Below are 57,434 nucleotides of genomic sequence, written 5' to 3' on the forward strand. Positions count from 1 at the left end.
TACCGAAATGTTTTCCCATGAAAGAGCCTCCTGTCGTAGTCATCCTACAACAGGAGGCTCTTTTGCTCAATGTCCATTTTTCGGGGTTCAGTCCAAAAACGCGGCCGCTTTTCTTCTTCAAAATGTAGGCGGCTACAGACGGACGAATTTAATATTACTCACACTCGCCATAATCTTCCCCTGATATACCGCGTAATAGTCCTCCAGGCTCCGGCCGCGAGGCAGGTCCGGCCCGTCGGAAAAGTCGACCCACAGGTCGGCCCAGAACGCGGCTGTCGGCCGGAAGAGGTATGTCTGAGTGACGAGGTGCAGATCATGGGCGAAACGGAGGCCTGTGCGAGCGGCGATCCGCCGCGTCACCTCATTGCCTGCCCCGGCGCCCGGCGCCTCGTCGATTTCGTAGTTTACGCGCTTTTTCAGCGAAGCGTAAGGCCGGTGGCCGTTGTCGAGCTTAAGTTCCCAGGCCCGCTCCACCAGGGCGGCGTCGCTAAGGCGCTGGATATCGGAATGACGGCCGACCACAAACATTTCCTCGTCGTCAATCACGATCATAGCAGCTGTCAGCAGATCTGCTTTTATCATCGTCGTACCACCTTTATTATAGACGTAACGGAATACTATCTTTCGTTATTGTTCCGCAAAGTCCTGTCGAAAAACACAAAAAACCGCGGCTATTAAGCCGCGGGTTTTCCTGACAAGGATCGGTGAGCAGTCGATAAGCCGAGTTCTGTTCCGCTTACGCGGTGATGATCATTTATCTCGGCCGGCAGTTGCCTGCCGGCTCTAGCGACGCTACCCGGAAGGATCGGCGGGCTACCTCATCTCTTCCCTATTCGGTCTTGCTCCAGGTGGGGTTTACCTAGCCAGTCAGTCACCTGACTGCTGGTGCGCTCTTACCGCACCGTTCCATCCTTACCCGGCGAAGCCGGGCGGTCTACATTTCTGCGGCACTATCCCTGAGGTCGCCCTCGCTGGCCGTTAACCAGCACCCTGCCCTGTGGAGCTCGGACTTTCCTCGAAGGCCCTGCGGCCTTCGCGATCATCTTTCGTACTCACTGATCCTGTTCAATTGTCTGGATTAACAATATACCACGAACGCCCGCCGCCGTCAAGGCCGGGGCCAGCGCGATATTTTACGCCATGGCGGCGCGCAGGGCGGCTACCCTGGCGGGGATATCGTCCGCGCCGACGATCTCGGACACAATGGCAATCATCCCCGCGCCCCGGCGGCGCACTGCGGCGATATTGCCCTCCTTCACGCCGCCGATGGCGACGTACGGGAGACTGATATTGGCAGCCACGTACTCCAGCAGAGCGAGCCCCACCGGCGCGGCGGCGTCCAATTTCGTGCCGGTCGCGAATACCGGGCCGACGCCGATGTAGTCGATCACGCCGGCCAGCTTCTCGGCCTCCCTGGCCTGCTCCCGCGCGTGAGTCGACAGGCCGATGACCATAGCGGGGCCGACGAGCTCGCGCACCGTCACGGGCGGCAGGTCGTCCTGGCCGATGTGAACGCCGTCCGCCCCGACCGCCATCGCCAGCGCCACATGGTCGTTGACGATAAAGGTCGCCCCCGCACCCGCCGTAAGGTCGCGGATAACGCGGCATTCCTCGTACATCGCACGCTCCGGTTTGCTCTTCTCGCGGTACTGGATCACCCTAATGCCGGCGGCCAGCAGCAGCCGAACCACGTCCATGCTGCTGCGCCCGCGGGACAGCGCATCGTCCGTAATGCCGTAAATTCCGCCGGCAAGAAAATTCTCCATCCCTTTACGTTGATTCATAACTCAAGCCTCCTCGCGCGCCCAGCGCGGACGCTGTGCAAACACGAATATTTTACCGCGTGAAGCGATAATCGTCAAACCTTTTGCGCAGTGGTCTAGGAAGCTCCAGATACAAGGCGCACCGGAAGCTGCGCTGCGACGGCGTACTTGGTTGCGTACGCCGAGCAAGCAGCTGAGGAGCAACGCAGTAGATGGACTTCCTAGGCCACTGCCCTTATTATTCGACCAAAAGAATACGGCCGCAATTGTCGCAGTAAAGCGTCTTATCGTCCCCCTTTGCCAGCTGCCCGGTCGGGATGCTCCGCCGGCAGCCGCCGCACACGCCGCCCGCCACCTTCGCCACCGGTTGGGGCAGCTTGCGGGCGAGCTCGCGGAACTGGCGAAGCAGGGCAGGATCGACCTTGCCAGACAGCGCCCGGCAGCGCTCTTCCAGGCCGGCCAATTCGGCGTCGCTGCGGGCCGCCTCGTGGGTAACGTGTTGCTGTTTTTCGGCGTGGAGGCGCTTCTTGGCCTGCAACGCGGCCTCGTCGCCGACGATCTTGGCGGCCAGCAGCTCGCAATCCTCGATGCCGGCGACCGCGTCGTTCTCCCGCCGGCCGATATCGTTGCGGAGGGCTTCACAGCGCGTCCGGACCTGTTCGATCTCCTTGATGTTGGTTATCTCGCCGCAGTACAGCTTCTTCTCCAGTTCTTCGCAGTGTCTGGCGAGTGAGGTCAGCTCGGCCTCGCGGACGGCGCACGCTTTCTCCAGGCCAGCCAGCTTCTCCCGGTCGGCGGCCACCGTCTGCGACAACAGCCTGATATCCTGCCACAGCAGGCGCACCTCGTCGACACTGATACTCTCCTTGCGACCGACCGCCTCGCGTTTCTGCCGCTCCAGAACCTGCAATTCGCTGAGCATGGCTAGCTGGTCTTTCATCGATAAACCCTCCTCTTGCTGCTGGCATAGAAAAAGACAGGCCTTGTTCGCCTGTCTCACCAAACGCGGAATACATCGCGGGAAAAGGTTTCGGTCCTTATGGCCACATCCCAGCCGTTTTGGGCGGCGCACGCCTCCAGATGAGCGGCTAAGGCCGCGACGACCGGGCGCTCGGTCGCGAAATGGCCGGCGTCGACCAGCGTCAGGCCGACGGCCGCCGCCTCCAGCGCCTCGTGATACTTGACATCCCCGGTAACCAAAACGTCGGCCCCGGCGCCGGACGCCGCCGCCAGCAAACTGGCGCCACTGCCGCCGCACACCGCCACAGTCCCGACCTCACGGTCTGCCGGTCCAGCGACTCTGACCTGCTCGACGCCAAGCGCGTCTTTGAGCCGGCGGACGAAGGCCGCGAAAGGTTCGGGAGCGTCCAGGCGGCCCACCCGTCCCAGCCCGAAAGCCCGGCCGGGGTTGGTAAGCGCGTATAGATCGTAGGCCACCTCCTCATAGGGGTGGGCCTTGAGCATAGCGTCTACGACCGCGTCGGCGACGCTCTCGGGCATTATCGTTTCCAGCCGGTACTCGGCCGCGTATTCCAGTTTGCCCTGCTCGCCGATAAACGGCCGGGCGCCATCCAGGGGCAGGAACGTACCAGTACCGGCCGTCTGGAAGGTGCAATGGCTGTAATTGCCGATATGGCCGGCGCCAGCCGCAGTGATGGCCGCACGCACCGCCTCCCCATGGTCCTCCGGCACGAACACCGCCAGCTTCAGCAGCCGCTCCCGGCCTTCGACCGCCAGCGGGCGCAGCTCCGCAAGGCCGAGTTTAGCAGCCAGACAATCGTTCACGCCGCCCTCGGCAACGTCGAGGTTTGTATGGGCGGCGTACACGGCGACGCCGGCCGCCAGCAGCGCGGCCAGCGTCCGGCCCTGGGGCGTGTCGGTGCGGACGGCGGACAGATTTTTGAAGATCAGCGGATGGTGGGCGACGATCAGGTCGACCCCGTCGGCCGCCGCCCGCTCCGCCACCTCCGGCGTCACGTCAAGAGCCACCAGCAGCGAGGCGATCTCCTGCTCGGGGCTGCCGACCAGCAGGCCGACATTGTCCCAGCCGGCCGCCAGCTCGCGCGGCGCCAGCCGTTCCAGCGCCGCCATTATTGTCCGGCACTTCACAGGCATGCGTATCTATCCTCCAACTGGGTAATTTTCGCCAGATACTCCCGGTACTTGGGGGAAGACACCGCCTGCGGGCTGACGGCCATCTCCGCCGCCACCCGCCTCGCCTGCGCCAGCAGCGCCGCCACATGGGTCCCGAGCAGCGGATGCCGCCTGGCCCACAGCAGCGGGCCGATGTCTAACAGTATTTCTTCGTATTCCTCCGCCGCTCCGGGCGCGGCGGCAATAACCTCGTACAGGCGGCCGTCCTCCTCGACAAGAGCCTCGGCCACGATATGCCAGCCCGCCGACGCCAGCCAGCGGCGGACGACACCCCCGCCCAGCATCGGCTGGAGGACGAGGCACGACAGCGACGCCGTAACCTCCGGACGGGCATCAAGTATCTCCACGATCGTCGGGCCGCCCATACCGGCGATCACGGCCGTGTCCACCTCGCCGGGGGCCAGCACCGCCAACCCGTCGCCGAAACGGAGATCGATCCGGTCGGTCAGGCCGACCCTGGCCAGCGCCTCACCGGCCGCCCGGAACGGGCCCTGATTTACTTCGCCGGCCACCGCGGACGGCACAATGCCTTCGCTAACCAGATAAACGGGCAGATAAGCGTGATCGGTGCCGATGTCCGCCAGGCGGCTGCCCGGCGGCACTAAGGCCGCTATCGTCGCCAGGCGCTTGCTGAGTTTCACGCCTCCCCCTCCTTCAAGACTTTTCAGAGACCGCCCGCATAAGAAAGTGCCGGGCTGCCTTCATATATTATTTCGTGCCGGTGGGGAAAAATTCCTCCCCTCAGCCCGGCAGGGTAAACTGCTCGATCGGCGTGTAGACCCGCCGGCGGTCGACCTCCTCGCTGAGGATAAGGGCAAATTCGCGCACCGTGAAAAGCGCGCCGTCGACCTTATAAGCGCCCCAGGGCGGCGCGCCCGGCAGGGGCACGACATCCTGGGCAAGGGTGATGTGCGGCCGCCACGCCCGCTGCTCCGGCGGGAACCCGCACCCGGCCAGAGCCTGCTCCACCCTGCCCTGCAGCGCCGCGAGCGCCGCCGTATCGCCGGCCACGTCCACCCACACCGTCCGCACGGGCACGCCGCCGCCGAACTGGCCCAGCCGGCCGAGGCCGATGGCGAACGGGCCGCCGGCCGAAGCGGCCGCGGCCAGTTGCGGTCCGAGCAGCGGCACATCGGCCGCCGGCACCTCGCCGAGGAACTTCAGCGTAATGTGGAAATTCTCGCGTCGCTTGAACCGTCCCCGCTGGCTGTTGCCGCGCAGCTTCGCCTGGACGGCCTCCAGGGCGGCGAGGCTTTTTTCCGGAAACTCGATGCCGACGAACAGGCGCATGATTCTCCTCCGAAGTTTTAATGCTTTCTTGTTTGACGCACGGCAATGTTTTTCCTATTATTCCCGTAAAATAAAAAAGCGCAGCATTGCTGCTGCGCTTTTCCCCTTTTGTGGTGACCCGTAGGGGATTCGAACCCCTGATACCGCCGTGAAAGGGCGGTGTCTTAACCGCTTGACCAACGGGCCGGATAATAGTAAAATTGGTGGGCCCACCTGGGATCGAACCAGGGACCGGCCGGTTATGAGCCGGCTGCTCTACCGCTGAGCTATAGGCCCCGAAAGATATATAAAACAGGTTTTCCGAAGAAGACCTGTCTTACAATCGAAGTGGCTCCTCGAGTAGGACTCGAACCTACAACCCCGCGGTTAACAGCCGCGTGCTCTACCATTGAGCTATCGAGGAATGTGCACTGACAAAATATATTATAAGACAGGGCACCCCCGCCGTCAAGGCTTTAGGGACAATCTATTTTAGTAATTAATGGGGGCGGCTCGCTTCGGCCGTTGATAAACCCCCATCTGCGTCGTTGCTCCTCGGATGGGCCGCTCGACGTACGACCAAGTACGCCTGCGCGGCCATCCTCCGGTGCGCCTAGCATCTGGGGGTTTCTGAACGGCCTCAAATTATTATCCTATTCCAGGAAATCCTTCAGCTTCTTACTGCGGCTCGGATGGCGCAGCTTGCGGAGCGCCTTGGCCTCTATCTGGCGGATGCGCTCGCGGGTGACGCCGAAATGCTGGCCCACTTCCTCCAGCGTCCGCGCCCGCCCGTCGTCCAGGCCGAAACGCAGTCTGAGCACCTTTTCCTCTCTGGGCGTGAGCGTCTCCAACACTTCCTCAAGCTGCTCCTTGAGAAGCATGAAGGAAGCTGCCTCAGCCGGCGCCGGCGCGTCCTGGTCCTCGATAAAATCGCCGAGGTGCGAATCTTCCTCTTCGCCGATGGGGGTCTCCAGCGACACGGGTTCCTGGGCGATCTTCATAATCTCCCGCACCCGCTCGACGCTGACATCCATCTCCTTGGCGATCTCCTCCGGGACCGGCTCGCGCCCCAGCTCCTGCAGGAGCTGGCGGGACACGCGGATCAGCTTGTTGATCGTCTCCACCATATGCACCGGAATGCGGATGGTGCGGGCCTGGTCGGCGATAGCCCGGGTGATGGCCTGGCGAATCCACCAGGTCGCGTAGGTGCTGAATTTGAAACCCTTGTTGTAGTCGAACTTCTCGACAGCCTTGATAAGGCCGAGGTTGCCCTCCTGGATGAGATCCAGGAACAGCATCCCCCTGCCGACATAGCGTTTTGCTATGCTGACCACCAGACGCAGGTTGGCTTCCGCCAGGCGGCGTTTGGCCTCCTCGTCGCCTGCGCCCATGCGCTTGGCAAGCTCGATTTCCTCGTCCGCCGACAGCAGCGGCACCCGGCCGATCTCCTTGAGATACATCCGGACAGGATCGTCGATACTGACCCCTTCAGGAATGGTAAGATCGATGTCCACCTCTTCCGGCGTCTCGGAGATATCCGCGTCATCCAGGGCTTCAACATCGGGGACCTCGTCAACTATCTCGATCCCTTTGTTGGAAAAGACCTCATACATATCGTCGATTTCGTCGGGAGTGAGGTCCTCGTTCTGGAGAGTATCCATGATTTCTGCATAAGTCAGCATGCCGCCGCGTTTCTTGCCCTTGTGCAGCAACTCATTGACATGTTCTGCTTGTATATTCTTCTTCTCGCTCATTCTACTCCCCTCCTCCCTTTGCATTCCCCGGATAAGGCTAAACGTGTGTCATGAATGGTGCAATTTGCTAATTTCATCTTTTATTCGCTGACTTTCGGCTAATTCCTGCCGATAGTTGCTTTCGTCCCCCAAACGTAGAAATTCCTCGGCCCGCAGACTATGAACCATGATCAGTGGCTCCAGACGGGCTACCCTTATAATCCTGATACAATCGTCGACAACGCGGGAAATGTCGCTGAGCTGTATCTCCATTACCATAATATTCGACAACTCGGTGGCTGCCGCCTCCGGCAGACTGATAGCCAAACTGTCGGCGGCGGGACTTTTTCCCATATTATACGCAGTAAACAGCGAATTGATTATCGTTTTCCGCTCTCCGCCCTGAATATCTTCGCTATTCAGCTCCGCCTGGACGTAAGGAACGACGGAACCGTCCTCCAGCATCAGGCGGATGAGCTGCCGCTCGGCCGCCACCGCCTTCGGCGCCAGCTTCTGCGACAGACTGAACACGCTACTATTCTGCCCGCGGTTGGCAGCTTTATCCTTTTGCTGAATCTTGCGTATCTCCCGCCGGATATCATCCTCGTGGATGCCGAGCGTCTGGGACAGCATCCTGATATGCTCGTTGACTTCCGCCAGATCGGGAGCCTCGGCCAGCGCCGGGATGGCCTGGGCGAGAACGCCCATCTTGCCTGAGGCGTCGGAGTAGTCGTTCGCCTGCAGCGCCTGGCCGACCTGATAAGCGAGCAGCGCGGGCGCCTGGTCCATAAGGGCGCGGAAGGCGTCGGCGCCGTGCTTTCTGATAAACTCGTCCGGATCCTTGCCGTCCGGCAGAACGATGACCCTCACGGCGAGCCCCAGCGCCCGCACGGTCGCCAGCGCCCGCAGTGTGGCGTTCTGGCCGGCGGCGTCGCTGTCATAAGCGAAATAAATCTCGCTGGCGTTACGCGCCAGTTGCCTGGCCTGCTCGGCAGTGAACGACGTGCCGAGCGACGCGACGGCGTTCTTGATGCCGCTGGCATGGAGCGCGATCAGATCCATGTACCCTTCGACGACAATCGCCCGGCCGGCCTGCTTGATGGCCTGATAGGCGAGGTCAAAGCCGTACAGGACATAGCGCTTGTTGAAAACCGGCGTCTCGGACGTGTTGAGATACTTGGGCTGGCTGCCGTCCATAACCCGGCCGCCGAAGCCGATAACCCTGCCCCGCGCGTCGGCGATCGGAAACATGATCCGGTCCCGGAAACGATCGTACACGCCGTCGCCGCCCGTCCGCGCCACCGCCAGACCGGCCTTCGCCAGCGTTTCGGCGGTAAAGCCGCGGCCGGTCAGAGCGACCGTCAGCTTATCCCACGCCTTGGGGGCAAAGCCCAGCCTGAAAGCGGCGATCGTCTCATCGTCAATCCCCCGGGCCTTGAGATATTCCCTGGCCGCCTTGCCATAACCCGTATTGGTGAGACAGGAATGGAAAAAATCGCTCGCCGTGGCGTTGGCCTTCAGCAGGCCGGCCATCTCCCGCTCCACCTGCCGCTCGTGCTCGGTCTTTTCCTTCTCCGGCACGGGCACGTTCATCTTCGCCGCCAATTTCTTGACCGCTTCCATGAAAGTCAGGTTCTCCAGCTTCATAATGAAGTTGAAAACATTGCCGCCAGTCTGACACCCGAAGCAATAAAAAAAACCTTTGTCGGGCGTCACGGAAAAGGACGGTGTTTTCTCATGGTGGAACGGGCAGCAGCCCCAGTAGTTCTTCCCCCGTTTTTTCAGCGGTACGTATTCGGAGATGACACTGACTATATCGCTCTGGGAGCGCAGCCTGTCGATAAAATCGTCGAAAACAGCGTCTTTCATATAACCTCACCTTAGCGCCCATGAACAATATAGTGATCGTGACCAGGCTGATGCGGAGACCTATAATCTTTTTGCATTATTACTATTCAAGGCAAAGGAGAAATATCCTCTTTTCCCCCTTGACAAAGGCAAGATATTTTGCTAAGCAAAAAAAGACCGGAGCCTAAGCTCCGTTACACTGCCGATATATCAACGGCCGTCCTTCTTGCCCGGCGACGCCATAATCACCGAATCCGCGATCAGCTGGCTGCCCGGCCAGGGCACATGGCGGAAAATCTCGTCCTGGGACGTCGCGTCGCGGTAAGTCTTGTCGCTGAGCATCTTGCGATAGTGGATGTACGCCCCCCGGCGGCCGCACTCCGGACAGAAGGTGTTGTCGGCCCGGTGGCGGTTGGCCTTCCAGGAAAACAGGTTGAAATGCAGGCCGCAGTGCTGGCAGATGAACCCGTTGACAAAAACCCCTTCCCGCTGGCTCTCGCTTATCCCGGCGGGCGGATTCGTAAGCACGGTCGTCTGCTCGGCCTGGTCGCGCGGATCATCGGCTTTCATCTTTTTCTTCCTCCTTTTCAGTTGCTAGTTTGTCAGCTATCGTTACCTAAGGCCGTTCAGAAGTGCCCGGACGCTGCTGGGCGGCCGCACTTATTTCCCCGGAATCTTCTTTGCCAGTCTTTCGCAATCGGCCACCAACCCGGGCAGCACGTTGGCGATGAAATACCGGACGCTGACCAGATTGCTCGCCTTCAGTTTCTTGAGGATGGCGTGGTACTTTTCCTCGAATAGCCCGATATTGTTAAGCTTGACCTCGAAGATGCACTCCATCAGCGCGTCGATATTGTCGGCGGCCCGCAGGATCTGGCCCTCCAGGCTGTCGTCCTTGCCGTCGAACAGCAGCTCGCGGTACAGCGTACAGTAAGGCTGCTCCATCTCGGCAAAAAGCGTCTCCTCCGCCAGCTCCTTCTCGATAATGGCGAGGGATGCCGAAAGCTCGGGATTCTTGTATTTCGTCGTGCTGAGAATATCGCCGGTTATCGACTCGATGACATCGTGATTGATAAGCTTGCGGAACAGCCGGCCCCAGTCGACCTTGCCGCCGTTCTCCTCCTCGATCAGCGCCAGCATCTGGCCGATCTGGGCGACAAGAAAGGAATGCTCACTCACCGTCGTCCGCTGATGCATGAATTCGGTCGCCCACCGGCCCATATTGTTGAGTTTGCGCACAAAAACGAGATAATTATGCAGCCCCACGGCCCAACCCCCCATCCGATTCCCGGCGATAAAATTTTATTGTACCGCTATAAAACAGCGCCGAGCGCTTACATATATTTACAATATCATTTTTGGGGCGCCACTGCTATAATTTTATATAGAAAGGTGGGGCAACAATGAAACGAAAAACACTGCTCGTCACCCTCCTGGCCCTTTTCCTGCTCACCGGCATAGCCTGCGCCGCTCCGGCGAAACCGATCATCAAAGCCGACAAAACCTATTTCGACATAAACACGGGCCTCTATGTCCTCAAGGGCAACGTCTACATAGAAGTGAAGGACCGGATCATCACCGCCGGCATGGCCAGAGTCAGCGTGGCCTCGCTTGAGGTCTGGGGCACCGAAGGCGTCACCGTCACCCAGGGCGACATCTGCTTCACCGGCCACGACGTCTACGTATTCGGCATGCAGGACAAGGCCAAGATCGACGGCGGCGTCACCTTCAAACGCACCGGCCTGTCCATAACCGCCGACCGGGTCGAGTTCAACTGGAACAGCAAACTCGGCGTTTTCAGCGGCAACGTGCGAGTAACCCAGAACGACGCCACCTGGACCGCGGACAGAGTAACCTACAACGTCGAAACCAACACCATCGTCCAGCCGACCATCCCGATAACGGCGGGAGCCGGCGAATAACACCTGACAACTAACCCCCGGCGGGCGCCGGGGGTTCTTTTATTACCGATTCCTGGCCCCGGATCTAAAACAGCATAACCCCCAGGATATGGCCGACAGGGATGCTGCCGATGAAGCGGCTGTCGCTGGAATTGTTGCGGTTGTCGCCCATCACGAAAACATGTCCGGCCGGCACCGTCACCTTGCCGGGCGAAGAATAGCGCATCGGCTCCTTGACGTAAGCTTCGGCCAGCGGCTTGCCGTTGCGGTAAACCTTGCCGTCCCTGAATTCAAGCACGTCGCCCGGCAGGCCGATCACCCGTTTCACCCAGATATGGTTGGCGGGGACGCCGCCCTTGACGAGCGTCACGACGTTGCTCACCGGCTCGGCCAGATCGTCGGCGAACTTGCGGGTGCGGTCGACACGGCTGTCGATAACCACGATATCGCCGTAACCGGGCAACGTGCCCAAAGCATGGGCCACCTTGGAAAGATAAATCCGCTGGCCTTCGTGGAAGGTCGGCTCCATCGACTGCCCCATTACCCTGGTGGGCTGAAAAGCGAAAATATTGATAACCAGAGCGATGGCGGCTGCGAGGACGAAAGTTTGCAGCCATTCGCCGGTTTCACGCATGATACTCATTATGACCTCCCTTGGGGCCGCCTTTCTGGACGATTTCCAGGATCTTGTTGGCCGTCTCCTCGATGGCCTTGTTGGAAACGTCGATAATCGGGCACTGCAGCTTGCGCATCAGGCTTTTGGCGTGTTCGAGCTCCTCGGTGATGCGGTCGATATTGGCATAGCTGGCATCCGAACCCAGGCCCATCGTCCGCAGGCGTTCGGCGCGGATCTCGTTGAGCTTGTAGGGGTTGATCACCAACCCCACGATGCGGTGGGCAGGCACCTGGAAAAGCTCCTGCGGCGGCGGCACCTCCGGCACCAGCGGCACATTGGCCACCTTGACCCGCTTGTGCGCCAGGTACATGCTCAGCGGCGTCTTGGAAGTACGGGACACGCCGATGAGGATTATATCCGCCTTGGGTATACCCCAGGGATTCTTGCCGTCGTCGTACTTGACGGCGAACTCTACCGCCTCCACCCGCCGGAAATACTCCTGGTCGAGCTTGTGCATCAGACCGGGCTTCAGTTTGGGCGTGAGCGAAGTCGCCTGCTGGACCGCCTGAATCATCGGCCCCATGATGTCGATGGTATGGACGCCGTGCGCCTTCGCCAGCTCCACCACCGCCGCCCGCAGCTGGGGCGACACCAGGGTATGGCACACGACGCTTCCCGTGCCGGCCGCAGCCTCAAGCACCTCTTCGATCTGGCTCACGGAATTGATATAGGGCACGCGGACAATATCGAACCGGCCGAGGTCGAACTGGCTCGCAGTAGCGCGGGCCACCAGCTCGGCCGTCTCGCCTATGGAATCGGAGAGGGCATAGATTATCTCCTGTTGCATCGGTCTCCCCCTTTTTCAAAGCAGGCCGTTGATAAGCCCCATCTGCTGTGTTGCTCCTGCGGGCGCTTGCTAGCGTACGTTCGAGTACGCGTCGCGGCGCGTCCTCGGTGCGCCTTGCATCTGGGGCTTCTGAACGGCCTGGCACATTTCAAAAAATACCGTTCGTTCGGGAGACAAAAAGAAGCCCCCGAGTTATTATACCCTGTATCCTCGGGGGCGTGCAAGCGGTGCTATGCGGCAACTATCTTACTGAGATCGGCGAACTTGGCGGTCAGCGCGGTGATGCCCTTCAGCAGGGCCAGCCGGTTGTTGCGGACAGCCACATCGTCGACCATGACCATCACCTGGGTGAAGAAGGCGTCGATGGGGTCGGTCAACCCGGCCATCACCTTCAGCACACCGGCGTAGTCCCTGGCGGCGGCCAGCGCGGCGATCTCCTCGCGGGCGCCCTCCAGGGCCGCGTACAGCGCCTTCTCGCCGTCGCCGGCGAACAAGGCCGGATCGATAGCGTCACTCACCGCGTTCTTGGCCAGATTGCCGGCCCGGGTCAGCGCCTGGACGGCCCGCTGCATGGCCTCGGTCGCGCCGCCCTCGGCGAGAGCCTTGGCCCGCAGCCAGGCGTCGTACACATCGTCCGTATCGGCCGCCAGCACCGCGTCGACCATATCGTAGCGCACGCCTTCGTCGGCCAGCACGTTTTTCAGGCGCAGCCGGAAAAACTCGGCGATATCCTCGCTTAGCTTGGCGCGGCGCTCCTCGCCGGCGATGGCGAGCAGGTCCATGGCGGCGGCGGCGAGCTGCCGCAGCGAAACGTGGTAACGGGCGCCGATCAGGATGTTGACGATGCCCAAAGCCTGACGGCGAAGGGCGTACGGGTCCTGGGAGCCGGTGGGGATGAGGCCGCGGCTGAACGTGGACACGATATTGTCCAGTTTATCGGCGATGCTGACCATGCGGCCGGCCGGCGTCTGGGGCAGATCGTCCCCCGCGAACCGTGGCAGATAATGCTCGAACACCGCTTCGGCCACCGCCGGCTCCTCGCCGCCCAGTTTTGCGTACTCGCGGCCCATCACGCCCTGCAGCTCGGTAAACTCGCACACCATGCCGGTGACGAGGTCGGCCTTGGCGAGGTGGGCGCCGCGCTCGATCCTGGGCAGCTCCGCTTTCGGCAGACCGGCCGCCTTGGCGATCCCGGCCGCCAGCTTCTGAAGGCGTACCGTCTTATCGTACATCGTTCCCAGGCCTTCCTGGAAAACGATCGTTTTGAGTTTTTCCACCCGGTCGGCCAGCGGCGCCTTCTTATCCTCCTCGAAGAAGAAACGCGCGTCGGCCAGACGGGCTTTCAGCACCCGCTCATTGCCGTGACGGACAATGTCGATATAGTCCTGGCCGCCGTTGCGGACGGTGATGAATACCGGCAGCAGCTTGCCATCGGCCGAGAAAACCGGGAAATAGCGCTGATGCTCGCGCATCGGCGTGATGACCGCCTCAGCCGGCAGGGCGAGGTACTTCTCCTCGAACCGCCCGCACAGCGCGGTCGGATACTCCACCAGATAGGTAACCTCTTCAAGGAGATCCTCATCGATGACAGCCGTCCCGCCCTGCTGCACGGCGAGTTTCTCGACCTGTTCGCGGATGACCTGGCGGCGGAGATTCTGGTCGACCATGACGTGATTGTCCGTCATCTTGACGAAATACTCGTCGACCGACGCCACCTTGACCGGTCCCTTGCTAAGGAAGCGATGGCCGTGGCTGACGCTGCCGGCGGTCACCTCGGCGAGAGTGAAGGGAACGACGTCGCGGCCGAAGAGAGCCACCAGCCAGCGGATGGGGCGCGCAAACCTGATGTCGAGGTCTCCCCAGCGCATGCTCTTGGGGAAGTTGATCGCGGTGACGATCTCCGGCAGCAGTTCCGGCAAAATACCGGCGACCGGCTGGCCGGCCTCGTGGACGGCGGCGAACACATACCCGTCTTTGACGACGAGATCCTTGACATCCACGCCCTGGCCGCGGGCGAAACCCTGGGCCGCCTTGGTCGGCGCGCCGCTGCCGTCGAAAGCGATCTTCACGGCCGGTCCTTTATTTTCGCTGTTGCGGTCGGCCTGCTGCTCGGCCATCCCCCGCACCACCAGCACCAGGCGGCGGGGCGTGCCGAACGTCTGCACCTCGCCGCACGCGATGCGGCGCTCGGCGAACTTGGCCTTGGCGATATCGGCCAACTGGGCGAGCACGGCCGGCATAAACTTGGCAGGGATCTCTTCGCTGCCAATCTCCAGGAGCAAATCCTTAGCCATGTTATTTCCCCCCTTTCAGAAGCGGGTAGCCTAATTTCTCGCGCTGTTCCAGGTACCCCTGGGCGCACAGGCGGGCCAGGTTGCGGACCCGGCCGATAAAGGCGGTGCGCTCGCTGACGCTGATCGCGCCGCGGGCGTCCAGCAGGTTGAAGGCGTGGGAGCACTTCAGCACATAATCGTACGCCGGCAGAACATAGCCGAGGTCGACGACGCGAATGGCTTCCTTCTCGTACATATCGAAAAGCGTGAACAGCATGGACGCATCGGAAAGCTCGAAATTATAAGTCGACTGCTCCACCTCGTTGCGGTGGAAAACGTCGCCGTAAGTGATGCCTGCCACCCACTCGATGTCGAACACGTTCTCCTTGCCCTGGATATACATCGCCAGGCGTTCAAGGCCGTAAGTGATCTCGACCGACACCGGCTTGACGTCGATGCTGCCCACCTGCTGGAAATAGGTGAACTGGGTGATCTCCATGCCGTCCAGCCACACTTCCCAGCCCAGGCCCCACGCGCCGAGGGTCGGCGACTCCCAGTTATCCTCCACGAAGCGGATATCGTGCTTGTCAGGGTCGACGCCCAGCTTGGCCAGACTCGCCAGGTATAGTTCCTGGATGTTAGCCGGCGAGGGCTTCATGATAACCTGGTACTGGTGATGCTGGAACAGGCGGTTGGGGTTGTCGCCGTAGCGTCCGTCGGCCGGCCGGCGGGAAGGCTCCACGTAAGCCACGTTCCACGGCTCGGGACCGAGGGCGCGCAGGAAGGTGGCCGGATTCATCGTACCGGCGCCCTTCTCCACGTCGTAAGGCTGCTGGATGATGCACTTCTGCTCAGCCCAGAAGTTCTCCAAGGTCAGGATTATTTCCTGAAAAGTCACTGTCATCGCCTCCTGAAAATCAAAATAAAAACTCCCGTCCCGTAACATATCGTTACAGGGACGGGAGCTTGCTTCCCGCGGTTCCACCCTGATTGGCCCTGAGGCCCGCCTTAATTGATAGCAGGCTTTACTCTTCCTTACGGAATTTCCTCCCGCGGCTCAAGAACGCCTTCGCCCGCCTGTACCGGGCTTGCACTGTCCCCGGTTCGCTGCACTCGGCGGCTACTACTCTCCGTCATCGCCATCTGTCTTCATAATATAGCAAATTTGCCCTATCCTGTCAACTTATAAACTGCCCCGCGGCCCATCCCGGTCGTCGGCCGGCCGCACCTCGGTCTCCTCACTGGCGCCGCCCTCCCGAACAACCTCGATGGTGCAGCGCTTGAAGACAGCCACAAGCACGCCTAAAGCCGCCAACTGCGGCAGAAACACGGCGCTGATCGCCCCCAGCGTCACAGGTATCTCCACCAACGTCTTGCCGTCCTGCTTGACGCGGATCTTGGTCACGTTGCCCTGATGGATGAGCTCCTTGACCTTGTCCACCACCTCGCCGGACTTCACCGAGAACTCCTCTGTCCAGCCGCCCGGCTTCTTGGCCTCAAGATCCACCAGCGCATCGAGAACGTTGCCGCCGGCGCGCTCCAGCGCATCCTTTGCCTCCCGGTAAGTAACGCCGGTGCGTTCGCGGATAGTATCGATCTTTTCGAGGGTAATATCTTCCATCGTTTTCCCTCCTGCTGCCGTTTCGTTTATTGTCCCCGTCCGTCGCCGGTTTTATCCCGCGCCAGCGTTGCGATGAAAGCCAGCGACCTGAGGGGCTTGTCCAGTCGCCAGGTGAGGAACTCGCCCAGCAGCCGTTCGGTCTCCATGAGGACGGCGCCGGTCACCGAGAAATGCCCCGGATTGGCCAAATCCAGCTCGAGCATACGGGCCAGAAAATCCCTGCCCTCAACGCCGAACGGCGTCATATGGGGCTCGGCGCAGGCGGCGCACACCCCGCCGCCGGCCGCGGCGTCGAAACGGGCCGGGAACGGAAGCTCCCGGCCACAGACTACACACTGCTCGTACTCTGGCCGGAACCCGGCCATCGCCAGAAGCTGCAGCGCGGCTGCCAGGGCTGCTACCCGGACATTGCGGCTCGCCAGCAGGGCGAAAGCGGCCAGCAGCAGGTCGAACGCCGCCGGCTCCGGCTCACGCTCCGGCCACAGCTCGGCCACCAGTTCGGCCAGCAATGTCGCGTACGCCATTTTGTCGAGATCCTCGCGCAGTTCGCGGAACGACCGCCTGATGGCGCACTGTTTGAGGGCCTCGATATTCCTTCCCGTCGCCAGCGCCAGATCGACATGGGCGAAAGGCTGGACGCAGCCGGCCAGCTCGTTGCGCGGCCGGCGGGCTCCGTAGGCCAAAGCCGAGAGCTTGCCGTGTTCGCGCGAAAATAAAGTCACCATCCGGCTGGTGGCGTCATAGTCCCGCACCGCCAGCAGGATGGCCTCACAATTGTATGCACCCATGCCGGTACTAATCCCGGCCGGTCCGGACGGAATCCGCCGGATGATCGCTGCAATGCCGGTAGAGCAAATACGCCCTGATATCACCGGTACTGAGGAAGATTTCCCACATCAGTTCCCTTAGCAATACGCGCACATCCCTTCGGTGTTTTGCGCAGCGGGATTTCGCCGGCTATGGCAGGCCGTTCCTGCCGTCGTTCGCCGCAGAGTCCTCGTCGCCGGCCTCTTTGAGCGGCATGGCTTTCACCCTCACGACCCGGAAGCCGTTGACCTGAAGAACGGAAAAACGGTAATCGCCGATATTCACTTCGTCGCCCAGTTCGGGGCGCCGGCCGAGAAGGCCGAAGATATACCCGCCGAGCGTGTCTTCCTCATGATCCTCGAGTCGGATATTGAGCAGTTCGGAAACGTCGTCGAGCAGCACCCGGCCGTCGAACTCGTAGCTGCCGTCCGGAAGGCGCTGGATTTCCGCCTCGCCGACCACGTCGTGCTCGTCCTGGATATCGCCGACAATCTCCTCCAGCACGTCCTGCAGAGCCACCAGGCCCGCCGTGCCGCCGTACTCGTCGGCCACCACCGCCATATGGATGCGTTTGCGGCGCATCGCCTGCAGCAGTCTGGCCACCGACATACCCTCCGGGACGACGAGAATCTCGCGCATGACGGTGCGCAGCTCCTTATTGCCCGGTCCGCACATATCCAGATCCATCAGATCGCGGATATGCACCATGCCGATGACGTGGTCCTTATCCTCGACACACAGGGGGTAGCGGGTATGGCCGGTTTCCTTCACCACCCGCATATTCTCCGCGAACGGGTCGTCGGTGAACAGGCACACCATATCCTGGCGCGGCACCATGACCTCCCTCGCCAGACGATCGGCGAAATCGAAGACGTTGTCGATCAGCTCGCTCTCCATCTGGTCAAGCACGCCGCCGCGGTGGCTGGCGTTGACGATCATCCGCAGCTCTTCCTCGGAGTGGGCCACTTCGGCCTCGCTCAGCGGCTTGATGCCCAGCAGGCCCATGATAGCGCGGGCAGCTTTGTTGAAAAGCACGATGACGGGATAACCGACCTTGTGAAAAACAAACAGCGGCCAGGCGCAAAATAGCGCCAGCGCTTCGGCGCGCTGGATGGCCAAGGCCTTAGGCACCAGCTCGCCCAGCACGATATGCATAAAGGTTATAACGGTGAAGCCCAGAGCAACGCTGATGGTATGCACCAGCCACGTTGCCCCCGGCAGATACTCGAAAACCAGCGGCGCGATCAGGGCGGCGACGGCCGGTTCGCCCAGCCAGCCCAGTCCCAGCGAAGCCAGCGTTATGCCGAGCTGGGTGGCGCCGAGGTAAGTGTCGAAGGTCGAAACGATTTCCAGCGCCAGCTTGGCGCGGCTGTTACCCTGGAGAGCGAGCTCCTCCAGCCGGGTGCGGCGGATCTTCACCAGCGAGAACTCGGCGACGACGAAAAAGCCGTTCAAGAGCACAAGCAGCAAGGCGGCCGAGAGGGCAACGAAGCTATTGATAGACGAGTCGATAGCGCATCTCCCCCTAGGGTTTGGTCGCTTCGCTGCCGCGCGGCATCACGGTTCCGGCGGTCAGGATGTATTGCAGCGCGCTTTCGCTGGTCACGTCTAAGGGTATTATATCCCGCTTCGGCACAATAATATTAAAGCCGGCGGTCATGTTGAGGCTCATCGGAATGAAGACGCAGACGCTCTCCTCGCACGTATGGCGGGCGATCGGCGCCGACAGGTCGGTCATGACGAAACCGAGCGCCTTGGCCCCGGGATACGGGAAAGGCACCAGCACCGCCTGCTTGAACATGTTCTGGGATTCGAACACCGCGGTCGACAACTGCTTGACGCTGTTGTAAATAAACTTGAGAAAGGGAATCTTCGACAGCACCCGTTCGCCCAGCTCGATGCCCCGCCGCATAATCCAGTGGGAGGACAGCCAGCCCACCAACAGGATGATGGCGACGACGGCGATCAGGCCGAAGCCGGGGAACTTAACCGGCAGATGGCGCCCGAGAATCTTCTCGGTAAACTCCAGTATCTCAACGACGACGAAAAAGGTAATCGCCATCGGCACGATGACAATCAGACCGTTGATAAAGTATTTGGAAAGGCTTTTCATAATTCACCCCTTGAACCAATCATAACATTGGCCAGTACTGCGGTCAATAAAATAAACGGGCTGCCCTCGCGCGGGCAACCCCTCTATATCAACTGAACTTCAACATATTCCTCTTGCGCGGCGGGATCACCGCATCAATCACATCGTCGACGGTGATGATGCCCACCAGCTTATTGTCGCTGTCCGTCACCGGCACGGCCAGCAGGTCGTACTTGCGAATGATGCTGATGGCGTCGTCGGTCGGCGCCTCGTCGCCCACGGTGATGATGCGGGTCCGCATGATGTCGGCCAGTTTGGTATCCGGCTTGGCGATAATCAGTTCCCTGAGCGACAGCACGCCCGCCAGGTGCTCTTCGGCATCGACAACGTAAATATAATAAATGGTCTCCGCCTCGGGGGCCAGCCGCCGCAGCTCATTGATGGTCTCGTCGGCAGTCAGGTTCTCCGGCAGCGAGATATACTCGGTCGTCATCAGGCTTCCGGCCTCGCCTTCTTCGTACTCGCGCAGCTCCTTGACCTCGGCCGCCTCCTCGTGCTCCATCAGATCGAGGAGTTCTTCGGCCGTGTCGTCCGGCAGCTCGTTGAGGACGTCGGCCGCGTCATCGGAGGCCATCATCTCCAGGATGTCGGCCGCCCGGTCCTTGCTCATCCCCTCGATGATCGACGCCTGCATCTCCGTCTCCATCTCGGCCAGCGTCTCCGCCGCCCGCTCGTTGTCCAGCGTCTGGAAAATGGCCGACCGCTCCTGTGTGCCGAGCTCGCCGACAATCTGGGCGATATCGTACGGGTGGAGCGCCGCCAGCTTGCCCTGGGACACCGACAGCTTGATCGCCGACAGATCGGGAGTGATGAGATCGACGTCGCCCCACGAGATAAGCTTCTCCGGCACGCTGCGCCCCAGCATGCCCGCCACCCGCCGCATGGCCTTTTCAGCTCCCAGCCGGCGCACCAGGCCGCGGAAACCGATATCGACGGCCACAAGGCGGAATTCGTTGTTCACCTGTGTTATCTTGAGGTCGTTGACCCGTACCACCCTGGCGCCATCGGTATCAACGATCTGGCGGTCGAGCAGATCGCGCCGCAGGTAAAGCTCGTCGCCGGAAAAAGTCCCGGACTCAACCTCCTCGCGGACGATGTTGAGAGACACGATTTGCTTGTTAAGCATGGCAATGTGGTCGTCGCCGACGACCACCGTTTCCCAGCGGCGCTTGACCTCGACGCCGCACACCTTCGGAAAGCCTGCTTCCGGCTTTATCAGCACGTCGCCGACCCGGCCCACGCGATTACCTACCTTGTCGATGACGAGCTTATCTATAAGCTGGCTGACAAACACCTCAGTAAACGGCTGCATTCCAGTTTTCTCCCCCTACCCGTGCGGCCGTTGATAAGCCCCCATCTGCGTTGTTGATCCTCCGGGCGCTTGCTAGCGTACGCCCGAGTACGCGTCGCTTCGCGTCCTCGGAGCCGCCTAGCATCTGGGGGCTTCTGAACGACCGCTTCTATTTCCTGGTACCTTCTATTCGTAGCCGAGAGACTTAAGTACCCCTTTTCTATTCCGCCAATCCTTCTTCACCTTAACCCACAAATCGAGATACGTCTTCGACCCCAGCAGATTCTCGACATCGATGCGGGCCAGGCGGCCGGCTTCCTTGAGTACCGCCCCGCCGGCTCCGATGACGATCCCCTTCTGCGAATCGCGCTCCACATAAATCACCGCCCGCACATAGAGATCGCCATTGTCCCGCGTCGCGACCTCCTCGATATCGACGGCGATACTGTGGGGTATCTCCTCGCGGGTCAGCTGCAGCACCTTCTCGCGGATGAGTTCGGCGATCAGCAGCCGCTCGGGCTGGTCGGTGACCATGTCGTCGGGATAGTACTTCGGCCCGGGGACGAGATGCTTCTTGATCTCCCCCGTCAGACCGTCGAGGTTGGTGCGGGCCAGAGCCGACACAGGCACGATGGCCGTGAAATCGCGTTTGGCCGCGTAGCGTTCGATGATCGGCAGCACCTGGGCGCGGGGCAGCTTGTCGATCTTGTTTATAACCAGGATGACCGGCGTCGACACCGCCGCCAGCCGCTCGAGGATATACTCCTCCCCAGGCCCCGGCTCCTCGGTGGCATCGGTGACAAACAGCACCGCGTCCACCTCGCGGAGCGTGTTCTCGGCCGTGCGCACCATGTATTCGCCCAGTTTGTGGCGCGGCTTGTGGATACCCGGCGTATCGATAAACAACAGCTGGGCGTCAGGCAGGTTGAGGATGCAGAGGATCTTGTTGCGCGTCGTCTGCGGCTTGTCGGACATGATGGCGATTTTCTGGCCGATGAGGCTGTTGACCAGCGTGGACTTGCCCACATTCGGCCGGCCGACAACGGCGACGAACCCTGATTTGAAACCCTTATCATCATTCATTGGCACAATCATTCCTCCGGCAAATCGGCTTTATCGAAGGCGTACGGCAGCAGCTCCGCGAGCGTCACCGTCCGCCTCTCCCCCTTGGTATTGCACATCACGACCTTGTTTATACCGAACTCGGCCATGACCTGGCGGCAGGCGCCGCACGGCGAGGCCGGCGAAGCCGTATCGGCCGCCACCGCCAGAGCGGCGAACTCCTTCTCCCCCTCGGAAACCGCCTTGAAAATCGCCACCCGTTCGGCGCATATCGTCAGGCCGTACGAGGCGTTCTCGATGTTGCTGCCGCTGTAAATGCGGCCGCTCCCGCCCCGCACGGCGGCGCCGACGGCGAACCGGGAATAAGGGGCATACGCGCTTCCCCGCGCGTCGATAGCGGCTTTGATAAGTTCTTCCATTCTCTATCCACCCAATCACAGGCCGTTCAGAAGTGCCCAGATGCTAGGCGCGACGAGGCTTGCGCCGCGACGCGTACTCGGATGTACGCTAGCAAGCAAACGAGTCGCAACAACGCAGATGGGCGCTTTCCCGCGCCTCTAGGCGCGGATAGCTCAACTAAGGCTCGGGCTGTCGCCGAGCCAAGTTTCGCTTATCAACGGCCGAGTTCCAGAATACGCGGCGCGAACAACAGATACGCCACCACCAGCGACACCAGCGCCGTCACCAGCACGCCGCCGGCGGCGACATCCTTCGCCACCTTAGCCAGCGGATGGTAACCGGGGGACACGATATCCACCAGCGCCTCGACCGCCGTATTGAACATCTCCGCCACCAGCACGGCGGCGATCGTCAGCGCGAGAACGCCCAACTCCGCCCCCGACAGGCCGAGGCGGAAACCGGCGGCCATCGCCAGCACCGCCGCGACGGCGTGGATTTTCAGATTGCGCTGCGTGCGGAAGCAGTAGGCCACCCCGCTCGCGGCATAGCGGAACGACCGCAGCAGGCCGGCCACAATATTACCCTCTGCCGATCTTTTTATCATGCCAGTTCCACCATTTCAGCCGCTCGGGGTCGGGCACGTCGGCAGTGGCGTAATACACCGCGCAGCGCATAACATACAGCATGCAGCGATCCACCTTGCCCCCGGCCCGCTCGCACAAGCGGGCGTAAAGCTTCTCCGGGTCGCGCCCCTTGAGTTCCCCTACAGAACGAAGGCCGAGGTCCCATAAGTCCTCGGCGATTCTCGGGCCGACACCGGGAATGCGCCTGAACTCTCTCAGGATTGTTCCGCGGACGTCCTCTGTCATCATTTATCCCTCGCGGCCGATGCCAAGGGCAGCGAGAATGTGCTCCTCCTGCCGGCGCATCGCGGCCTTGTCGGCTTCCTCCTCATGGTCGTAGCCCACCAGGTGCAACATGCCATGGACGGTCAGATAAGCCATCTCCCGCTCCAGGCTGTGGCCAAACTCCGCCGCCTGACGCTCGGCCGTCTCAAGGGAAATGACGATATCCCCCAGCAGCGACTCCTCGGGACCACCCTGCACCGCCGGTTCCTCCCCCTCGTCAAGGGCGAAGGACAGCACGTCGGTGGCCGCGTCGATCCCCCGGTAATCGCGGTTGAGCTCGCGAATATAAGCGTCGTCGGCAAACACCACGCCGACCTCGGCCAGGGGCGATATAGCCAGTAATTTAGCCGCCTCAGTTAGGACGGCCGTCACCGTCTCCTTCACCTTCGGAGACGGCGCCCTCTTTTCCGGGACACTGCTTAGCACTATTTCCATTCTTCGCCTTCTTCCTCTCCAGTTCCTTCAGCGCGTCGGGGTATTCGATCCGCGAGTGGAACATACTCGACAGCACGCGGACAAACACGTCGCCGATGATGCTGAGATCCTTGAGGGTGAGATTGCAGTCGTCGAGCTGCCCGTCGTGGAGCCGCTCGCGGATGACTTTACGGACGGTTGATTCGACGCGGTTGACGTTGGGGCGCGACAACGAGCGCACCGCCGCCTCGCAAGCGTCGGCCAGCATCACCAGCGCCGCCTCCTTGCTCTGGGGGCGCGGCCCCTCGTAGCGGAAGTCGGCCTCGATGATGCACTCGCTGTGCTCGTTCTCCGTCGCCCGCCGGTAGAAATACGAAACCAGCATCGTGCCGTGGTGCTGCTGCACGATATCGACGATCGGCTGCGGCAGCTTGTAATCGCGGCAGAGATCGAGGCCGTCCTTGATATGCGAGGTCACGATCAGCGTGCTTAAGGACGGGGCGATCTTATCGTGGGGATTCTCGCTGTCCGTCTGGTTCTCGATGAAAAAATACGGTCTTTTGATCTTGCCGATATCGTGGTAGTACGCCCCCACCCTGACCGTCACCGGGTCGGCGCCGATATTGCCGGCGGCCGTCTCGGCCAGGTTGCCCACCAGCAGGCTGTGATGGTAGGTGCCCGGAGCGTCGAGCAGCAGACGCTGCAGCAGCGGGTTGCTGGGGTTGGCCAGTTCCATCAGCTTCACCGGCGTGGTAATGTTGAAGGTGCTTTCGAGATAGGGCAGAAACCCGATGGTGATGACCGCCGACGCGATGCCGCTCACCGCGCCGTGTATCCCCTGCAGCATTATCTGCGTGCCGTTGATCTGTTCAAGAAAACCTGTAGAGCCCACAGTGATGAAATTCATCGCCGCGATCCACAGGCCGGTTCTCGTCAGGCTGTAGCCGTGGCTGAACTTGGAAACACTGTAAACGCCGGTCAGGCTGCCGACCAGGGCCACCGCCACCGCCCGGAGGTCGTTCTCCACGATCACCCCGAACAATACCGACAGAGCGATACTGATAAAAATCCCCAGGCGGGTATCGATGAGGATGGCGGTCAGCAATGCGCCGGCCGCAACAGGGGCGATAAAATCAGAGTAAATGTGGGCCGCCTTGCCGAGTACCAGTGTCAGGAGAATAATCAGCCCCAGCAGCACCATATGGAGGTCGTTGGCATACACCTCGGCGGAAAACTTGTACAGGTAGCCGATAATCAGGCCCATGACCACCAGCACGAAGATCGCCAGGCCGAAAATGCGCACCTCGCTGATATGGCCGCGGTGCAGACCGAGTTCCTCCATGGCGTAGATCTGCTCGGCGGTCACGATGTCGCCCCGCCGCACGAGCACCTGGCCCTTCTTCACCGTCTCGCGCACAGGCTCGGTGCTGGCCAGAGCGGCCTGCTTGCGCTTATCGGTCTCGCGCACATTGAGGACGAAATTGGGTTTGACCAGCGTCTGAGCCAGCCCGGCCACCACCGACTCGCCATCCTTGCCCAGGCCGAGGCCTTCCGCATCGAGGGCGATGTTCTTGCGGGCGGCGTCCAGATCATCCTCGCGGATGCCGCGCTGGAGATATTTGCGCAGGACATTCTTGGTATGCTCCTCGGTCTTGGCCAGGTCGGCCTCGCCGAGGGTGGCCAGTCCGTCGACGGCCGCGGCCGGCAGCGACAGGGGCAGCGTAGTCTTGAGCTTTTCGGCCCTCGGGCCGGGCTCGGTCAGCGCCTTGTCGGCGGCTACGGCCCTGGCGGCGCGAAATACGGCGCCGGCGCTCTCCTCGGCCTTAGCGGCCACCGTTACATCGAAATCGTAGACGCTGGCCACGCTGGCCAGCACCTCCGCCTCCAGCTTCTTGGTCCTGATCTGATCGACATAAGAAACAGACCGGGGGGCGACGACGTCGCGATCGCTCACCTGGCCAACCTGGAAGGAAATCTTGTCCGCAATGAAGTCGGCGGACAGGATTATCATGTACAGAGAAAAAAACGCCATAAACAATACGATACGGCGCGTAAGCGGTCTGGCATGCATGCTGTTCGGCTGGGAAAACAATTCCCGGAGTTTATTCTGAAGGGATGACATTCTCTTTTCAACTCCACTGGCCAGGCGTGTGCCCTAACCCGGATTTGAAGCCTCGTAACGCTCGTAGGCTTTGATGATGCGGCCTACGATCTCGTGCCGCACGACATCGCTCTCGTTAAGGAAAATAGCCTCGATGCCGCGTATGCCGTCCAACACCGCCTGGGCGTGCTTCAGGCCGGACGAGTTGCCCTGGGGCAGGTCCACCTGGGTGATATCGCCGGTGACGACCATCTTCGAGCCGAAGCCAAGCCTGGTGAGGAACATCTTCATCTGCTCGGGAGTGGTGTTCTGCGCCTCGTCGAGGATGATAAAAGAATCGTCGAGGGTCCGGCCCCTCATATAAGCCAGCGGCGCCACCTCGATAATGTTCTTGGCCATGTACTTCTGGACAGTATCGACGCCAAGGATGTCGTACATGGCGTCGTACAGCGGGCGCAGATAAGGGTCGACCTTCTCCTGGAGATCGCCGGGCAGAAATCCCAGCTTCTCCCCCGCCTCGACAGCCGGACGGGTGAGGATAATCCGCTCGACCTCCTTGTTTTTCAAGGAAAAAACTGCCATGGCAACGGCAAGATAAGTCTTCCCGGTTCCGGCCGGTCCTATTCCGATCGTGATGAAGCTGTTGCGGATCGCCTCCAGATACAGGCGCTGGCCGAGCGTCTTGGGCTTGATGTGGCGGCCACGGGCAGTCACCACCACCGTATCGGCGAACATCTGGTGCAGGTTTTCCTCCCGCCCCTCCTTGACCATGCGCACGCTGTAGCGGACATCGTGCGCCGTTATCTGGTTGCCCTGGCGGTAAAGGAACAACAGCTCGTGAAAAAGCTTGGTCAGCAGCTCGACCTCAGCCCGGCTGCCGGTAATGACAACTTCATCGCCGCGGGAAACGATGCGGCTGGCGAAATTTTCGCCGATGAGGCGCAGGTGCTCGTCGCTGTGGCCGAGGATGGCCACCGCCGCCTGGGCGTCGGAAAGCTTGATCCGCCTCTCCTCGTGCTCGTTAGGCAAAGACTGTATGCCTCCCTATTGCAGGTTGATGTTCATAGTTTGCCCTATATCCTCGACAGTTTCCACCGTCACCTTCACGCGGACAAACCGGGGCTCGGCCGTTTGCAGCGTCGCGACCTCGCGGGTCAGCACCTGAGCCCCTTCGGGGATGCGGTCCTGGACGGCGGCCAGCGCCTTGCCCCTGGCGATGTCGCGGGCCTGCTCGACCGTTATATCGTACCTTTCGGCAACCAATTCGTGAAAGATATCTATGATAGATTCGACAGCGAAGTTGCTATTCCTGCCCCCGGACAGCTTTTTGTGGACCGTCTCCGCCTCGAAGCGGGGGAAGGGCTGGTCGGCGGCCTTCTTCAGCACCAGCGCGCGTCCGCCGGCCCGCAGCGTAACCGTCACCGCCTTCCGACCGGTACGGCGGAGCACCTCCTGTATGAGGCCAGCCTCGCCGTAACTCTCGTACCAGACACGCGCCTTGACGATCCCGGCGGCGCGGATAAAGCTGGCCGGCAGCGTGATGATCGGCGTCTGATCCTTGGCAGCCGGCGGCGGCTCGGTAAAGCCTTTGATAAGAAGATCGCCGCGCTTGACGGTATCGCCCTTCTTCACCGCCGCCTGGCCGGCGATCGCGATGACTTCGGTTATCACACCGTCCTTGGCGGCGACGACATGGGCCGGCGACCTATCCTCCGCCTTGGGCAGCGTCTTCTCGACAACCTCGATCAGCGCCCTCGTCCCGGTCAGGTTGACCCCCACCCAGGCCAGCTCCGGCAGCGCCAGCAGCATCTCCTTCTCCACCGCCTTGAGGTCGACGTCGGTCTTGGCGATCCCCGGCCGCAGCCCGTGGGCCGCCGCGACTGACGCGATCCGCCCGGCGGCCACCTCCTTGTGGCCGCTGACATCGACAAACCAAATCCTGGCTGTGAGCAAATTGAGGAAAACGAAAAACAGCACCGCCCCGACAACAAGCATCTTGCGCCGCCGGACGCGCTTGAGCGTGAACGGGAAGCCGGCGTGCCCCACAGCCTCCACGCGGCTCTGGCTCCGCCGGGCGAGCGGCCTGATGCGGAAAAAATCCGACAGCCGGAGGCTCGCGTACACGTCGTCGTTATGCTTGGCGATCCCCCATAAAAAAATGCCCCGTGCCAGGCATAGATTGATAAACCGCTCCGGAATGGCGCCGCTGATCTTCACCCTCACGGTGCCGTGCAGATAATTGGTCAGGCGCAGTGTCAGCATCTCGGACCACCTCAAGTCTCATACTTGATTTGCGTGACGGTTCCCTCCACGAGAAGCTGCTCGGCCTGAAAATTACCGATGGTGAGCTCGGCGCCGGCCACGTTCAGCTCGCCCTGGCTGAGCTTGATGCGCACGAGAGCGCCTGTATACTCGATAATCCCCTTATGGTTCTCGACCAGCAGTTGCTTGTTGCCGAGCATCGTGATCCGCGGCAGGTCGAGCACGATATCGGCCGGAATCTCCAGCAACCCGGCCAGTATTTGCAGATTGCCCTTACGGCGGCGTTGCATCAATCTCACCCCCATACCACAAATTTATTGCTGGGGCTGGAGGTTTAGTACAATATAGGCCGTTGATAAAGCCCCATCTGCGTCGTTGGTCCTGCGGGCGCTTGCTTACGTACATTCGAGTACGCTGCGCGGCGCGCCCTTGGATCCGCCTAGCATCTGGGGCTTTCTGAACGGCCTCGGCTATTCATTGTTTTTGGGGGAACGACACGCCTACCCTACCACCCCGTGGCGACGGTCGAGGTAATCCTCGAACTTGTGCACCTTGACAGGGGCGGCGAACCGCATGTAATTCGTGGCCACCACCATCTCGCCGCAGTCGAGATTCTTGATCTCATTGCGCTGCTGGAGGATATCCTTGCGGCACATCGCCTCCAGCTTGCCGCGGTCGGCCTTTGACGCCAAACCGAGGATGAACAGCGTGTTGAGCTGCGACAGCACCTTATCGGCCAGCAGGCGCGGCTGCTGGTCGACCACGCACAGGCCGAGATTGAATTTGCGCGCCTCGCTCACCAGGCGGGCGAAAACGTTGTTGCTGCCGTGCTCCTTCCTGCCCAGAAACCGGTGGGCCTCCTCAAGCACAATCAGGATCGGCCTCACGGCGCGGCGGGCTTCCTCCGTCTTGGCCGCATAGTGGGTGAGCAGTTTCTTCGACAACAGCGTCGACAGCGCCAGCTCGCCTACCGGCGACACATTCTTCAGCTCGACCAGCACCACCTTGCCCTGCTCAAGCTCGCCCATCATCTCGCCCACCACCGACGGCCCGCTTTCCTCGATATTGAGCTCGTTTTTCACATTCCAGCAGATACTCTTGATCTTGCTGATCGTCGGCGACTGGAACTTTTGGCCGGTGCTGGCCTTCAGCTCGTCGACGAGGTCGGCGGTGTCGTACCGCAGCACGTCGCGCACCCAGTTGTCGGCCAGCACGGACGACAGCTTGTAGATGGCGTCGAACTGCGGCTCGGTGAATGTGGCGCAGGCGGTGATGTCCTCCGGCCCGACCTCGCCGTAGTTTACCGTCAGCCGGCGGGCGTAGCCGGCCTGGGGATTGGCGTTATAGACCGCGAGACGCTCCTTTACTCCCGGATGGCGGGCGAGATCGCGATAGTACTCGTTGTGGACGTCGAAAACCAGCATGCCGTAGTTGCCGTTGTCGATGACCGAGCCGGCCAGCACCTTCACAAGATTGCTCTTGCCCGAACCGGTTGTGCCGAAAATGCCGATATGTTCGGTGATCGCCTTCGAGCCGTAAATGCCGACCGGCAGCTCAAGCACGCCGCGGCCGCTTTTGAGAAAGCCAATCTCCAGGTCGCCCTTCATCTCGGCCAGCAGAGCGGTATCGGCGTCGCTCAGGCCGCGCACTTCGCAGAAGAAATCGGGGCAGGTCTTGGGGTTGAACAGGCGGTTCTCGCCGTCGGCGTAGCAGAGCTGCTCAGCCATGCCGATCTTCACGGTATGATTGCCGCCGAGGTAAAACTCCAGCTCCTCCTGATTCTCCACCTTGCCCTCGCCGTCGAGCTTGTTCATCAGGTAGCCGACATTGTTGATCCCCGACCAGCGCGACTTCACCTTGAAATCGTAAGCCCGGATATAGAACCGGTCGCCGCTCTTCCCTTCCACAACCAGAATATCGCCGAAATCGACATCCTGCCCCGGGGCCACGACAAACTCGACATAGGTGCCCTTGGCGTAAATCAGCCGGCCCTTGTAATCGCTCACGCGCACGCCCCCTTTCGCTGCCGCGGAAAATGTGCGGACACTTTTTATTGTGCGCGGCGCGGCAAAAAAAAAACAGGGATTGATTTCCCTGTTTTTTATCGGCCGTTGATAAAAGCTTTTGACACTACCCTCGCCCGAAGCAGTGGCGCATAGGCCGCTTGCATCGCGGCGGCTGGATGACCTCCGCGAAAACGATGCCGTTGACCACCGCCTCCTGAGTGAGCTGCCCGTCCCACGGTCCCGCCTCCAACATCGCCGACGATACCTGAGCAGCTGCGGACATGTTCACCGCTGCAATATGCACCTCTGATTGCTCGAAGACGGCGGCTGCCGCCGGGCGGGGCCGCTCATCGGACGCCGGCGGCCGCACAACATCGGGCGCAGGCATACGGACCGGCGCCGGCCTTTCCTCCGGCCTCCGCTGCTCGGGAGGCGGCACCCGGTCGGGAGCCGGCGCCCTCGTTTCCACCGGCGGCGGCACCTGGTCGGGAATCTCCGGATATTTGTATTCTGCCTGGCGCCGCTTCTTTTTTAGAATCTCCGGCAAAATGTAGAATATGGCCATCAAAACCAGGGGTACGATAATATCCCACATGACGGCCGCCTATTTCTTCTCTTCGGGCTTGATCGGCGGCGCGGCCGGCCCGGCTTTGCTGATCGTCTCCCGCATCTGGGTGTCGGCCAGGATATTGTTCATGTTATAGTAATCCATCACCCCGAGGCGGCCTTCCGTAAGAGCCACGGACAGCGCCTTGGGCACATCGGCCTGGGCCTCCACAACCTTGGCCTGCATCTCCTGAGTAAAGGCGCGCATTTCCTGCTCCTTGGCCACCGCCATTGCCCGCCGCCCCTCGGCTGCAGCCTGGGCGACCCGCTTCTCGGCCTCGGCCTGGTCGGTCATAAGCTCGGCGCCGATGTTGCGGCCTACGTCCACGTCGGCGATATCGATCGACAAAATCTCGAACGCCGTTCCGGCGTCGAGGCCCTTCGCGAGCACCGTGCGCGAAATGTGGTCGGGGTTCTCCAGCACGTCCTTGTGGTCCACGGCCGAGCCGACGCTGGTAACGATGCCTTCGCCGACGCGGGCGATAATCGTCGCTTCGCCGGCGCCGCCCACCAGGCGGTCGATGTTGGCGCGGACGGTCACGCGGGCCTTGACCTTGAGCTCGATACCGTTCTTGGCCACCGCGGAAACGAACGGGGTTTCGATAACCTTGGGGTTGACGCTCATCTGCACCGCTTCCAGCACATTGCGGCCGGCCAGGTCGATAGCGGCGGCCCGCTCGAACGGCAGGGCGATCTGGGCCCGGTGGGCGGCGATCAGGGCGTCAATGACGCGGTCGACGTTGCCGCCGGCCAGGAAGTGGGCCTCCAGCTGATTGACATTGACGTCGAGCCCGGCCTTATTGGCCTTGATGAGCGGCAGCACGATCTGTGCCGGGGGAACGCGGCGCAGCCGCATGCCGATAAGAGTGAAAATCCCGACATGGACGCCGGCGGCAATCGCCGAAATCCACAGCCCCAGCGGCACGAAATGCAGGAAAAGGGCCAGACCGATTACAAACAGGACAAGGATAAAAACACTGCTCACTAAAGTCGCCATTATGATACTCTCCTCCTGATACTATTCTTGGCCTTCGACGGGGCGAACGACGATGCGGTTGCCGCTCACGCTCACCACCTTGACCTTGGTTCCGGCTACGATATACTGTCCCTCCGACACCACATCCAGGTGGGCGCCGGCGATATCGATAACCCCCGCCGGCCGCAGGATGGTCAGGACGACCCCCGTCCGGCCGAGGTAACCCTGGTAATCGTCGCCCGAAACAAAGCCCGCAGTCGCCGTCTCGGCGTCCTTAAGAACGAGCCGCTCCCACAGGCGGCTGGAAGGCAGCTTCTTAACGATCAACAGAAAGACGCCGATGGCTATTACCAGACTGACCGCCATCAGGTTGAGGGCGGTCATGTCGCCGCCCAGCGTCAGAAAAAAGCTCGCCAGGATGCAGAGAATGCCGCCAATCCCGAAGACACCCATCCCCGGAGTATAAATCTCGACGACAATCAGCACCGCGCCGGCGATGAACAGCGCGATCTCTACCCAGCCCGCCAGGCCGCTCAGCCACTGACTGGCGAAAAACAGCAGCACCGCGCCGAAACCGACGAGAGCGGCAACGCCCAGGCCGGCGGTCTTGATCTCGGTCATGATCGCCAGAAAAATAAGCGTTAGCAGCGCCGACTTGACCATCGGGTTGGAAAGCCAGCCCGCCATTTTTTCCGCCCAACCCTGGTGGTACTCGACAACCGGCGCGCCGGCCAGGCCGAAATGGGCGAGCACATCGGCCCGTTCCGCAGCCACCAGATCAGCATACCCCACCTTGACGGCCTGATAATCGGTCAGCGCCAGAATCTGCCCCGGCTCGGCGTAGCCGGGCAGCCCGAGCGTCTTGTCGACCATCGCCTCCGCCACCCTGGGGTTGCGGCCCGACTTGTTGGCAGTCGCGGCAAACTCGGCCTTGAGGGCGGCGATCGTCTTCTCGGTCGCCGGAATGGGCTCGGCCGCGCCGATGCTGCCGCCGGGAGCGATCGCGATCTTCTTGTGGGCAATGGCGATCAGCGCTCCGGCCGACCACGCCCTGTTCTTGATATGGCAGATGGTCTCCACCGGGGACTCGCTGATCTTGTCGCGGATGACGGTGGCCGCATCCACCAGGCCGCCGAAAGTATCAATCTCCACCAGAACGGCCCGTGCGTTCTTGGTCTTGGCCTCGGCCATCGCTTTATGGACGAGGGCGGCCTGTCCGCCGTCGATCTCGCCCTTGATATTAATGACAATCACCGGTCCTCCGGCGTCGCCGTAAGCCGCCGGACCGGCGGCCAGGGAAACGATCAGGGCCAGTGTCAGGATAAATGCGAACCGGCGCATAACTTTCCTCCCAGGCATATTACTGCCTTAGTGTATTCGGCATCCGCCTTCGTCATTCCTCTCTTGCGGACGGCGCAAAGCACACAACAATCGCAAGCGGCAATATTTTTTTAAATTTTGCAACTCTTTCAAACATTTTTATTTTTTAAAGGAAGCTTGACCTTTTACTTTATATATGATATTTTCTAGAAGCGTAATAGTGAAGCAAACAAATCGCAGCAACATTCTTCTTTTCAGTCCGCAATAATCGCAGCAACTATCGCCACCCTCATCGTACCACCCTCTACCGCAATATACATCTCGCAGACGCAGCCTTTTCGCAGCAACTGACGCCGCAATATACGCCGCTTCACATTACAAGTTGGGCAGGTCGAAAGACCTGCCTTTTTTCATTTCCTTACATTCCCGGCCGTTGATAAAGCCCCATCTGCGTTGTCAGTTCTGCGGGCGCTCCCTCGGCGTACATCCGAGTACGCCTCCGGTCGCGTCCTCGCCCTTCCTAGCATCTGGAGCTTTCTGAACGGCCTTATGCTTGTACAAATATCAGCTAAAACAAAAGCCGGTACCCTTACGGATACCGGCTTTTCATCTCATTTACTTGTTCAGCGCGTCCTTGACCATGGCGTTGACCGTTTTCCCGTCGGCGCGGCCCTTGACCTTCGGCATCAGGGCGGACATAACCTTGCCCATCTCCTTCGGTCCGGCGGCGCCGGTCTGGGCGACAGCCTCGGCCACCAGGGCGCGGACTTCCTCGTCGCTGAGCTGTTGGGGGAGATAGCCCATCAGAATGTCGATCTCCTGCTCGAGGCCGGCGACCAGATCGGGCCGGTTGCCCTTCTTGAACTCCTCAAGCGAGTCGCGCCGCATCTTGACCTCTTTGGCCAGGACATCCAGCACATCCTCGTCGCCGAGTTCCTTCTTGCGGTCGATTTCCACATTCTTGATGCTGGCGCGCACCATGCGGATGACGGAGAGGCGCAGCTTGCCGGCCTCTTTATCCTTCATCGCCTGTTTCATGTCTTCGGTGAGTCTTTCCTTGATCGACATGGCGGAAACCTCCGGAACATGTATCTGGTTCGCACGCCTGCGCTTGCCTGTGGCGGTTTAGCTCTTGAATTTCCGTTTGCGAGCCGCTTCGGATTTCTTCTTCCGCTTAACGCTCGGTTTTTCGTAGTGCTCGCGTTTTCTCACTTCGGAAAGAACGCCCGCTTTTTGGCAGGTACGTTTAAATCTGCGGAGTGCGCTGTCCAGTGTTTCGTTTTTACCCACTTTGACTTCTGACATATATCTCCCTCCCTCCACTACAGACCTGGGGAAGATTACTTATACATTCACCACAAAATTATACACGATAACGACAAGCAATGTCAATATTAGCCCGGAGGCCAAGTCATGAACCGCCCGCCGAGAATATGCCAATGGATGTGATAAACCGTCTGGCCGCCGTTATCCTTAGTGTTGACCACCGTCCGGAAGCCTTCCTCCGCCAGGCCGAGCTGGGCGGCGATCTTGGGAATGACCGTCATGATGTGCCCCAGAAGGGGTATATCGCCCTCACAGGCCTCGCAGAGGTGCGGGATATGGCGTTTGGGCACCACGAGGACGTGGACGGGAGCCGCCGGCTTGATATCGGGAAAGGCGACGACATGCTCATCCTCATATATTATCTTCACGGGAATTTCTTTGGCCGCGATCTTGCAAAAAATACAGTCTTGCTGCTGCACTGACGCTCTTCCTCTCCGCCGCGCTTCACCGCTTAGTAGTATACGCGTTTTCAGGAAAATATTCTGCCTTTTTCTATGATATCCTGCCGCGTAAGGCAGGGCAGGGAAAATTTAGCCAACGATCTCGCCCCACAAACCGTCCTTGTGAAGGCGCACGAGCCTGACAGGGCGGATCTCGCGCGCCAGACTCCGGGCGCCGTCCGTATACACGCGCATATAGTTGCCGGTCAGCCCCTCGACACCCCCGTCGGCCGCCGGCTCGAACAGCACCTTCAGTTCACGGCCGACGAAACGCGCGTGAAAAGCGGCCGCCTGCCGGTCGGCTAAATCCTGCAGCGCCGCAGCCCGGCGCTTCTTCTCCGCCTCGCTCACCTGGCCGGGGAATTCTGCCGCCGGCGTTCCCTGGCGGCGCGAATAGGGAAAGACGTGGATGCGGGCAAAATCCATCCCCGCCGCAAATGCGAGAGTATTCGCGAACTGTTCGTCCGTCTCGCCGGGAAAACCGACGATGATATCCGTCGTTATCGCGATATCCGGTACGCGTTCCTGGATGCCGCGGACGAGGTCGCGGTATTCGGCCGTGGCGTAGTGGCGGTTCATCGCCGCCAGCACGGCGTCGTCGCCCGCCTGGAGGGGCAGGTGCAGGTGGGGGCAAAATCGCTCGTCCCTCAGCATGACTGCGATCAGCGCGTCCGATACCTCGATCGACTCCAGCGACCCCAGGCGGAGCCTGGCCACACCCGGCACGGCCAGCACCGTCCTCACCGCGTCGGTAAGCGTTGCCGCGCCGCCCGCATCCTGGCCGTATGCGCCCAGATGGATGCCTGTCAGGACGATCTCCCGGAAACCGGCGGCGACAAACTTCGCCGCTTCCCGCTCGATGCTGGCGAGGGAACGGGACCGCAGCGGGCCGCGGGCGTACGGAATTATACAGTAGGTACAGAAATTGGCGCAGCCCTCCTGAATCTTCAGAAAGGCGCGGGTGCGGCCGGGGGCGGCGAACAGCGGGATATCCTCGAACTCGTCCGCGGCCATAATATCGCCGACCGCCCTTATCTGCCGGTGGCTGTCGGCCGCCTCCTCGGTCAGATCGACGATCCGCTGGCGGTCCTGGGTGCCGACGATGACGTCGACACCGGGGATAGCCTCGACCTCGCCGGGCGACACCTGGGCGTAGCAGCCGGTGACCACCACGGTGGCGCCGGGGCTCGTGCGGGTCGCGCGGCGGATGAGCTGGCGCGACTTGCGCTCACCCAGATGAGTGACCGAGCAGGTATTGACCACATAGACATCGGCGGGCCGGTCAAAGGCCACGACCTCATAACCCCGCGCCTTGAACAGCCCTTCCATCGTTTCCGTCTCGAACTGATTCACTTTACAGCCTAAAGTAGTAAACGCTACTTTCCGCACTCGCGTGACCCCCAACTTACCCTATTGGCAACCGGCCGTTCAGAAGTGCCCAGATGCAAGGCGGCTTCGTCTGGCGAGCAGCGACGCGTACTCGGTCGTACGCTAGCAATCGCCAGGCGAAACAACGCCGCAGATGGGCGCTTATCAACGGCCGGCCCTTACCTGCCTGACGACCCCAGATCGCCCTTCTCATACATCACAATCGCCAACGCCGCCAGCGCCGCCGTCTCGGTGCGCAGGATGCGCGGGCCGAGAGTGGCGACCCGTGCACCGCGCGCGCGGCACAGCTCGACCTCCGCCGGGCTGAAGCCGCCCTCCGGGCCGATCAGCAGCAGATACGACGAAGCCCCGCTGCCGGCCAGTATCTCCCGCAGCGGCTCGCCGCCCTGCCCCTCGTACAGCATTATTATCTCCGTCGCCGCCCCGGCCTCGGCCAGCGCCGCCGCCGGCGCCCGCACCGGGGCCACGGCGGGCACGGCGTCCCGGCCGCACTGCTTGGCGGCCTCGGCGGCGATCTTCTGCCACCTCTCCCGGCGGCTGCCCTGCTTGGCCGCGTCGTAGCGCACCGTGCAGTTCTCGCACGCCAGCGGCCAGATAGCCGCCGCGCCGAGCTCCACCGCCTTCTGGACTATATACTCGAACTTGTCCCCTTTCGGCAGCCCCTGAGCCAGCGTAACGGCCACCGGCGGCTCATGATCGGCCGCCAGCGCCTCGCGCACAGCCGCATAGACAGCGGTCGCCTCCACGGCGGTAATCTCCGCCCTGGCGGCGCGGCCGGTCTCGTCCACCACGATTATCTCCGCCCCCGGCCCCAGGCGCAGCACCTTGCCGATATGGCGGGCGTCCGGGCCGGTGATCGCCACGCTGTCCGTCAGCTCGCCGGGTATGAAAAAGCGGCGCACCTCACTCGCCCCCCTTGCGGGCCAGGATGCTCGCCCACCCGCCTTCCTCCAGCACCTTCTCAACCTCCAGGCCGGCGGTGAGGATGGCGTCGGTCACGTCGCCCAGCCGGTCGGCGATAACGCCGCCGGCCAGGAACAGCCCGCCATCCTTAAGTCGCGCCGGCACCGAAGGCGCCATACGGATGATAACGTCGGCGATAATGTTGGCGATAATGAGGTCGGCCCGGCCGGACAGGCCGGTCAGCAGGTCGCCCTCGGCCACCGTCACCGTAGCGCCCGCGCCGTTCGCAGCGACATTCTCGCCGGCGATCCTGACCGCCAGCGGGTCGTTGTCCACCGCCCGCACCTCACCCGCGCCCAGCTTGGCCGCAGCCACCGCCAGGATGCCGGAGCCGGTGCCGACGTCGAACACGGTGTCGCCCGGCTTCATCGCCTCCTCCAGCAGTCCCAGGCACATCGCCGTCGTGTGATGCGTGCCGGTGCCGAACGCCATCCCTGGGTCGAGCTCGACAACGACATCGCCGGCCGCGGCGGGGTACTCCTGCCAGGACGGCTTAACCACCAGGCGCTCGCCCACCCTGATGGGGTGGTAATACGTCTTCCAGGCGTTGGCCCAGTCCTCCTCGCGCACCTCGCGCAGGCGGATGAGGCCGCTGCCCTTGTCGATATCGTGCCTGGCCAGATCGTTAACCTGCTGCTCAAACAGCCGCAGCTTGTCGTCCAGCTGGTCGTCCACCGGCAGATACGCCTTGACGGTCACGACACTGTCGTCCTCCGCCTCCGGTATATCGCAGTAGTCCCAGGTACCCGACCGCTTGTAAGAATTGACGAGCTCCGGGTCCTCGATGACCACGCCGCTGGCCCCCAGCCCGTGAAAAATATCGGCCACCGCTTCGGTGGCCTCATGGGTGGTCTGGATGCTGATCTCGGCCCACTTCATGCACGCCTCGCCCCTCTCGCTAAAGTTACACCCCGAACGCGTCTTTCACCTTTTTGAAGAAACCCTTCTCCTCCGGGTTTACGTCTTCGCCGCCAAGCCGGGCGAACTCGGTCAGGAGCTCGCGCTGGCGGTCGGTGAGCTTCTTGGGGGTGACCACCTTGACGCGGATATGCTGGTCGCCGCGGCCGTGGCCTCTGAGGTGGGGGATGCCTTTATCCTTCAGACGGAGGGTCGTACCCGACTGGGTGCCCTCCGGGATGCGCACTTTCACCTGTCCGTCGAGGGTGGGCACCTCGATCTCATCGCCAAGGGAAGCCTGCACGATGCTGATCGGCACCTCGCAGATAACGTCGTCGTTCTCGCGCGTAAACAGCTTGTGCTGTTTCACGAAAATATAAACATACAGATCGCCGGGCGGGCCGCCGCGCTCCCCGGCCTCGCCCTCGTGGGCGACGCGCAGGCGCGAGCCGGTGTCCACCCCGGCCGGAATCTTGATCTTGATGCGTCGGCGGTTCCTGACCTTGCCGCGGCCGTTGCACTCGGTGCAGGGGGTGCGGACAAACTTGCCCTCGCCTCGGCAGCGTTCGCACGTCTTGACGTTGACCATGCGGCCGAAAGGAGTGTTCTGCACCACCTGGGTCTGGCCGGTACCGCGGCAGTTGGGGCACGTTTCGGGATGAGTCCCGGCGGCGGCGCCGGTGCCGCGGCACGTCGGGCATTCCTCCGTCCTGGGCACCTGGATCTCGGTCTCCAGCCCAAAAGCCGCCTGCTCGAAGTTTATCTCCATGTCGTAGCGCAGGTCGGCGCCCCGCTCCGGTCCGGCGGGACGCCCGCCGCCGAAGCCCGACTGGCCGAAGAACATGTCGAAGATATCCCCGAAGCCGCCCGCCCCGCCGCCGAAGCCGCCGGCTCCGCCGAACCCGCCCGGGCCGCCGCCCGACGCGGCGTCGAAAGCGGCGTGGCCGAACTGGTCGTACTGGCGGCGCTTTTCCACGTCCGACAGCACCTCATAGGCCTCGTTGATCTCCTTGAACTTCGCCTCCGCCGTCTTGGGGTCGTCGCGGTTGACGTCAGGATGGTACTGGCGGGCCAGCTTGCGAAATGCTTTTTTTATCTCGTCGTCCGAAGCCGACTTGGATACCCCAAGCGCCTCGTAGTAATCTTTTTTGCTCACTCCACACCATCCCATAATCCGGTTGGGGATAAACGTCGCAGCGCGGCGTTATCGGCCGTTCGGAATCCTCAACGTACTAACTGTACGCCTCCGGTTCCGGCCGGCCTGCTGCCTTGCGCTGCTCGTTTCTCCCCAACCGGCGCAAATATAATATAGGCTCGGTCTACTTCTTCTTATCGTCGTCCATCACTTTGTAGTCCGCGTCGACGACCTTCTCGTCCTTCGGAGCTTCCTGGCCGCCCGGAGCCGCTTCCGGACCGGCCTCGCCCTGCGGGCCGGCCTGGTTGTAAACCGCCGAGGTCAGCTCATACAGCGGCTTGGTCAGTTCCTCGGTATCGGCCTTGATCTTCTCGATATCGGTGCCCTTGAGGGTCTCCTTCAGCTTGTCGGCCGCCTGCTGGACCTTCTCCACCAGCGCTTTGTCGGCTTTGTCGCCCAGATCCTTGATCGTCTTCTCGGCCTGGTAGACGAGCGAATCGGCGCTGTTGCGCGTCTCGATCTCCTCACGGCGCTTCTTGTCCTCGGCGGCGTGAGACTCGGCCTCCTTCACCATCCGCTCCACCTCGTCCTTGGCCAGGCCGCCGGAGGCGGTGATGGTGATCTTCTGCTCCTTGCCGGTGCCGAGATCCTTGGCGGATACATGGACAATGCCGTTGGCATCGATGTCGAACGTGACCTCGATGCGCGGCACGCCCCGCGGCGCCGGCGGGATGCCGGACAGCTCGAACCGGCCGAGGGTCTTGTTATAAGAGGCCATCTCGCGTTCGCCCTGCAGCACGTGGATATCCACCGACGGCTGATTGTCGGACGCGGTGGAAAATACCTGGCTCTTCGAGGTCGGGATGGTGGTGTTGCGGTCGATGATCTTGGTAAACACGCCGCCCAGCGTCTCGATGCCGAGCGACAGCGGCGTGACGTCGAGCAGCAGCACGTCTTTGACCTCGCCCACCAGCACGCCTGCCTGGATGGCTGCGCCCACGGCCACGCACTCGTCGGGGTTGATGCCGCGGTGCGGCTCCTTGCCGAGGAACTTTTTGATCGCCTCCTGCACGGCCGGGATGCGGGTCGAGCCGCCCACAAGGATGACCTTGTCGATGTCCTTGGGAGCGAGGCCGGCGTCGGCAAGAGCCTGACGGGTGGGGCCCATCGTCGCCTCGACAAGATCGGCGGTCAGCTCCTCAAATTTGGCGCGGGTGAGGTTGACGTCGAGATGCTTCGGCCCCGACTGGTCGGCGGTGATGAACGGCAGGTTGACGTTGGTCGTCAGCACGCCGGACAGCTCGATCTTGGCCTTCTCGGCCGCTTCCTTGAGGCGCTGCATCGCCATGCGGTCCTTGGTCAGGTCGATGCCGCTCTCCTTCTTGAACTCGGCCACCAGCCAATTCATCACCCGGTCGTCGAAGTCGTCGCCGCCCAGGCGGCCGTTGCCGCTCGTGGACTTAACCTCGAAAACGCCGTCGCCCAGTTCGAGGATCGACACGTCGAACGTGCCGCCCCCGAGGTCGAATACGAGGATGGTGTGGTCCTCGCCTTTGTCGAGGCCGTAGGCCAGAGCGGCCGCCGTCGGCTCGTTGATGATGCGCAGCACCTCAAGGCCGGCGATGGCGCCGGCGTCCTTGGTCGCCTGGCGCTGGCTGTCGGTAAAGTAAGCGGGCACGGTTATGACCGCTTTGGTTATCTTCTCGCCCAGATAGGCTTCGGCGTCGGTCTTCATCTTCTGGAGGATCATCGCCGAAATTTCCTGGGGGGTGTAGTCTTTGTCGTCGATCCGCACCGTATAGTTGGTGCCCATGTGGCGCTTGATCGAGCTTATGGTGCGGTCGGGGTTGGAAACGGCCTGCCGTTTGGCCAGCTGTCCCACCAGCCGTTCGCCCGTCTTGGAGAAACCGACCACCGACGCCGTGAGGCGGCTGCCTTCCGCGTTGGCGATGACCACCGGCTCGCCGCCTTCCATGAAAGCGACCACCGAATTGGTCGTACCGAGGTCTATACCGATGACTTTTGCCATGCTTTTCTTCCTCCTTAGAAAATCTATAATAAAATTAGCTGTTGCTTACTACTTTTACCATACTTGGCCTTAAAACTTTCCCGCCCATCTCGTAACCCTTCTGCAGCTCCTCGACTATCAGGCCGTCGGCCTGGCAGGCGTCCTCCACCCGCATCACCGCCTCGTGGAAGGCCGGGTCGAACGTGTTGCCGACCGCGGCGATCGGCTTCACGCCGAGCCGCTCCATGCTGCCGCCCAGCTGGCGGTAGACCATCTCCACCCCGGTGCGGATCTGGGCGGCATCCTGCCCGGAGGCGGCCAGAGCCCGCTCGAAATTGTCGAGGACAGGCAGCAGCTCCTTGAGCACGCCGTACGCGACCACCTGGGACAGTTCCTCTTTTTCCTGGCGGCTGCGGCGGCGGAAGTTGTCAAAGTCGGCCTGCAGTCTCAGCAGGCGGTTATTCAGTTCATCCAGTTCGCGATTCTTGCCATCGAGCGACTCCATCATTTCCTTCATTTCGGCGCCGTCGAAGCACACCTGCCCTCCGGCGGCGCCCTCCGGCGCGTCCGGCGCGGGCGTCGCCGCGCCTTGCTGCTGATCGGCCTTATTTCGTTCCTCCATATAAACCATATCACCTCGCGCATATTCAATCGGCCCACGCCGGAATGCAGGGGCCGGCTAAAAATCCGGCATGCCCGCGTCGCCCGCTGCCTGCTTGGCGGCGTTGGCCCCTTCTTCTTTCTTCTTGATGATCGTATCGATGCGGAGAATCGCCACAGCCACCTCGCCGGCCGCCTTGATGGCGTGCAGCTTGACCGGCACCGGATCGACCACGCCGCGCGCCAGCATATCGGCGATCTCGCCGCTGTCGCAGTCCACGGCGAGCGAATCCGAGCCCTGCGCCGCCTGGGCCGCCATGACCTCCTCCACCTTCTCCAGGGGGTTGAAGCCGGCGTTCTCCACGATCTGCGAAAGGGGACGCCTGAGTGCGCTTGCCACGCAGTCCACGCCGTAGGCGGCCATCCCCTTGATATTCTCCCGCGCCTTCTCGACCTGGCGGGCCACGGCGACCTCCACCGCGCCGCCGCCCGGCACGCAGCCGCCCTTGACCGCGGCCTGCAGACTCGAAGCGGCGTCCTTGGCGATGCGCTCCCGCTCGCCGACCACCTCTTCCGTCGCCGCGCCAACCAGAATGGTGGCCATCGGCTTGCCTCTGCCGCCGAGAATGCGGATATTTTCCAATTTTTCGTCCTCGTAGACCTTGTCGGCGAAGCCCAGATACTTCTCGATCTCGGCCGGGTCCTTCTTCAGCCCGGTGCGCTTGATGGCGCGGGCGCCGCAGTGTTCGGCCACCCGCCGCATATCCTTGGCCGACACCCGCTGCACCACCATGATACCGGCGTCGCTGAGGATCTCCTCCGCCGAATCGTGGACGCCGCGGTCGACCAGCACCGCCTTCACGCCCATGGCCGTCAACTTGCGGACATTGCCTTTAAACTCCTCCTGGAGCTCTATGTAGCGCTTGAAACCCGCCTCGGTGCCGAGCGCGCCGTCCTCGATCTCCTCCGGCTCCAGCGCGTCGTCCACCAGCAGCATCCTTGCGTCCTCGACCGCCTGCGGCATATCCTTGGTCATCCGCTCCTTATCGACGATCACGCCCATAAAAACTTCATTCTCGGCGCCTTCCTCGGCGGTCACGATATCCGACAGCTTGAAGTTGGCCTCTTTCAGCTTCTCCAGACCGATAAGCCGGGCGGCGGCAACCACAAGATCGGCGATATCGCGGTGTTCGCGGCCGGCGATAACGGCGATATTCGTAAGCACCGGGTCGTCGACCGCGCTCACCTGGCGGGCGCGGTCCCTCACGGCGTCCAGGGCGACGGCGATGCCGTGCTTGACGCCTTCGATAACCCTCGCCACAGGCACCCCGCGGATGACCTGGTTGACCCCCTCCGACACCAGCCCGCCGGCCATTATCGTTGCCGTCGTCGTGCCATCGCCCACCTCGGCCTGCTGAGCCTTGGCTATATTTATCAGCATCTTCGCGGCGGGATGGTTGACATCCATCTTATCGAGGATAGTCACGCCGTCGTTGGTGATGATAACCTCGCCGAAGCGGTCCACCAGCATCGTATCCAAGCCCTTAGGGCCGATCGTGCCTTCCACCGAAGCCGTAATCGCCCGCACCGCGCTGGCGTTGGTTAGCAGGGCCGCCAGCCGTTCATCGACCTCGGCGCCGCTGCCCGCTTGTTTCAGATTCATACGATTCCTCCCGATATATACATATTCTTAGCTGTTGCCGCATTATGTATGACAGCCGCCGCAAACCGGGCAGGCTCGGCCGAGACTGCCCGGTTTGCCCGCGGTCAGTAAACCTTGAACTTCTTCAGCGTCTCGCCGAGGTGGCGGTGCATGAACTCCAGCACGGCCATTATCTTGCCATACTCCATGCGGGTCGGGCCGAGCACGGCCAGCGTGCCGATCTCCTGACCCTCGACGCGGTAAGTCGCCTGCACCATGCTGCAGTTCTGGATGCCGCTGTACTTGTTCTCCTGGCCGATCGTCACAACGACGCCTTCGCCGTCCTGCATGTGGAGAATATCGGACAGCAGCTTCTCCTCCTCCAGCATCGCGAGCAGATCGCGGATCTTCTCCACATCGCGGAACTCCGGCTGGTTCAAAAGCTGGGTCGTGCCGCCGAGGTAAACCTTCTCGGCCCGCTCCACCGCCAGCGCCTGACGCAGAATCGCCAGCGCCGTCTCGAACAGCGCCGGATTCGTGAGGATATCGTTCCTGATCTCCCTGAGCAGCGAATGCTTGATCTCGTCAAAGCTCAGGCCCGCCAGCCGCTCATTGATGCTGGCCGCGATCCGCTGGAGATCCTGAAAAGAAGTGCCGTCGGGGATGTCGATGACCTTGTTTTCCACGAACCCCGCGTCGGTGACCACCACCACGATGGCCCGCCGCTCGTCGAGCGGCAGGAACTGCAGATATTTGAACAGCGACTTGGAAAACTGCGGAGCGGTAACCAGCGAAACGCTGCGGGTCATGCGGGAGATAATCTTGGCCGTCTCCTGAAAGACCTCCTCAATACTGCGAACCCGCGACTCATACCAGTTGGTGATCAGGCCGACATCATGCTCCGATATCTTCGGCGGCGCCAGCAGGCAGTCGACATAGAAACGGTAACCGCGCGGCGAAGGGATGCGGCCGGCCGAGGTATGGGGCTGTTCCAGGAAACCCAGCACCTCGAGATCGGACATCTCGTTGCGGATGGTCGCCGGGCTGAGGCCGAGCGAGTACTTGCGGGCAAGCGTCCGCGACCCGACCGGCTCGGCGGTGCTGACATAATCGTCCACGATTGTCTGGAGAATCTTGCGTTTGCGGTCGTCGAGCATCGGCCATCCCTCCCTTTTGCCCCGAAACAAAGACTCTTCACCGTCTTTGTTAGCACTCTTCTCAATAGAGTGCTAACACCTACTAAAAAAATACCATTTCCAGCCCGTCAATGTCAAGATTATTAGCGCTGTTTCCCGCCTCATCACGGGAATTTTTCGCAGCTTAATCGGGGAGAAACGCGGCGAACACGATATTGCCGTATTTTTGCCCTTTTGCGGTGAGGCGGAGCCCGTCCGTTCCGGACGTCACCAAACCCTGCCTCTGCAGCTTCTCCGCGGTAGCGCCGTAAAGCTGCGGAAACTCGAGGCCGAAGCGGGCCGCGAAGTCCGCGTAGCAAACGCCCGCCGCCGTCCGCACGGCCAAAAAAGCGTATTCGGCCATCGCCACCGCTCCCCCGGGCTGCTCGCGGCTGGCCAGCGGCGTCTCACCGGCGGCCACCCTGGCGATGTATTCTTTCACATCGGCGGTGTTGGCCAGCCGCTCCCCCTGCCAGAAGGAGTGAGCGGCCGCCCCCACGCCGATATACGGCTCATAGCGCCAGTAGCGGAGATTGTGGCGGCACTCCGCCCCCGGCCGGGCATAGTTCGATATCTCGTAGCGGGCGAACCCGCACTCCGGCAGAAAACTTGCCGCCATATCGTACATCGCCTCTTCCTCAGCCTCGTCCGGCAGCGCAAGGCTTCCCCCGGCCGCCATCCGGGCGAACGGCGTACCCTCCTCGACCTTCAGGCCGTAGACCGAAAGATGCTCCACCGGCATGGCCGCCGCCCGCTCCAGCCCGGCACGGAAACTTGCCGCCGTCTGCCCCGGCAGGCCGTACATCAGGTCGACGCTTATGCGCCCGAACCCGGCGGCCCGAACCGCCGCCACCGCCTCCGCCGCCTGGGCGGCGGTGTGGATGCGACCGGCGGCCGCCAGCACGGCATCGTCAAACGCCTGAACCCCAAGGCTGACGCGACTCACGCCGATCGCCGCCAACACGGCCAGCTTTTCGTCGTCCAGCGTGCCAGGATTGGCCTCGACGGTGAACTCGGCATCCGCCGCCACCGCCGCGTTCGCCCGCAGGCAGCGGCCGATCTCTTCCAGACACCCGGCCGGCAGCGCTGTCGGCGTACCGCCGCCGATATACACGGTATCGACCGCCGCAGCCGACAAAAGGCCGCCCCTGCCGGCGATCTCCCGGCACAAGGCGGCGGTATAAGCTGCGTACAGTTCCTCCCCCCCGGCGACCGAGGGGAAGTCGCAGTACAAACACTTCTGTTGGCAGAACGGGATATGAATGTAAAGGCCGATAGTCACAGTATCGCCCCCAAGGCTTAATCCATTTTCAGGACGGCCATGAAAGCCTCCTGCGGCAGTTCCACGCTGCCCACCTGCTTCATGCGCTTCTTGCCTTCCTTCTGCTTCTCCAGCAGCTTGCGCTTGCGGGTAATGTCGCCGCCGTAGCATTTGGCCAGCACATCCTTGCGCATCGCCCGCACCGTTTCCCGGGCAATAACCTTGTTGCCGATGGCGGCCTGGATGGGGATCTCGAACATCTGGCGGGGAATGATGCCCCGCAGCTTTTCAACCAGTTGGCGGCCGCGCTGGGTGGAACGGTCGCGGTGGACGATGGCGCTCAGCGCGTCGACAACCTCGCCGTTGAGCATGATATCCAGCTTGACGAGGTCGGAATCCTTATAGCCGACAAGCTCGTAATCCAGTGACGCGTAGCCGCGCGTCGAAGACTTCAGCCGGTCGAAATAATCGTAAATGATCTCACTGAGCGGCAACTCATAAGTAATCATAACCCTGGTGACGTCCAGGTACTTCATATCCTTGTAATCGCCGCGCTTCTCCTGGGAAAGCTCCATAACGCTGCCGACGTAGTCGTTGGGCACAATAATCGTCGCCTTCACGTACGGCTCCTCGACATGTTCGATCTCCTGCGGCACCGGCAGCTTCGACGGGTTCTCGATCTCGTAAACCTCGCCGTCGGTCTTGAATACTTTGTAAATAACGTTGGGGGCGGTGGTTATCAGCGCCAGATTGTATTCGCGCTCCAGCCGCTCCTTGACGATGTCCATATGCAGCAGCCCCAGAAAGCCGCAGCGGAAACCGAAGCCCAGCGCCACCGACGTCTCGGGCTCGAACACCAGGGAAGCGTCGTTGAGCTGGAGCTTCTCCAGCGCGTCGCGCAGATTGTCGTAATCCGAAGTCTCCACCGGGTAAAGGCCGCAGTAAACCATCGGCGTCACCTTGCGGTAGCCGGGCAGCGGCGCGGCGGCGGGCTTGGTCGCGTCAGTCACGGTATCGCCCACGCGGGTGTCCTTGACATTCTTGATGCTGGCGGCCAGAAAGCCGACATGCCCCGGTTCGAGCGCGTCCACCTTGGCCGGATACGGGCGGAAAATGCCCACCTCGTCCACCTCGAAAACCTTCTCGGTGGCCATCATTTTGATTTTCATTCCCGGAGCGATGCGCCCCTCCATCACCCGCACATAAACGATAACCCCTTTATACGGGTCGAAATGGGAATCGAAAATCAGCGCCTTAAGGGTCGCATCGGCGTCGCCGCCGGGCGGCGGGACCTTCTTGACGATCGCTTCGAGGACCTCATCGATGCCGGCGCCCGTCTTGGCGCTCACCAGCACGGCGTCCGAAGCGTCGAGGCCGATGACATCCTCGATCTCATGCTTCACCTTGTCGGGGTCGGCGCTCGGCAAATCGATCTTATTGATGACCGGGATGATCTCCAGGTCATGCTCGAGGGCCAGGTAAACGTTGGCGAGCGTCTGCGCCTCGATGCCCTGGGCGGCGTCGACAACCAGAAGCGCCCCCTCGCAGGCCGCCAGACTGCGGGACACCTCGTACGTAAAGTCAACGTGGCCGGGGGTGTCGATAAGGTTGAGCATATATACTTCGCCATCGCGGGCGGTGTACTCGAGCCTTACCGCCTGGGCCTTGATCGTAATGCCGCGTTCGCGTTCCAGGTCCATCTTGTCCAGCACCTGCTCCGACATCTCGCGCGCGGTCAGCGTGCCTGTCAATTCCAGCAGACGGTCGGCGAGCGTCGACTTGCCATGATCGATATGGGCGATAATGCAGAAATTGCGGATGTGGGCCGTAGCCATAGTTAGTCTACCTCACAAGACACTTTTTGCCAGGCCGTTCAGAAAGCCCCAGATGCAAAAGCAGATGGGGCTTTATCAACGGCCTGATACATAATTATAGCATTAGGTCATTTTCCCCGCAAGCATCACCGCTTGACGGCGTCCACAAGCTCGCGGACAAGCGGCCGCAGCTCTTCCCAATAGCCGGCCAGTTCCCGCTTGGTCATGACGGCGGCGGCCACGAACTGCCGGCGCCACACCTCCAGCCAGTAAACCGCCCTGTTGAACTCCACCCGGACGGCAGTCGGCGCCGTCAGCCTCCGTCCCCCCACCTCCAGAGTAAGGGCATCGCCGCCGCCGGTTATCGACCCTACCGGGTACACCGCCCTGACCCCCCAGCTCTGCCCAAAAAAATACGCGCGGTAATAGCCCGACGCCTCCCGGCGGATATTCAGCGCCTGGCCGAACTCATGCCGCGCCGTCAGGCGGTTGAGCTGGTTGTCCACCGCCACCACGCCGACGGCGATCGCGACACACAGGATCGCGATGCCGCGGCTTATCACGCGCGTATCGGCCGCCGACAGCCCGAGAAGCATAAAGGCACCTCCTGCCTATATTATCCAGCAACTGCTTTTCTTTTATACTTTGGGACCGTTGATAAGCCCCCATCTGCGGCGTTAGGTCTGCGGGAGCTTGCTTGCGTACGCCCAAGTACGCGGCGCGGCGCTTCCTCGACCTGCCTTGCATCTGGGGGCTTCTGAACGGTCCCGGCTCTCCAATATCCTTATTATCAACAGCCTTCCCCTACGACTCAGACAAAATCTCCGCCACCACATCGCCCACCAGCTCGATGCTGCGGATAGCCTCCTCCTTGCTGTTCTCCTGGCAGCCCACCTCGACAAGCAGCGCCCGCGGGTGGAGGTGCTGGTTATAGCGCCACTCCACCAGCTGAATGCCGCGGGACAGGCCGGGAAAATGCTGGTTCAGCCTGGCGTCGAGCAGTTTGGCGAATGCGTGGTTCTGCTGCCAGTGCGGCTGCACCAGATCCTGCTGTCCCATGCCCACCACCAGCGTTATGCGGGCCATCGCCACGCCATTGACGATCACCGTGGCGTTATCCCGCTTATCAGCGTCGCGGTGGATGTCGAACACCATCTGGATCGACGGATTATCGCCGAGCATCTTCCTGGCAGTGTTCTCCGACGGGCCGTAAGCCTTCATGAAGCTTGGGTAATCATGGATGTTCCTGCTCTGCACCGCCGCGATGCCGTGCCGTTCCAGCCGCTTCAGCAATGCGTCGCCAACCTCGACGATCTCGCCCCGTTGACCGCCCGGCTTGTGTGATGCCCCGGAAGACGGAATGAACGACTCGGCGGTATGGGTGTGGTAGATGCCGACCAACGGTCTGCCGGCCGGAGTGACGCCCTTGTAATCGAACTTCGGGAAGTTCGGCAGGGAAATCGCGCTCACGGCCGGCGCTCCGGGCTTGAACACCCCCATGAAAGGTATCTCGGCCCGTAGCAGCGACCGCATATCCTTGATATCGACCCCGGTGGCAAAAAGAATCGCCCCGCGGATAAGCGACTGCACCGTCACCAAACGCTTCACCCTCACCGGCGAAGCATCGTCCCCCGCGCCAAAGCCGGGAATTCCCGACGACAAAATATCCCGCCACGGCACGAGAAAACCCGGCAACTGCCCTTCCTGCCGGGAATCGCCGTCATTAAGCGTCCCCTGCGCGAACACGATGCAATACAACCCCGAAACCATAGCGCCAATTACGACCACCGCCACCGCGGTCAGCCACAATCTTTTCCTCTCGCGTTGCTTGCGCTCCCGCCTCGTTACCATCGCCGCCTCCTGCATGTACACCCGTTTGGTTTACATACAATGTATATGCTTTGGCTGGCGGCTAATATGCATAAGAAGCCGGCCTAAAAGTCCATCTGCTGTGTTGGCCCTGCGGGCGCTCCCTCCAACGTACTTCCAGTACGCCTCCGGTCGCGTCCTCGGTCCGCCTTGCATCTGGAGCTTTTATGCCGGCTTCCGGCAGTCCATTTTTTCTATTTTAATGCAAATACATATGGATATTCTCGTAATCGATGTTCGGGTGCATCGCCTGGTTGATGCCGCCGGCGACGACATCGGCGATATCCTCGATCAGGCGGTCCACCTCCTTCGGCGTCACCATCAGATCGCCCAATGCCTCCGGCAGCACCTGGCGGACGATCATATGGCGGTCCTGGTCGCTCAGATTCTCCATGCTCTTGAAATAGCGCGCGAACGACGCGTGCTGCTGCAGCGTGTTGATCGTATCCATGGCGATCGTCGAAGCATGCACCACGGTCGGCACGCCGACGGCGATGACCGGCACGCCCAGCGACTGCTTATTGAGCCCGAACCGTTTGTTGCCGACGCCCGAGCCGGGGCTTATGCCCGTATCGGCCAGCTGGACGGTCGTGATGACCCGGTGGCTGGACGCGGCGGCCAGCGCATCGACGGCGATGACCAAATCCGGCCTGATCTTGCCCACGATCCCCTGGACGATCTCCGCCGTCTCCATCCCCGTGATGCCCAGGACGCCGGGCGCGATCGCGCACACCGAGCGAACGCCGCCCTTCAGCTCCGGCGACAGCATCCCCTGGAGATGCCGGGTCACGACAATCTTATCCACCGCCCGCGGCCCCAAAGCATCTGGCGTGATATTCCAGTTCCCCAGCCCCACCACCAGAATAACGGCCTTCGGCGGCAGCTTCGCCAGACTGACAAGCTCGTCGGCCAGAAACTTCATCACCTTCTCCTGCAGGGGGGTATTCTTGTCCCGCAGCCCCCTTGCCTCAATAGTCACATAGCGGCCCTGCAGCTTGCCCATCATTCGTTCGGCTTCCGGAGTGGCGATATTCACCCTTGTTATCAGAATCTCGTCATCCTCGGCAGTCTCCACCATCACCCCTGGGATATCCTCCCGCGTCTTGCGGGTCAGCGCCTCCCGCGCCTCCAGCGCCAGGTCGGTGCGCGGGGTGTAGTACTCGTTCATGGCCGTCACTCCTGTCTGTAGCATAAATTCGCGTCGATAGCCGAAACTATCATAACCGGGATATTTCGCCCGTATGCGGTTGTTTCACAATTCGACGGCCGCCCCCCTTCGATCTTGGGAACCATGCATATAAGCTGTGGAAAGAGTTGCTTGCTTTTTGCAACTTACCATGCTAAAATTATTTGGGTAAAGAGGTCAAAGGAGGTGAACCACTTGCCGAACATCAAATCTTCGGAACGCAGCGTTAAAACCGACGCTTCCCGGCGCGCTCAGAATTTCTCCGTCAAATCCGCGGTGAAGACCGCCACCCGCAAAGTGGCCGACACGGTCACGGCCGGAAAAGCCGACGACGCTAAGGCCCTCCTGACCAAAGCTAGCAGCGTGATTGACAAAGCGGCCGCCAAAGGCGTTATTCATAAAAATGCCGCCGCGCGGAAAAAATCCCGTCTGGCGAAGAAAATCAACGCCATCGAAAGCAAGTAAACGAACAGAAACGCCTGTCCGCATGCGGACAGGCGTTTTTTATTTCGCGCACATCTCGATTATTATCCGTTCCAATACATACTTGTCCGCCCGGCCGTTCTTCAGGTCCCGGTCGGCCTCGGCCAGCGCCACCATCGTTCGCCGCAGCGCCGCCGCCGTAAACCCACGCCCCTGGCGCAGCAGCTTCTCGCCCACGAACGGCGGCACCCCCAGCTCCTCCGCCACCTCGCGGCTGCCCGCCCCGCCGTCCGCCAGCTCCTTGCCCCGCCACAGCATCCGCACCTGCCTCGTCAGCAGCGCCAGCAGCCGCAGGGCATTCTCCCCCGCGGCCAGCTGCTCGGCCAGCAGCTTAAGCGCCTTGCCGGCCTGCTTCTGGCTCACCGCGTCAATCATCGCGAACACCGAAACCTCCGGCGCCGCCGACATCGCCGCCAGCACATCCTTGCGTGATATCGTCTGTCCCTGCGCATACAGGGCGATCTTATCCAGCTCGTTATCGAGCAGCCCCAGGGAAAGCTGCGGCATCATACTGAACGCGGCCAGCAGCTCCTCGGCGGCGTCGGGAGCCAGCTTGCGGCCGAGCTCGGCCAGCTTGGCCGTCAGCCATGGCCGGATGTCCTTCGCCTTCAGCGGGCTGACATCCACCGCCGCCCCGCAGCGCTCCACGCACTTATACAGCTTGCGCCGTTTGTCGGCCGCGTCGGCAGTCATAAAAACGACATGGCTGTAATCGGGCATCGCCTCCAGCAGCTTAAGCAGGCGCTCGTCGCCGCCGCCCTCCCCCTCCTCCCCTTTCGAGGACCGGAAAAGATTCGTGCCGCGGATGACGATCACATTCTTGCCGCCCATAAAAGGCACCGTCTCGATCAGATTCGCCAGTTCGGCCAGCGGCGGATCGCGGTCCAGCACCGCCAGGCCCATATCGCGCTCCTCCGGCGGCAGCAGCGCCTCCACCACCGCCTTCTCCAGGCGGCGGGCCAGATATGTCTCCTCGCCGTGAATCAGATACACCGGCCGCACCCGGCCTTTTTTTATCTCCGCAATCGCTTCATTATAATCCATTTTGCACCCGCCTCGGTAGAACTAGCTTTAGTATTTCGGCGGCCCGGCGGCGATACCCTTCATTTTTACGGCACAGCGAAAGGCGCCGGACAAAAGCCCGCCGCCTCAAGACTTCCCTTGTTCCACCGTTCACTCGCCGGTCATCAGCCTCTTCACCTGGACGAAAATATACTCCCCCCACGACTCAGGGATAGGCTGCTCCCAGTCGGTGCGGTTCTCCGCCTTATCTTCGAGCTTTTCCAGCAGCGCCCCCTGGCGGGTGTAGAAAAGCATGCCGTAGCGCACCATGCGGTTTTGGGCAAAGTCGTAGTAACCCTTGTCGATCATATAGCCTAGGTGTTCCCAGCCCTTGAGCGAAAACCCCTGCTTTCGGCGGGAGGCCAGCATCGCGGCCGCCTCCTCCTGGCTGAAGTCGATGCGGACCCAGACCTCGGCCAGCATCTTGCCGCTGTAAGGGTCGCGGAAAAACCTCGCGTTGGCCGTATCGACCGACGCCGTCATCCGGATATTGTTGCCGATAACCTGATAGCGGTCGCGCAGCGAGCGCTCCACCATCTTCTCCCGGTACGCGTCCTCGTACAGCTTGATCCGCTTGTAAATGTCGTCATCCACCGTCTTGGGAACGACGGCTTCCCAGGGAATTTTCTCCGGAGGAGCCTCGCCCAGCTCCAGGATGCGGTCGTCCTTGGTCATCGCCACCGCGCCGACAATCTTATAACTGGCCTTATCCAGACGAAAATACTTATGCACCAGCGTATAATGCAGATTATCCCAGTCCGGGCTGTAATTGCCCGCCGCCTTTGCTTTCCTGATCATCTCCGCCCGGCCTTCCTCGCTGTAAACGTTCTTCGTCCACACATCGTAGTACGGCCGGTTGCCTTGCGGATCGATGTAATACTGCAGGCTGTCGGTATCCATATAAACATGCTGCTGGCTGATAAACCCCACCAACTGATACTCCGCCGCCGCCGGGCTTGGCCCGGCAAGCAGCGCGGCGCAAACGGCGGCCACGGCCGCCAGCCTCCTCATCGCGCCCCTCATGGCCCCCGCCTCCTTCACCGTTTACTCGCTGACAATGCTGACCGCGTCAGGATACTCCTTGATCGTCCACAACGCCAGCTTGATCGCCTTCTCGATCAGCGTCCCCGGCGGCGGCGTCTCCTCGCGCGGCGGCAGCCCCTTGAACTCGACCGTCTCGATGATCTTGCCCCGGTCGTCGTAGTGGACCAGCCGCAGGAGGGAAAACTTGCCGGAGTCGAGATTGAACCTTATATGAGTAAGCGTCGCGCTGAAGTTGAAGAATTTCTCGCCCCGGCCCTGCTTGGCCTGCCTCTCGATCATCTGCGCCTTGCCGGCCGGCTTGTAAGAACTCTTCACCCAAAACTCGGCCCGGTACTTATCGGCGTCTTTGTTGTGAACAAGCATGAGCGTACTCAGATCGATGTAGGCGTCATACTCGGGGTACGACGCGACAAACAGATATCGCCGCGGGTCCTCGGACGGGCGCTTGGGAGCCTGGGCCGTCGACTTCCGCGGCTGGCCGTCGCCCGGCATGTTCAGCACCAGCGGCCCGCCGCTCGGCGTTACCAGCTCGCCGATGGCTTTGGCCCGCACCGCGAAATTCAGGTTCTGGCCCTCGCCCCGGTAGCCCACGGAAATGCCGACAACCTCGCCGGCGGCGTTGACCACCGGCCCGCCGCTCGATCCGGGGGAAATCGGCGCCGTCATCTGAAAAACCTCGCCGAAGCTGCCTATTTTCCGGAACCCGGAAACGATGCCGTCCGACACCGTAAAACTCAGCCCTTTCGGATTGCCGAACACATATATCCGCTGCCCCTTGACCACCTCTTCGCGGCTGATTCGCAGAAACGGCACCGGTTCGGCCACATTGCCGACCGTCCCCTTGACAAGGTCGGCCTCGGGGTGGATGGCGGTAATCTTCGTCACCGGATACCGCTTGCCGTTCGGCGAAAACACCATCGCGGAAAAGGCATCCTTCATCACATGGCGGTTGGTCAGAAACTCGCCCTCCGGGCTCACGAAAAAGCCGCTGCCGATACCGTATTGGTCGCCGTCACGGTCGTACATCACGACAAACAAGACAGCCGGTTCCACTTCCCTGACGAGTAGGGCGAGATCGGCCTCGGCCGCCGCCGGCGACAGGCGCGCCATCATCAGGCCGGCTGCCAGCAGCAAGGCCCAAACTATTTTCTTCGCCATCGTCGCCGCAACCATCGCATCGCCTCCCGCAAACGCAATCGACATATATTCTCATAATTTGCCCTTTTATGGCAAAATCCTCTATTGTCGTCCGCCCTTGTGCGTCTCCACCGTCAGCGCCTCGCCGTCGCTGCGGAAAACCACCGCCCCGTCGCGGTCGGTGCGGTAAACCCTCACCCCCTGCGCCGCCAGGCGCTCCAGCACCGCAGGGTGAGGGTGCCCGAAGCGATTGGCGCGGCCGGCGGAGATGACGGCGTAATCCGGCCGGAAGGCCGCCATCAGCTCCGGCGTCGTCGCCGTCTTCGCCCCGTGGTGACTGACCTTCAGCACACCGCCGCCACCAGTCACGCGACCGGCCAGCGCCTGCTCCTCCCGGCTCCCCAGGTCGCCCGTCACCAGGAAGCGGTGGCGGCCGTACTCCACCAGTACCACCGTCGACTCCTCGCCCCGCCCGGCCCGGTCTTCGCCCGCAGCCTGGACGACGCGGAAAACGACGCCGTCTAGCACGATGCTCTGCCCGGCGTAGGCCGGCACAAGCCCCCGGCCGCCGGCGGCCCGCAGCGCCGCCCGCACCGGCGCCGCCGGCTCGCCCTGCGGCAGCAGCACCGTGCGCACCGGCACGGCGGCTATCACCGCGGCTGCGCCGCCGGCGTGGTCCTGATGGCCGTGGGTCAGCACAAGGTAATCGAGCGCCGTCACGCCATAGTGGCGGAGATAAGGCGCCACCACCCGCTCGCCCACGTCGAAATCGCTGAACTCCCGTCCGCCGCCGGCGTCCACCAGCACAGCGCGCCGGTGGGGCGTCACGATCAGCGTCGCGTCTCCCTGGCCGACATCGATAAAATGGACGGCCACCGGCCGTGGGTAATGCGCATAACCGAAATATGCCACGATCAGGACAGCCAGCACGGCAGCCGTGCGCCGCGGCCAGCGCCGCCAGACGGCCGCCGGCCCCGGCAGGCGGGGCAAAAGTCCGTACACCCACGCCAGCACCAAATAATAAGCCGTCCCGACCGACAGCCCCATCGCCGGGAAATGCAGCGTCGCCCCCGGCACGGCCGCCAGCCAGGCCGCCAGTTGTACCGCTACGCCGACCAACTGGGCGCAGACCACCAGCAGCAGCTTGCCCAGCAGCGGGACGGCGGACGCCGCCAGCACGGCCACAAAGCCGACCACCACCACCACCTCAATCACCGGCAGGACGACAAGGTTGGCCACGAGCGAAGCGGGCGGGATACTGCCGAAATACCACAGCAGGAACGGCAGGACGCCAAGCTGGGCGGCAACCGTAACCGCCAGCGGCCCGGCCAGCCACGGCGGCAGGAAAGACAGCGCGGCCGCGGTCGGCGGATATAAGAGCGCCAGCCCGAGGGCCGCGCCGAAAGACAGCTGGAAACTGATATCGAACAGCAGGGCCGGCTGCCAGGCCAGCATGCCGAGAGCGGCCAGCGCCAAAGCCGTTAGCGTATCCCTGTCCCGCCCCAACACCACCGCCGCCAACGCCGCCAGTCCCATCACCGCCGACCGCATCACCGGCGGCGTCAGCCCGGCCAGCAGCGCGTACACTACCACCGCCGCCGCGGCGAGGCCGGCGGTCTTCGCCCGCCGCAGCCTCAGCCGCGCCCCCAGCCACAGCACCGCGCCGGCCACCAGCGCGATATGCGCGCCCGACACCGACAGGATATGCACCAGCCCGGTCGCGGCGAAATCCCGCACCACCTCGCGTTTTATGCCGGCGTAACCGCCGAACAGCACACCGCTTATCACCGCCGCGTCGCCCTCGGCGACCGTCGCGCGGATAAAAGCCGTCATCCCCTGCCGCCAGGCGGCGATGGCCGCCGCCGGAGAATTATCCCCTCCCGGCGCGGTCCGGAAATCCTCCGCCCGGGCCGCCAGGCGGGCCGTCACGCCCCCCAGCCGGTATGCGGCCGCCATATCGGCCTGTCCGGGGTTGTTGTAGCCGTGCAAAGTCTCCACCCGGCCGCGGACGCTCACCCTGTCGCCGTAGGCGGCGACGGTCGCCTGACGCGGCTGGCGAATATTCAGGACAACCTTGCCGCCGGCCGTCTCCAGGCGCGGCTGCCCGGCGTCCACCGCCGCGACGGCCACGATATACCGCACCTTCACCGTCTCGTGGTCGACGTCCGCCCACCGGGGCAGCTCGGCCACCGTCCCATGGAGCGTCACTCTCTGCCCGGCGTAGCGGCTCACATCGTACGGCGAAACGACCTCCTCCCCGCCGTAGCGGAGCATGCCGACGACGAAAAACAGCGCCGCGGCCGTGACCGCGACAGTGCGCGCCCCCCGCCGCACCTGCGCCAGGGCGACAAACAGCAGGCCGGCCGCCAGCGCGCCCAGCACCGCCGCCGCCACATTCACCGCAGCGGCCAGCCATACGCCGCCGGCGAAAGCCGCCGCCAACAGAGGGAGAACAGCAGTCATAACCCATCAGCCACCTGACATTCGATCCTCGGTCTCTTCTCCCCTATTTCCCCATAAAAAGGCAAATCCCTCCAAAAAATGGCAAAAGAGCCGCAATAATCGGCTCTTCATTCTCCCCGCCTATCGTATCCCGTGACCAGGGCTTGCGGCTTTCGCGGCCCGCGCGGCCGCGTCAAGCAGTGCGGCCACCTCCCCGTCGTTCAGCACCGCGTCGACGAACAGCGTTAAGTTCTCCTGGCGCGACAGGTCGACCTCGACAGACTCCCCGCCGACGAAGCCCTGGGCGTTCTTGACGATCTTCAGCCGCGGCCGGTGCTGGATCCTGGGCGTCACCCCCGTCACCACGCCGATATCCCCGTTGGTCAGGCGCACAAACGCGCCGGTCGGATAGAGCGCGATCTTCGCCAGGAACGCCTCGGCCACCTCCGGATCGAAGAGGGTGGTGCTCATCGCCACGATCTGCTCATAAGCGGTGTGGGCCGCCATCCCCCGCTTGTTGAACCGGCCTGTCACCAGATTGTCGTACTCGTTGGCCAGCGCCACGATGCGGGAAAATGGGTGGATGCCGTCGCCTTTGAGTCTGCGGGGGAAGCCCGTCCCGTCGGCCCGTTCGTGATGCTGCAGGGCGATATGCGCCGCCAGCAGGGGATACTCCCGCACGCGCCGCAGCAGCTCGAAGCCGTAAGTCGTATGGGCCTTGAGCGCCTCGGCGTCAGCGGCGGACGGCGCGGACGCCCCCGCGGCCCGCTTCGGCATGAAGCTGTAGCCGATATCGTGGAAGACGGCGCCGATCGCTACCTTGTATAGATCGTGGGAGTCGTACTGGCCGAGCGACACCGCCGTCATCGTCGACAGAATGGCGACATTGACCGAATGGGCGAAAAGGTCGTTTTGATGGCGGTCGATATGGGCAAGATGGAGGACCACCGACCGGTCGGCCATCAGATCCCTGATTATCGTACTCACCAGCTTCCGGCTCTCGTCCGGTAACTCGAAGACCCCTTTCTTGGCCACATCCTCGTAAACCCGCCTCACAGCCTTGACCGTCTTGAGGCGCACCGATTCCTCGATCACCTCCTCGACAGGCGGCAGCTCAATCTGCGGGTTGCGCACGAACAGATATGCGACACCCCGCTGCCGCAGCACCTCAAGATTCTTCTCCGTTAAGGTCGCTCCCGCCGCCAGCAGCGCCCTGCCGTCGATATCGAAAA

General features: G+C 62.0%; 55 protein-coding genes, 3 tRNA genes and 1 other RNA gene (1 of these 59 running past the window's edge). 2 read left to right on the forward strand and 57 right to left on the reverse strand.

Annotated features, from left to right (window positions below; genetic code table 11):
* Positions 1–132: 132 nt before the first annotated feature.
* The 14 genes from RIN56_10450 to RIN56_10515 all read right to left on the reverse strand — a co-directional run bounded on the left by RIN56_10450 (position 133) and on the right by RIN56_10515 (position 10,033).
* Positions 133–582: a hypothetical protein gene (locus tag RIN56_10450; protein MDR7867230.1), complete on the reverse strand. Its 450-nt coding sequence runs from the start codon at positions 580–582 to the stop codon at positions 133–135.
* 119 nt (positions 583–701) lie between these two features.
* Positions 702–1,055: RNase P RNA component class A (gene rnpB / locus RIN56_10455), an RNA gene on the reverse strand.
* Positions 1,056–1,133: 78 nt separating this feature from the next.
* Positions 1,134–1,784 (reverse strand): thiamine phosphate synthase, encoded by a 651-nt coding sequence (thiE, locus tag RIN56_10460; GenBank protein ID MDR7867231.1) that lies wholly within the window; start codon positions 1,782–1,784, stop codon positions 1,134–1,136.
* A gap of 217 nt (positions 1,785–2,001) precedes the next feature.
* Complete coding sequence (locus RIN56_10465) at positions 2,002–2,703, reverse strand: hypothetical protein (protein MDR7867232.1); 702 nt, start codon at positions 2,701–2,703, stop codon at positions 2,002–2,004.
* A 56-nt stretch (positions 2,704–2,759) separates the two neighbouring features.
* Entirely contained in the window at positions 2,760–3,878 is a 1,119-nt protein-coding gene (locus RIN56_10470; GenBank protein MDR7867233.1) for a Nif3-like dinuclear metal center hexameric protein, read from the reverse strand.
* A complete protein-coding gene (locus RIN56_10475) occupies positions 3,869–4,558 on the reverse strand; it encodes a class I SAM-dependent methyltransferase (GenBank protein MDR7867234.1) in 690 nt (229 codons plus the stop codon). Before RIN56_10475 ends, RIN56_10470 begins: the two co-directional genes overlap by 10 nt.
* A 100-nt stretch (positions 4,559–4,658) precedes the next feature.
* A complete protein-coding gene (gene thpR / locus RIN56_10480) occupies positions 4,659–5,207 on the reverse strand; it encodes an RNA 2',3'-cyclic phosphodiesterase (protein ID MDR7867235.1) in 549 nt (182 codons plus the stop codon).
* Between the two features lie 111 nt (positions 5,208–5,318).
* Positions 5,319–5,393 (reverse strand) — tRNA-Glu (locus RIN56_10485).
* Between the two features lie 15 nt (positions 5,394–5,408).
* Positions 5,409–5,483, reverse strand: a tRNA-Ile gene (locus RIN56_10490).
* 52 nt (positions 5,484–5,535) lie between these two features.
* Positions 5,536–5,610: transfer RNA gene (locus tag RIN56_10495), tRNA-Asn, on the reverse strand.
* A 229-nt stretch (positions 5,611–5,839) separates the two neighbouring features.
* Complete coding sequence (rpoD, locus tag RIN56_10500; protein ID MDR7867236.1) at positions 5,840–6,940, reverse strand: RNA polymerase sigma factor RpoD; 1,101 nt, start codon at positions 6,938–6,940, stop codon at positions 5,840–5,842.
* A gap of 48 nt (positions 6,941–6,988) precedes the next feature.
* Positions 6,989–8,788: a DNA primase gene (gene dnaG, locus RIN56_10505; protein MDR7867237.1), complete on the reverse strand. Its 1,800-nt coding sequence runs from the start codon at positions 8,786–8,788 to the stop codon at positions 6,989–6,991.
* A 189-nt stretch (positions 8,789–8,977) separates the two neighbouring features.
* Positions 8,978–9,337, reverse strand: coding sequence for a hypothetical protein (locus tag RIN56_10510; GenBank protein MDR7867238.1), 360 nt, complete (start codon positions 9,335–9,337; stop codon positions 8,978–8,980).
* A 90-nt stretch (positions 9,338–9,427) separates the two neighbouring features.
* Positions 9,428–10,033 carry an HD domain-containing protein gene (locus RIN56_10515; protein ID MDR7867239.1) on the reverse strand — a complete coding sequence of 202 codons (606 nt, stop codon included), beginning with the start codon at positions 10,031–10,033 and terminating at the stop codon, positions 9,428–9,430.
* Between the two features lie 137 nt (positions 10,034–10,170).
* On the opposite strand from RIN56_10515, the gene RIN56_10520 reads away from it, so the two are divergent.
* A complete protein-coding gene (locus RIN56_10520; protein ID MDR7867240.1) occupies positions 10,171–10,689 on the forward strand; it encodes an LptA/OstA family protein in 519 nt (172 codons plus the stop codon).
* Between the two features lie 64 nt (positions 10,690–10,753).
* On the opposite strand, the gene lepB is transcribed toward RIN56_10520, so the two are convergent.
* From lepB to gpr, 38 genes are all read right to left on the reverse strand, one after another.
* On the reverse strand, positions 10,754–11,311 hold the full coding sequence (lepB, locus tag RIN56_10525) for a signal peptidase I (GenBank protein MDR7867241.1): 558 nt from the start codon (positions 11,309–11,311) through the stop codon (positions 10,754–10,756).
* Positions 11,295–12,131, reverse strand: a complete 837-nt coding sequence (locus RIN56_10530; GenBank protein ID MDR7867242.1) for a pyruvate, water dikinase regulatory protein — start codon at positions 12,129–12,131, stop codon at positions 11,295–11,297. The genes lepB and RIN56_10530 overlap by 17 nt, the downstream gene beginning before the upstream one ends.
* Positions 12,132–12,361: 230 nt before the next feature.
* Positions 12,362–14,425, reverse strand: a complete 2,064-nt coding sequence (glyS, locus tag RIN56_10535) for a glycine--tRNA ligase subunit beta (GenBank protein ID MDR7867243.1) — start codon at positions 14,423–14,425, stop codon at positions 12,362–12,364.
* Between the two features lies 1 nt (position 14,426).
* A complete protein-coding gene (gene glyQ / locus RIN56_10540; GenBank protein ID MDR7867244.1) occupies positions 14,427–15,302 on the reverse strand; it encodes a glycine--tRNA ligase subunit alpha in 876 nt (291 codons plus the stop codon).
* A gap of 285 nt (positions 15,303–15,587) precedes the next feature.
* Positions 15,588–16,025: a DUF4342 domain-containing protein gene (locus RIN56_10545; protein ID MDR7867245.1), complete on the reverse strand. Its 438-nt coding sequence runs from the start codon at positions 16,023–16,025 to the stop codon at positions 15,588–15,590.
* A 26-nt stretch (positions 16,026–16,051) separates the two neighbouring features.
* On the reverse strand, positions 16,052–16,813 hold the full coding sequence (recO, locus tag RIN56_10550) for a DNA repair protein RecO (GenBank protein ID MDR7867246.1): 762 nt from the start codon (positions 16,811–16,813) through the stop codon (positions 16,052–16,054).
* 169 nt (positions 16,814–16,982) lie between these two features.
* The gene (locus tag RIN56_10555) at positions 16,983–18,293 is read right to left on the reverse strand and encodes a hemolysin family protein (protein ID MDR7867247.1); all 1,311 of its coding nucleotides are present in this window, start codon (positions 18,291–18,293) and stop codon (positions 16,983–16,985) included.
* Positions 18,294–18,357: 64 nt separating this feature from the next.
* Positions 18,358–18,945: a DUF502 domain-containing protein gene (locus RIN56_10560; GenBank protein MDR7867248.1), complete on the reverse strand. Its 588-nt coding sequence runs from the start codon at positions 18,943–18,945 to the stop codon at positions 18,358–18,360.
* An 88-nt stretch (positions 18,946–19,033) separates the two neighbouring features.
* Positions 19,034–20,296: a CBS domain-containing protein gene (locus RIN56_10565; GenBank protein MDR7867249.1), complete on the reverse strand. Its 1,263-nt coding sequence runs from the start codon at positions 20,294–20,296 to the stop codon at positions 19,034–19,036.
* Between the two features lie 165 nt (positions 20,297–20,461).
* Positions 20,462–21,358, reverse strand: coding sequence for a GTPase Era (era, locus tag RIN56_10570; protein MDR7867250.1), 897 nt, complete (start codon positions 21,356–21,358; stop codon positions 20,462–20,464).
* A gap of 8 nt (positions 21,359–21,366) precedes the next feature.
* Entirely contained in the window at positions 21,367–21,756 is a 390-nt protein-coding gene (locus tag RIN56_10575) for a cytidine deaminase (GenBank protein ID MDR7867251.1), read from the reverse strand.
* Between the two features lie 194 nt (positions 21,757–21,950).
* Positions 21,951–22,340, reverse strand: a complete 390-nt coding sequence (locus RIN56_10580; protein ID MDR7867252.1) for a diacylglycerol kinase family protein — start codon at positions 22,338–22,340, stop codon at positions 21,951–21,953.
* Positions 22,315–22,608, reverse strand: coding sequence for a helix-hairpin-helix domain-containing protein (locus tag RIN56_10585; protein ID MDR7867253.1), 294 nt, complete (start codon positions 22,606–22,608; stop codon positions 22,315–22,317). The genes RIN56_10580 and RIN56_10585 overlap by 26 nt, the downstream gene beginning before the upstream one ends.
* On the reverse strand, positions 22,609–23,079 hold the full coding sequence (gene ybeY / locus RIN56_10590) for an rRNA maturation RNase YbeY (GenBank protein MDR7867254.1): 471 nt from the start codon (positions 23,077–23,079) through the stop codon (positions 22,609–22,611). It lies immediately after the preceding gene.
* On the reverse strand, positions 22,997–25,069 hold the full coding sequence (locus RIN56_10595; GenBank protein MDR7867255.1) for an HDIG domain-containing protein: 2,073 nt from the start codon (positions 25,067–25,069) through the stop codon (positions 22,997–22,999). The genes ybeY and RIN56_10595 overlap by 83 nt, the downstream gene beginning before the upstream one ends.
* Positions 25,070–25,213: 144 nt before the next feature.
* A complete protein-coding gene (locus RIN56_10600; GenBank protein ID MDR7867256.1) occupies positions 25,214–26,188 on the reverse strand; it encodes a PhoH family protein in 975 nt (324 codons plus the stop codon).
* 15 nt (positions 26,189–26,203) lie between these two features.
* Positions 26,204–27,421: a sporulation protein YqfD gene (gene yqfD, locus RIN56_10605; protein ID MDR7867257.1), complete on the reverse strand. Its 1,218-nt coding sequence runs from the start codon at positions 27,419–27,421 to the stop codon at positions 26,204–26,206.
* A gap of 11 nt (positions 27,422–27,432) precedes the next feature.
* A complete protein-coding gene (gene yqfC, locus RIN56_10610; GenBank protein MDR7867258.1) occupies positions 27,433–27,711 on the reverse strand; it encodes a sporulation protein YqfC in 279 nt (92 codons plus the stop codon).
* Between the two features lie 210 nt (positions 27,712–27,921).
* On the reverse strand, positions 27,922–29,427 hold the full coding sequence (locus RIN56_10615; GenBank protein MDR7867259.1) for an ATP-binding protein: 1,506 nt from the start codon (positions 29,425–29,427) through the stop codon (positions 27,922–27,924).
* Between the two features lie 124 nt (positions 29,428–29,551).
* Positions 29,552–30,022, reverse strand: coding sequence for a hypothetical protein (locus tag RIN56_10620; GenBank protein MDR7867260.1), 471 nt, complete (start codon positions 30,020–30,022; stop codon positions 29,552–29,554).
* Positions 30,023–30,031: 9 nt separating this feature from the next.
* Positions 30,032–31,030 carry a flotillin-like protein FloA gene (gene floA / locus RIN56_10625; protein MDR7867261.1) on the reverse strand — a complete coding sequence of 333 codons (999 nt, stop codon included), beginning with the start codon at positions 31,028–31,030 and terminating at the stop codon, positions 30,032–30,034.
* Between the two features lie 21 nt (positions 31,031–31,051).
* Positions 31,052–32,350 carry an NfeD family protein gene (locus RIN56_10630; protein ID MDR7867262.1) on the reverse strand — a complete coding sequence of 433 codons (1,299 nt, stop codon included), beginning with the start codon at positions 32,348–32,350 and terminating at the stop codon, positions 31,052–31,054.
* 594 nt (positions 32,351–32,944) lie between these two features.
* Positions 32,945–33,397, reverse strand: coding sequence for a GatB/YqeY domain-containing protein (locus tag RIN56_10635; protein ID MDR7867263.1), 453 nt, complete (start codon positions 33,395–33,397; stop codon positions 32,945–32,947).
* 57 nt (positions 33,398–33,454) lie between these two features.
* Entirely contained in the window at positions 33,455–33,634 is a 180-nt protein-coding gene (gene rpsU / locus RIN56_10640) for a 30S ribosomal protein S21 (protein ID MDR7867264.1), read from the reverse strand.
* An 89-nt stretch (positions 33,635–33,723) separates the two neighbouring features.
* Complete coding sequence (locus RIN56_10645; GenBank protein MDR7867265.1) at positions 33,724–34,074, reverse strand: histidine triad nucleotide-binding protein; 351 nt, start codon at positions 34,072–34,074, stop codon at positions 33,724–33,726.
* Between the two features lie 111 nt (positions 34,075–34,185).
* Entirely contained in the window at positions 34,186–35,484 is a 1,299-nt protein-coding gene (gene mtaB, locus RIN56_10650; protein ID MDR7867266.1) for a tRNA (N(6)-L-threonylcarbamoyladenosine(37)-C(2))-methylthiotransferase MtaB, read from the reverse strand.
* A gap of 158 nt (positions 35,485–35,642) precedes the next feature.
* Complete coding sequence (locus tag RIN56_10655) at positions 35,643–36,386, reverse strand: 16S rRNA (uracil(1498)-N(3))-methyltransferase (protein ID MDR7867267.1); 744 nt, start codon at positions 36,384–36,386, stop codon at positions 35,643–35,645.
* A 1-nt stretch (position 36,387) separates the two neighbouring features.
* Positions 36,388–37,326: a 50S ribosomal protein L11 methyltransferase gene (prmA, locus tag RIN56_10660; GenBank protein MDR7867268.1), complete on the reverse strand. Its 939-nt coding sequence runs from the start codon at positions 37,324–37,326 to the stop codon at positions 36,388–36,390.
* A 25-nt stretch (positions 37,327–37,351) separates the two neighbouring features.
* On the reverse strand, positions 37,352–38,500 hold the full coding sequence (gene dnaJ / locus RIN56_10665; GenBank protein ID MDR7867269.1) for a molecular chaperone DnaJ: 1,149 nt from the start codon (positions 38,498–38,500) through the stop codon (positions 37,352–37,354).
* A 163-nt stretch (positions 38,501–38,663) separates the two neighbouring features.
* Positions 38,664–40,508: a molecular chaperone DnaK gene (gene dnaK, locus RIN56_10670; GenBank protein ID MDR7867270.1), complete on the reverse strand. Its 1,845-nt coding sequence runs from the start codon at positions 40,506–40,508 to the stop codon at positions 38,664–38,666.
* Between the two features lie 34 nt (positions 40,509–40,542).
* Positions 40,543–41,109: a nucleotide exchange factor GrpE gene (gene grpE / locus RIN56_10675; protein ID MDR7867271.1), complete on the reverse strand. Its 567-nt coding sequence runs from the start codon at positions 41,107–41,109 to the stop codon at positions 40,543–40,545.
* Between the two features lie 57 nt (positions 41,110–41,166).
* Complete coding sequence (locus tag RIN56_10680) at positions 41,167–42,750, reverse strand: TCP-1/cpn60 chaperonin family protein (GenBank protein MDR7867272.1); 1,584 nt, start codon at positions 42,748–42,750, stop codon at positions 41,167–41,169.
* A 104-nt stretch (positions 42,751–42,854) separates the two neighbouring features.
* Positions 42,855–43,886 carry a heat-inducible transcriptional repressor HrcA gene (gene hrcA, locus RIN56_10685; protein ID MDR7867273.1) on the reverse strand — a complete coding sequence of 344 codons (1,032 nt, stop codon included), beginning with the start codon at positions 43,884–43,886 and terminating at the stop codon, positions 42,855–42,857.
* 163 nt (positions 43,887–44,049) lie between these two features.
* Positions 44,050–45,186: a radical SAM family heme chaperone HemW gene (gene hemW / locus RIN56_10690; protein ID MDR7867274.1), complete on the reverse strand. Its 1,137-nt coding sequence runs from the start codon at positions 45,184–45,186 to the stop codon at positions 44,050–44,052.
* A gap of 17 nt (positions 45,187–45,203) precedes the next feature.
* Positions 45,204–47,000, reverse strand: a complete 1,797-nt coding sequence (lepA, locus tag RIN56_10695) for a translation elongation factor 4 (protein MDR7867275.1) — start codon at positions 46,998–47,000, stop codon at positions 45,204–45,206.
* A 125-nt stretch (positions 47,001–47,125) separates the two neighbouring features.
* Positions 47,126–47,575 carry a hypothetical protein gene (locus RIN56_10700; GenBank protein ID MDR7867276.1) on the reverse strand — a complete coding sequence of 150 codons (450 nt, stop codon included), beginning with the start codon at positions 47,573–47,575 and terminating at the stop codon, positions 47,126–47,128.
* Between the two features lie 208 nt (positions 47,576–47,783).
* Positions 47,784–48,830, reverse strand: coding sequence for a stage II sporulation protein P (locus RIN56_10705; protein ID MDR7867277.1), 1,047 nt, complete (start codon positions 48,828–48,830; stop codon positions 47,784–47,786).
* A 217-nt stretch (positions 48,831–49,047) separates the two neighbouring features.
* Positions 49,048–50,016 (reverse strand): GPR endopeptidase, encoded by a 969-nt coding sequence (gpr, locus tag RIN56_10710; GenBank protein ID MDR7867278.1) that lies wholly within the window; start codon positions 50,014–50,016, stop codon positions 49,048–49,050.
* Positions 50,017–50,229: 213 nt separating this feature from the next.
* Between gpr and rpsT the strand changes: the two genes are divergently transcribed.
* The gene (rpsT, locus tag RIN56_10715) at positions 50,230–50,499 is read left to right on the forward strand and encodes a 30S ribosomal protein S20 (protein ID MDR7867279.1); all 270 of its coding nucleotides are present in this window, start codon (positions 50,230–50,232) and stop codon (positions 50,497–50,499) included.
* Between the two features lie 39 nt (positions 50,500–50,538).
* Here rpsT and holA read toward each other — a convergent pair whose 3' ends face one another.
* The 5 genes from holA to RIN56_10740 form a co-directional block, all read right to left on the reverse strand.
* Positions 50,539–51,561 carry a DNA polymerase III subunit delta gene (holA, locus tag RIN56_10720; GenBank protein MDR7867280.1) on the reverse strand — a complete coding sequence of 341 codons (1,023 nt, stop codon included), beginning with the start codon at positions 51,559–51,561 and terminating at the stop codon, positions 50,539–50,541.
* A gap of 129 nt (positions 51,562–51,690) precedes the next feature.
* Positions 51,691–52,602 carry a hypothetical protein gene (locus RIN56_10725; protein ID MDR7867281.1) on the reverse strand — a complete coding sequence of 304 codons (912 nt, stop codon included), beginning with the start codon at positions 52,600–52,602 and terminating at the stop codon, positions 51,691–51,693.
* Positions 52,603–52,623: 21 nt separating this feature from the next.
* Entirely contained in the window at positions 52,624–53,796 is a 1,173-nt protein-coding gene (locus RIN56_10730) for a serine protease (protein ID MDR7867282.1), read from the reverse strand.
* 66 nt (positions 53,797–53,862) lie between these two features.
* Entirely contained in the window at positions 53,863–56,223 is a 2,361-nt protein-coding gene (locus RIN56_10735) for a DNA internalization-related competence protein ComEC/Rec2 (protein ID MDR7867283.1), read from the reverse strand.
* A 120-nt stretch (positions 56,224–56,343) separates the two neighbouring features.
* A protein-coding gene (locus RIN56_10740; protein MDR7867284.1) for an HD domain-containing phosphohydrolase crosses the window boundary here: on the reverse strand, positions 56,344–57,434 show its 3' portion. It continues 55 nt past the right edge of the window; only the last 1,091 of its 1,146 coding nucleotides appear in the window; its start codon lies off the right edge, out of view; it ends in the stop codon at positions 56,344–56,346.

Source organism: Sporomusaceae bacterium (genome assembly GCA_031460455.1).
Classification (GTDB): Bacteria; Bacillota; Negativicutes; order Sporomusales; family UBA7701; genus Anaeroselena.

Excerpts from the sequence above, each read along its gene's own strand:
- RIN56_10450 (MDR7867230.1), bottom strand. The coding sequence starts at position 582 with ATGATAAAAGCAGATCTGCTGACAGCTGCTATGATCGTGATTGACGAC.
- thiE (MDR7867231.1), bottom strand. The coding sequence starts at position 1,784 with ATGAATCAACGTAAAGGGATGGAGAATTTTCTTGCCGGCGGAATTTAC.
- RIN56_10465 (MDR7867232.1), bottom strand. The coding sequence starts at position 2,703 with ATGAAAGACCAGCTAGCCATGCTCAGCGAATTGCAGGTTCTGGAGCGG.
- RIN56_10470 (MDR7867233.1), bottom strand. The coding sequence starts at position 3,878 with ATGCCTGTGAAGTGCCGGACAATAATGGCGGCGCTGGAACGGCTGGCG.
- thpR (MDR7867235.1), bottom strand. The coding sequence starts at position 5,207 with ATGCGCCTGTTCGTCGGCATCGAGTTTCCGGAAAAAAGCCTCGCCGCC.
- rpoD (MDR7867236.1), bottom strand. The coding sequence starts at position 6,940 with ATGAGCGAGAAGAAGAATATACAAGCAGAACATGTCAATGAGTTGCTG.
- dnaG (MDR7867237.1), bottom strand. The coding sequence starts at position 8,788 with ATGAAAGACGCTGTTTTCGACGATTTTATCGACAGGCTGCGCTCCCAG.
- RIN56_10510 (MDR7867238.1), bottom strand. The coding sequence starts at position 9,337 with ATGAAAGCCGATGATCCGCGCGACCAGGCCGAGCAGACGACCGTGCTT.
- RIN56_10520 (MDR7867240.1), top strand. The coding sequence starts at position 10,171 with ATGAAACGAAAAACACTGCTCGTCACCCTCCTGGCCCTTTTCCTGCTC.
- lepB (MDR7867241.1), bottom strand. The coding sequence starts at position 11,311 with ATGAGTATCATGCGTGAAACCGGCGAATGGCTGCAAACTTTCGTCCTC.
- RIN56_10530 (MDR7867242.1), bottom strand. The coding sequence starts at position 12,131 with ATGCAACAGGAGATAATCTATGCCCTCTCCGATTCCATAGGCGAGACG.
- glyS (MDR7867243.1), bottom strand. The coding sequence starts at position 14,425 with ATGGCTAAGGATTTGCTCCTGGAGATTGGCAGCGAAGAGATCCCTGCC.
- RIN56_10545 (MDR7867245.1), bottom strand. The coding sequence starts at position 16,025 with ATGGAAGATATTACCCTCGAAAAGATCGATACTATCCGCGAACGCACC.
- recO (MDR7867246.1), bottom strand. The coding sequence starts at position 16,813 with ATGGGTGCATACAATTGTGAGGCCATCCTGCTGGCGGTGCGGGACTAT.
- RIN56_10560 (MDR7867248.1), bottom strand. The coding sequence starts at position 18,945 with ATGAAAAGCCTTTCCAAATACTTTATCAACGGTCTGATTGTCATCGTG.
- RIN56_10565 (MDR7867249.1), bottom strand. The coding sequence starts at position 20,296 with ATGCAGCCGTTTACTGAGGTGTTTGTCAGCCAGCTTATAGATAAGCTC.
- era (MDR7867250.1), bottom strand. The coding sequence starts at position 21,358 with ATGAATGATGATAAGGGTTTCAAATCAGGGTTCGTCGCCGTTGTCGGC.
- RIN56_10575 (MDR7867251.1), bottom strand. The coding sequence starts at position 21,756 with ATGGAAGAACTTATCAAAGCCGCTATCGACGCGCGGGGAAGCGCGTAT.
- RIN56_10580 (MDR7867252.1), bottom strand. The coding sequence starts at position 22,340 with ATGATAAAAAGATCGGCAGAGGGTAATATTGTGGCCGGCCTGCTGCGG.
- RIN56_10585 (MDR7867253.1), bottom strand. The coding sequence starts at position 22,608 with ATGATGACAGAGGACGTCCGCGGAACAATCCTGAGAGAGTTCAGGCGC.
- ybeY (MDR7867254.1), bottom strand. The coding sequence starts at position 23,079 with ATGGAAATAGTGCTAAGCAGTGTCCCGGAAAAGAGGGCGCCGTCTCCG.
- RIN56_10595 (MDR7867255.1), bottom strand. The coding sequence starts at position 25,069 with ATGATAATCCTGTCCGCCGACTTCATTGCGGACAAGATTTCCTTCCAG.
- yqfD (MDR7867257.1), bottom strand. The coding sequence starts at position 27,421 with ATGCTGACACTGCGCCTGACCAATTATCTGCACGGCACCGTGAGGGTG.
- yqfC (MDR7867258.1), bottom strand. The coding sequence starts at position 27,711 with ATGCAACGCCGCCGTAAGGGCAATCTGCAAATACTGGCCGGGTTGCTG.
- RIN56_10620 (MDR7867260.1), bottom strand. The coding sequence starts at position 30,022 with ATGTGGGATATTATCGTACCCCTGGTTTTGATGGCCATATTCTACATT.
- floA (MDR7867261.1), bottom strand. The coding sequence starts at position 31,030 with ATGGCGACTTTAGTGAGCAGTGTTTTTATCCTTGTCCTGTTTGTAATC.
- RIN56_10630 (MDR7867262.1), bottom strand. The coding sequence starts at position 32,350 with ATGCGCCGGTTCGCATTTATCCTGACACTGGCCCTGATCGTTTCCCTG.
- RIN56_10635 (MDR7867263.1), bottom strand. The coding sequence starts at position 33,397 with ATGTCGATCAAGGAAAGACTCACCGAAGACATGAAACAGGCGATGAAG.
- rpsU (MDR7867264.1), bottom strand. The coding sequence starts at position 33,634 with ATGTCAGAAGTCAAAGTGGGTAAAAACGAAACACTGGACAGCGCACTC.
- prmA (MDR7867268.1), bottom strand. The coding sequence starts at position 37,326 with ATGAAGTGGGCCGAGATCAGCATCCAGACCACCCATGAGGCCACCGAA.
- dnaK (MDR7867270.1), bottom strand. The coding sequence starts at position 40,508 with ATGGCAAAAGTCATCGGTATAGACCTCGGTACGACCAATTCGGTGGTC.
- grpE (MDR7867271.1), bottom strand. The coding sequence starts at position 41,109 with ATGGAGGAACGAAATAAGGCCGATCAGCAGCAAGGCGCGGCGACGCCC.
- RIN56_10680 (MDR7867272.1), bottom strand. The coding sequence starts at position 42,750 with ATGAATCTGAAACAAGCGGGCAGCGGCGCCGAGGTCGATGAACGGCTG.
- hrcA (MDR7867273.1), bottom strand. The coding sequence starts at position 43,886 with ATGCTCGACGACCGCAAACGCAAGATTCTCCAGACAATCGTGGACGAT.
- lepA (MDR7867275.1), bottom strand. The coding sequence starts at position 47,000 with ATGGCTACGGCCCACATCCGCAATTTCTGCATTATCGCCCATATCGAT.
- RIN56_10700 (MDR7867276.1), bottom strand. The coding sequence starts at position 47,575 with ATGCTTCTCGGGCTGTCGGCGGCCGATACGCGCGTGATAAGCCGCGGC.
- RIN56_10705 (MDR7867277.1), bottom strand. The coding sequence starts at position 48,830 with ATGGTAACGAGGCGGGAGCGCAAGCAACGCGAGAGGAAAAGATTGTGG.
- gpr (MDR7867278.1), bottom strand. The coding sequence starts at position 50,016 with ATGAACGAGTACTACACCCCGCGCACCGACCTGGCGCTGGAGGCGCGG.
- holA (MDR7867280.1), bottom strand. The coding sequence starts at position 51,561 with ATGGATTATAATGAAGCGATTGCGGAGATAAAAAAAGGCCGGGTGCGG.
- RIN56_10725 (MDR7867281.1), bottom strand. The coding sequence starts at position 52,602 with ATGAGGGGCGCGATGAGGAGGCTGGCGGCCGTGGCCGCCGTTTGCGCC.
- RIN56_10730 (MDR7867282.1), bottom strand. The coding sequence starts at position 53,796 with ATGGTTGCGGCGACGATGGCGAAGAAAATAGTTTGGGCCTTGCTGCTG.
- RIN56_10735 (MDR7867283.1), bottom strand. The coding sequence starts at position 56,223 with ATGACTGCTGTTCTCCCTCTGTTGGCGGCGGCTTTCGCCGGCGGCGTA.